42 protein-coding genes and 2 pseudogenes are annotated in these 57,671 nt (G+C 67.3%); 30 read left to right on the plus strand and 14 right to left on the minus strand.

What is annotated here, in order from left to right:
- The 4 genes from EX20_RS31615 to EX20_RS29595 all read left to right on the plus strand — a co-directional run.
- On the plus strand, positions 1 to 95 hold a 95-nt coding region (locus tag EX20_RS31615), incomplete at its 5' end, for a 4Fe-4S dicluster domain-containing protein (protein ID WP_133246935.1).
- Positions 96 to 143: 48 nt separating this feature from the next.
- Positions 144 to 1,337 carry a beta-ketothiolase BktB gene (bktB, locus tag EX20_RS29585; RefSeq protein ID WP_011879792.1) on the plus strand — a complete coding sequence of 398 codons (1,194 nt, stop codon included), beginning with the start codon at positions 144 to 146 and terminating at the stop codon, positions 1,335 to 1,337.
- 39 nt (positions 1,338 to 1,376) lie between these two features.
- Positions 1,377 to 2,231 (plus strand): 3-hydroxybutyryl-CoA dehydrogenase, encoded by an 855-nt coding sequence (locus tag EX20_RS29590; RefSeq protein ID WP_011879793.1) that lies wholly within the window; start codon positions 1,377 to 1,379, stop codon positions 2,229 to 2,231.
- A gap of 140 nt (positions 2,232 to 2,371) precedes the next feature.
- Positions 2,372 to 3,553, plus strand: coding sequence for an aldose epimerase family protein (locus EX20_RS29595; RefSeq protein ID WP_034195602.1), 1,182 nt, complete (start codon positions 2,372 to 2,374; stop codon positions 3,551 to 3,553).
- Positions 3,554 to 3,589: 36 nt separating this feature from the next.
- Here EX20_RS29595 and EX20_RS29600 read toward each other — a convergent pair whose 3' ends face one another.
- On the minus strand, positions 3,590 to 4,567 hold the full coding sequence (locus EX20_RS29600) for an AraC family transcriptional regulator (RefSeq protein WP_051974516.1): 978 nt from the start codon (positions 4,565 to 4,567) through the stop codon (positions 3,590 to 3,592).
- Between the two features lie 94 nt (positions 4,568 to 4,661).
- Here EX20_RS29600 and EX20_RS29605 point away from each other — a divergent pair, with 94 nt between their 5' ends.
- Both EX20_RS29605 and EX20_RS29610 read left to right on the plus strand, forming a co-directional pair.
- The gene (locus tag EX20_RS29605; protein WP_034195603.1) at positions 4,662 to 5,495 is read left to right on the plus strand and encodes an oxidoreductase; all 834 of its coding nucleotides are present in this window, start codon (positions 4,662 to 4,664) and stop codon (positions 5,493 to 5,495) included.
- 259 nt (positions 5,496 to 5,754) lie between these two features.
- The gene (locus EX20_RS29610) at positions 5,755 to 6,591 is read left to right on the plus strand and encodes an alpha/beta fold hydrolase (protein WP_034195604.1); all 837 of its coding nucleotides are present in this window, start codon (positions 5,755 to 5,757) and stop codon (positions 6,589 to 6,591) included.
- 60 nt (positions 6,592 to 6,651) lie between these two features.
- Here the strand turns inward: EX20_RS29610 and EX20_RS29615 are convergent, their stop codons facing one another.
- Positions 6,652 to 7,359: a DUF3142 domain-containing protein gene (locus EX20_RS29615; RefSeq protein WP_034195605.1), complete on the minus strand. Its 708-nt coding sequence runs from the start codon at positions 7,357 to 7,359 to the stop codon at positions 6,652 to 6,654.
- A gap of 7 nt (positions 7,360 to 7,366) precedes the next feature.
- Positions 7,367 to 9,538 (minus strand): PA5441 family protein, encoded by a 2,172-nt coding sequence (locus EX20_RS29620; protein ID WP_034195606.1) that lies wholly within the window; start codon positions 9,536 to 9,538, stop codon positions 7,367 to 7,369.
- A 257-nt stretch (positions 9,539 to 9,795) separates the two neighbouring features.
- On the opposite strand from EX20_RS29620, the gene EX20_RS29625 reads away from it, so the two are divergent.
- Positions 9,796 to 10,071, plus strand: coding sequence for a hypothetical protein (locus tag EX20_RS29625; RefSeq protein ID WP_034195607.1), 276 nt, complete (start codon positions 9,796 to 9,798; stop codon positions 10,069 to 10,071).
- Here EX20_RS29625 and EX20_RS29630 read toward each other — a convergent pair.
- Together EX20_RS29630 and EX20_RS29635 are read right to left on the minus strand one after the other, a co-directional pair.
- A complete protein-coding gene (locus EX20_RS29630) occupies positions 9,979 to 11,385 on the minus strand; it encodes a hypothetical protein (protein ID WP_034195608.1) in 1,407 nt (468 codons plus the stop codon). The genes EX20_RS29625 and EX20_RS29630 overlap by 93 nt on opposite strands.
- 380 nt (positions 11,386 to 11,765) lie before the next feature.
- Positions 11,766 to 12,527: a 2-keto-4-pentenoate hydratase gene (locus EX20_RS29635; protein ID WP_034195609.1), complete on the minus strand. Its 762-nt coding sequence runs from the start codon at positions 12,525 to 12,527 to the stop codon at positions 11,766 to 11,768.
- Positions 12,528 to 12,754: 227 nt separating this feature from the next.
- Between EX20_RS29635 and EX20_RS29640 the strand changes: the two genes are divergently transcribed.
- The 10 genes from EX20_RS29640 to EX20_RS29685 all read left to right on the plus strand — a co-directional run bounded on the left by EX20_RS29640 (position 12,755) and on the right by EX20_RS29685 (position 24,808).
- Entirely contained in the window at positions 12,755 to 13,231 is a 477-nt protein-coding gene (locus tag EX20_RS29640; protein ID WP_014725615.1) for a universal stress protein, read from the plus strand.
- A 16-nt stretch (positions 13,232 to 13,247) separates the two neighbouring features.
- Complete coding sequence (locus tag EX20_RS29645) at positions 13,248 to 13,439, plus strand: DUF2964 family protein (protein ID WP_011879803.1); 192 nt, start codon at positions 13,248 to 13,250, stop codon at positions 13,437 to 13,439.
- 993 nt (positions 13,440 to 14,432) lie between these two features.
- On the plus strand, positions 14,433 to 18,197 hold the full coding sequence (locus EX20_RS29650) for a nitrate reductase subunit alpha (protein WP_034195610.1): 3,765 nt from the start codon (positions 14,433 to 14,435) through the stop codon (positions 18,195 to 18,197).
- Complete coding sequence (gene narH, locus EX20_RS29655; protein ID WP_034195611.1) at positions 18,194 to 19,723, plus strand: nitrate reductase subunit beta; 1,530 nt, start codon at positions 18,194 to 18,196, stop codon at positions 19,721 to 19,723. The genes EX20_RS29650 and narH overlap by 4 nt, the downstream gene beginning before the upstream one ends.
- Positions 19,720 to 20,415, plus strand: coding sequence for a nitrate reductase molybdenum cofactor assembly chaperone (narJ, locus tag EX20_RS29660; RefSeq protein WP_034195612.1), 696 nt, complete (start codon positions 19,720 to 19,722; stop codon positions 20,413 to 20,415). The genes narH and narJ overlap by 4 nt, the downstream gene beginning before the upstream one ends.
- Before the next feature lie 26 nt (positions 20,416 to 20,441).
- The gene (gene narI, locus EX20_RS29665) at positions 20,442 to 21,125 is read left to right on the plus strand and encodes a respiratory nitrate reductase subunit gamma (protein WP_034195613.1); all 684 of its coding nucleotides are present in this window, start codon (positions 20,442 to 20,444) and stop codon (positions 21,123 to 21,125) included.
- Between the two features lie 10 nt (positions 21,126 to 21,135).
- The gene (locus tag EX20_RS29670) at positions 21,136 to 21,924 is read left to right on the plus strand and encodes a peptidylprolyl isomerase (protein WP_014725621.1); all 789 of its coding nucleotides are present in this window, start codon (positions 21,136 to 21,138) and stop codon (positions 21,922 to 21,924) included.
- A gap of 15 nt (positions 21,925 to 21,939) precedes the next feature.
- The gene (locus EX20_RS29675) at positions 21,940 to 23,205 is read left to right on the plus strand and encodes an MFS transporter (RefSeq protein ID WP_034195614.1); all 1,266 of its coding nucleotides are present in this window, start codon (positions 21,940 to 21,942) and stop codon (positions 23,203 to 23,205) included.
- 297 nt (positions 23,206 to 23,502) lie between these two features.
- The gene (locus EX20_RS29680; protein WP_034195615.1) at positions 23,503 to 23,826 is read left to right on the plus strand and encodes a TfoX/Sxy family protein; all 324 of its coding nucleotides are present in this window, start codon (positions 23,503 to 23,505) and stop codon (positions 23,824 to 23,826) included.
- Between the two features lie 70 nt (positions 23,827 to 23,896).
- On the plus strand, positions 23,897 to 24,808 hold the full coding sequence (locus EX20_RS29685) for a hypothetical protein (RefSeq protein ID WP_034195616.1): 912 nt from the start codon (positions 23,897 to 23,899) through the stop codon (positions 24,806 to 24,808).
- A 58-nt stretch (positions 24,809 to 24,866) separates the two neighbouring features.
- Here the strand turns inward: EX20_RS29685 and EX20_RS33115 are convergent.
- Positions 24,867 to 24,980: pseudogene (locus EX20_RS33115) on the minus strand (branched-chain amino acid ABC transporter substrate-binding protein); the annotation flags it as partial.
- A 92-nt stretch (positions 24,981 to 25,072) separates the two neighbouring features.
- Positions 25,073 to 26,497 carry an ATP-binding protein gene (locus tag EX20_RS29690; RefSeq protein WP_231572309.1) on the minus strand — a complete coding sequence of 475 codons (1,425 nt, stop codon included), beginning with the start codon at positions 26,495 to 26,497 and terminating at the stop codon, positions 25,073 to 25,075.
- 363 nt (positions 26,498 to 26,860) lie between these two features.
- On the opposite strand from EX20_RS29690, the gene EX20_RS29695 reads away from it, so the two are divergent.
- Genes EX20_RS29695 through EX20_RS29710 form a run of 4 tightly spaced genes read left to right on the plus strand, consistent with a single transcriptional unit; the run spans position 26,861 to position 36,708 of the window.
- Positions 26,861 to 27,541, plus strand: a complete 681-nt coding sequence (locus tag EX20_RS29695) for a response regulator transcription factor (protein ID WP_034195618.1) — start codon at positions 26,861 to 26,863, stop codon at positions 27,539 to 27,541.
- Between the two features lie 18 nt (positions 27,542 to 27,559).
- Positions 27,560 to 32,563, plus strand: a complete 5,004-nt coding sequence (locus EX20_RS29700; protein WP_231572310.1) for an AAA family ATPase — start codon at positions 27,560 to 27,562, stop codon at positions 32,561 to 32,563.
- Positions 32,564 to 32,575: 12 nt separating this feature from the next.
- Positions 32,576 to 35,545, plus strand: coding sequence for a PAS domain S-box protein (locus EX20_RS29705; RefSeq protein ID WP_034195619.1), 2,970 nt, complete (start codon positions 32,576 to 32,578; stop codon positions 35,543 to 35,545).
- Positions 35,546 to 35,547: 2 nt separating this feature from the next.
- On the plus strand, positions 35,548 to 36,708 hold the full coding sequence (locus tag EX20_RS29710) for a hybrid sensor histidine kinase/response regulator (protein WP_034195620.1): 1,161 nt from the start codon (positions 35,548 to 35,550) through the stop codon (positions 36,706 to 36,708).
- 30 nt (positions 36,709 to 36,738) lie between these two features.
- Here EX20_RS29710 and EX20_RS33120 read toward each other — a convergent pair.
- A pseudogene (locus EX20_RS33120) lies at positions 36,739 to 37,007 on the minus strand (transposase); the annotation flags it as partial.
- A gap of 331 nt (positions 37,008 to 37,338) precedes the next feature.
- On the opposite strand from EX20_RS33120, the gene EX20_RS29715 reads away from it, so the two are divergent.
- Entirely contained in the window at positions 37,339 to 39,060 is a 1,722-nt protein-coding gene (locus EX20_RS29715; protein WP_034195621.1) for a methyl-accepting chemotaxis protein, read from the plus strand.
- Between the two features lie 36 nt (positions 39,061 to 39,096).
- A complete protein-coding gene (locus EX20_RS29720) occupies positions 39,097 to 39,609 on the plus strand; it encodes a chemotaxis protein CheW (protein WP_011879818.1) in 513 nt (170 codons plus the stop codon).
- A gap of 165 nt (positions 39,610 to 39,774) precedes the next feature.
- Here EX20_RS29720 and acnB read toward each other — a convergent pair whose 3' ends face one another.
- Positions 39,775 to 42,360 carry a bifunctional aconitate hydratase 2/2-methylisocitrate dehydratase gene (gene acnB / locus EX20_RS29725; protein WP_011879819.1) on the minus strand — a complete coding sequence of 862 codons (2,586 nt, stop codon included), beginning with the start codon at positions 42,358 to 42,360 and terminating at the stop codon, positions 39,775 to 39,777.
- A gap of 425 nt (positions 42,361 to 42,785) precedes the next feature.
- Here acnB and EX20_RS29730 point away from each other — a divergent pair, with 425 nt between their 5' ends.
- Together EX20_RS29730 and EX20_RS29735 are read left to right on the plus strand one after the other, a co-directional pair.
- Entirely contained in the window at positions 42,786 to 43,706 is a 921-nt protein-coding gene (locus EX20_RS29730) for a LysR family transcriptional regulator (protein ID WP_034195622.1), read from the plus strand.
- A gap of 399 nt (positions 43,707 to 44,105) precedes the next feature.
- Positions 44,106 to 46,619, plus strand: coding sequence for an EAL domain-containing protein (locus EX20_RS29735; protein ID WP_014725636.1), 2,514 nt, complete (start codon positions 44,106 to 44,108; stop codon positions 46,617 to 46,619).
- Positions 46,620 to 46,705: 86 nt separating this feature from the next.
- Here the strand turns inward: EX20_RS29735 and trpS are convergent, their stop codons facing one another.
- A complete protein-coding gene (trpS, locus tag EX20_RS29740; protein WP_034195623.1) occupies positions 46,706 to 47,719 on the minus strand; it encodes a tryptophan--tRNA ligase in 1,014 nt (337 codons plus the stop codon).
- A gap of 360 nt (positions 47,720 to 48,079) precedes the next feature.
- On the opposite strand from trpS, the gene EX20_RS29745 reads away from it, so the two are divergent.
- The 4 genes from EX20_RS29745 to argE all read left to right on the plus strand — a co-directional run bounded on the left by EX20_RS29745 (position 48,080) and on the right by argE (position 51,801).
- The gene (locus tag EX20_RS29745) at positions 48,080 to 49,426 is read left to right on the plus strand and encodes a flavin-containing monooxygenase (protein ID WP_034195624.1); all 1,347 of its coding nucleotides are present in this window, start codon (positions 48,080 to 48,082) and stop codon (positions 49,424 to 49,426) included.
- A gap of 83 nt (positions 49,427 to 49,509) precedes the next feature.
- A complete protein-coding gene (locus tag EX20_RS29750) occupies positions 49,510 to 49,971 on the plus strand; it encodes a RidA family protein (protein WP_034195625.1) in 462 nt (153 codons plus the stop codon).
- Complete coding sequence (locus EX20_RS29755) at positions 49,968 to 50,645, plus strand: DUF1028 domain-containing protein (RefSeq protein WP_014725641.1); 678 nt, start codon at positions 49,968 to 49,970, stop codon at positions 50,643 to 50,645. The genes EX20_RS29750 and EX20_RS29755 overlap by 4 nt, the downstream gene beginning before the upstream one ends.
- Positions 50,638 to 51,801 carry an acetylornithine deacetylase gene (argE, locus tag EX20_RS29760; RefSeq protein ID WP_014725642.1) on the plus strand — a complete coding sequence of 388 codons (1,164 nt, stop codon included), beginning with the start codon at positions 50,638 to 50,640 and terminating at the stop codon, positions 51,799 to 51,801. Before EX20_RS29755 ends, argE begins: the two co-directional genes overlap by 8 nt.
- A gap of 22 nt (positions 51,802 to 51,823) precedes the next feature.
- On the opposite strand, the gene EX20_RS29765 is transcribed toward argE, so the two are convergent.
- Positions 51,824 to 52,747 (minus strand): LysR substrate-binding domain-containing protein, encoded by a 924-nt coding sequence (locus EX20_RS29765; RefSeq protein ID WP_034195632.1) that lies wholly within the window; start codon positions 52,745 to 52,747, stop codon positions 51,824 to 51,826.
- Between the two features lie 315 nt (positions 52,748 to 53,062).
- On the opposite strand from EX20_RS29765, the gene EX20_RS29770 reads away from it, so the two are divergent.
- Positions 53,063 to 54,484 (plus strand): purine-cytosine permease family protein, encoded by a 1,422-nt coding sequence (locus EX20_RS29770; protein WP_034195626.1) that lies wholly within the window; start codon positions 53,063 to 53,065, stop codon positions 54,482 to 54,484.
- A gap of 214 nt (positions 54,485 to 54,698) precedes the next feature.
- Here EX20_RS29770 and EX20_RS29775 read toward each other — a convergent pair whose 3' ends face one another.
- From EX20_RS29775 to EX20_RS32380, 3 genes are all read right to left on the minus strand, one after another.
- Positions 54,699 to 55,514, minus strand: coding sequence for a family 1 encapsulin nanocompartment shell protein (locus EX20_RS29775; RefSeq protein ID WP_014725646.1), 816 nt, complete (start codon positions 55,512 to 55,514; stop codon positions 54,699 to 54,701).
- Complete coding sequence (locus tag EX20_RS29780) at positions 55,507 to 56,580, minus strand: Dyp-type peroxidase (RefSeq protein WP_034195627.1); 1,074 nt, start codon at positions 56,578 to 56,580, stop codon at positions 55,507 to 55,509. The genes EX20_RS29775 and EX20_RS29780 overlap by 8 nt, the downstream gene beginning before the upstream one ends.
- 344 nt (positions 56,581 to 56,924) lie before the next feature.
- Positions 56,925 to 57,197, minus strand: coding sequence for a hypothetical protein (locus EX20_RS32380; RefSeq protein WP_139164723.1), 273 nt, complete (start codon positions 57,195 to 57,197; stop codon positions 56,925 to 56,927).
- Positions 57,198 to 57,671 lie beyond the last annotated feature (474 nt).

Consider the following 57,671-nt stretch of genomic DNA (forward strand, 5'->3'; position numbering starts at 1 on the left):
TGCACTGCAAGACCTGCGACATCAAGGACCCGACGCAGAACATCGTGTGGGTCACGCCGGAAGGCGGTGGCGGGCCGAATTATCCGAACATGTAATGCAATTCATGGTCGCGCCCGCAGGCGCGACCGAACCGGAGTGAGACGATGAGCAATGCAGCGAAGGAAGTCGTGGTGGTGAGCGCGGTCCGTACCGCGATCGGCGATTTCGGCGGGAGCCTGAAGGACTTCTCGCCGACCGATCTCGGCGCGAAGGTCGTCGGCGAAGTGCTGGCGCGCGCCAACGTGCCGGGCGATGCGGTCGGCCACGTGGTGTTCGGCCACGTCGTGAACACCGAGCCGAAGGACATGTATCTGGCGCGGGTGGCGGCGGTCAACGGCGGCGTGGCGCAGCACACGCCCGCGCTGACCGTGAACCGTCTGTGCGGCTCGGGCCTGCAGGCGATCGTGTCGGCGGCGCAGACGATCATGCTCGGCGATGCCGAGGTCGCGATCGCCGGCGGCTCGGAAAACATGAGCCGCGCGCCGTACACCGTGCCGTCCGCGCGGTTCGGGCAGCGCATGGGCGATGCGAAGCTGATCGACATGATGCTCGGCGCGCTGCACGACCCGTTCCAGACGATCCACATGGGCGTGACGGCCGAGAACGTCGCACGCAAGTACGGCATCTCGCGCGACGCGCAGGATGCGCTCGCGCTCGAATCGCATCGCCGCGCGGCGCGCGCGATCGCGGAAGGCCGCTTCAAGGATCAGATCCTGCCGATCTCGATCCGCACGAAGAAGGGCGAAGTCGCGTTCGACACCGACGAGCACGTGCGCCACGACGCCGGCCCTGACGATTTCACGAAGCTCAAGCCGGTGTTCGTCAAGGAAGAGGGCACGGTGACGGCCGGTAACGCGTCGGGCATCAACGATGCGGCCGCCGCGGTGCTGATGATGAGCGCCGACGCTGCACGCGCGCAGGGCGCGAAACCGCTCGCGCGCCTGGTTGCGTATGCGCATGCGGGCGTCGATCCGGCCTACATGGGCATCGGGCCGGTACCGGCCACGCAGAAGGTGCTTCAGCGCGCCGGCCTGACGGTCGCCGATCTCGACGTGATCGAGGCGAACGAGGCGTTCGCCGCGCAGGCGTGCGCGGTGACGCAGGAACTCGGGCTCGATCCCGCCAAGGTGAACCCGAACGGCTCGGGCATCTCGCTCGGTCACCCGATCGGCGCGACCGGCGCATTGATCACCGTCAAGGCGCTGTATGAACTCAAGCGCATCGGCGGCCGTTACGCGCTCGTGACGATGTGTATCGGCGGCGGTCAGGGCATTGCCGCGATCTTCGAGAATATTTGATAATCGGGGCGCACAGCACCCGAACACACAGGAATCATCATGACCATCGAAACCGTCGGCGTCGTGGGCGCCGGAACCATGGGCAACGGCATTGCGCAAACCGCGGCCGTTGCAGGACTCAACGTCGTGATGATCGACGTCAGCGACGCGGCGCTCGACAAGGGCCTCGCGACACTGAAGGGTAGCCTCGAGCGGCTCGTGTCGAAGGACAAGCTCGAGGCCGGCGCGCGCGACGCGGCGCTCGCGCGCATCACGACGTCGACCGATTACGCGAAGCTGGCTGCGGTCGACATCGTGATCGAAGCCGCGACCGAGAACGTCGAGCTGAAGGGCCGCATCCTGAAGCAGATCGAGTCGGTCGCACGGCCCGACGCGATCATCGCGACCAACACGTCGTCGATCTCGATCACCTCGCTCGCCGCGCTGCTCGCCGATTCGTCGCGCTTCATCGGCATGCACTTCTTCAACCCGGTGCCGCTGATGCCGCTCGTCGAGATCATCCGCGGGCTGCAGACGAGCGACGCGACCGCGAGCGCGGTGCGCGCGCTGACCGAGCGTTTCGACAAGTCGCCGATCGGCGTGCGCAACTCGCCGGGCTTCGTCGTGAACCGGATCCTGGTGCCGATGATCAACGAAGCGTTCTTCGTGCTGGCCGAAGGCATCGCGACGGCCGAGGAGATCGACGCCGGCATGAAGCTCGGCGCGAGCCATCCGATCGGGCCGCTCGCGCTGGCCGATCTGGTCGGGCTCGACGTCTGCCTCGCGGTGATGGACGTGTTCCTGAAGGACTTCGGCGACACCAAGTATCGCGCGTGCCCGCTGCTGCGCGAGATGGTGTCGGCCGGGCGCCTCGGACGCAAGACCGGCCGCGGCGTGTACGACTACAGCAAGTAAGCGCTGCGCTAAGGTTGATCGATGCGGCCGCCTTCGGGCGGCCGTATTCGTTTGCGGCGGCCGTCGCGCGCGATCGTCGCGCGCCCGGCAGGCATGCGGATTGCGTGGCGCGATGGACACAACCGTTTCGGAGGTCGTCCATGAACCCGCTCTCGACACGGCGGCCGGTGCTCGCGATCTGTGCATGCGCAACGTTTGCTCTCGGCTCGAACGCTGGGTCGACTGCATCGGCTGCAGCGGCCGCGCCCGACGTGTCCGTCAGCCGTGCGGATTACGGCACCACCGCGGCCGGCCAGCCGGTCAGCCAGTACACGCTCGCCAACGCGCACGGCGTGACGCTGAAGATCATCACGTACGGCGGCATCGTGACGGCGCTCGACGTGCCGGACCGCAACGGCAAGCCCGCCGATATCGTGCTCGGCTTCGATTCGCTGCGCGACTACGAGGCGCACAACGGCAACATCCATTTCGGTGCGTTGATCGGCCGCTATGCGAACCGCATCGCACGCGGGCGCTTCGTGCTCGACGGCAAGACCTGGACGCTGCCGGTCAACGATCCGCCGAATACGCTGCATGGCGGCCCCGATAGTTTCGACGCGAAGGTGTGGACGGTGACGCGCACGCGCAGCGACGCCGACGGTTCGAGCGTGACGCTGCGTTACGTGAGCCCCGATGGCGAAAACGGCTTTCCCGGCACGCTGACTACCGACGTGACCTACACGCTGACGCGCGACGACCTGATCCGCATCGACTATCGCGCGACGACGGACCGGGACACGGTCGTCAACCTGACCAACCACAGCTATTTCAATCTGGCCGGGCACGACAGCGGCAGTGTCGAACGGCAACTGATCGAGATCGCCGCGTCGCGCTTCACGCCGACCGATGCGACGTCGATTCCGACCGGCGCGCTGGCGAGCGTGGCCGGCACGCCGATGGACCTGCGCCAGCTGACGCCGATCGGCGCGCATCTGCGCGACCGTGATCCGCAGCTCGCCATCGCGCACGGCTACGACCAGAACTGGGTGCTCGACCACGGCGGCCAGCCCGCGCCGGCGTTCGCCGCGCGTGCGTACGATCCAGCATCGGGACGGTTTCTGGAGGTCTACACGACGCAGCCGGGGCTGCAGTTCTATACGTCCAACGGGTTGAACGGCAGCGTCGCCGGCAAGGGCGGCACGCTTTACCGGCAGGCCGACGCGTTCGCGCTGGAGGCCGAGCATTTTCCCGATTCGCCGAACCGGCCGGCGTTCCCGACGACCGTGCTCAAACCCGGCGAGACGCTGCATGAGGTGACGGTGTGGAGGGTGGGGGCGCGGTGAAGGGGGGCGATCGGGCAACTGCGTCGCATGCGTTGCTCAATGCGACGCCACGAACACCGCGCCGTCGAACGGCTCGGGCAGCGCGAAGCTCGCGCGCATGCGCTTCGCTTCCTGCGCGGGCGTCAGTCCGAACAGCCGTTTGAACTCGCGGCTGAACTGCGACGGGCTCGTATAACCGACCGCATAGGCCGCCGCTTCCGCCGTCAGATCCTGACGCACCATCAGAAGACGCGCCTGATGCAGCCGCGTCGATTTCAGGTACTGCATCGGCGACGCGTGCGTGATCGCCTTGAAGTGGCTGTGAAAGCTCGGCACGCTCATGCCGGCCTCGGCCGCAAGCCGCCGCACGTCGAGCGCGCGCGCATAGTCGGCGTGAATTACACGCAGCGATCGGCCGATCCGGCCGAACTGTCCGCGCATCGCCAGCGCGCTTCTCAGCGCGCCGCCCTGCGCACCGGTCAGCACGCGGAAATACAGCTCGCGCAGTAGCGCCGGCCCGAGCACCGCCGCTTCGAGCGGTCGGTGCATCGCGTCGACGAAACGCAGCACGCTCGCGTGCATCGCTTCGTCCATCGGCGTCGACATCATGCTCCTGGGCGCCTCTACGGGCGCCGCGCCGCCTTCCCGATCGATCTGCGCCGCCAGCTCGGCGGCCATCGTCAAATCGACGTGCAGGTACAGCGCGAGCAGCGGGCGCTCCGCGGTGGCGTCGGTTTCCATGCTGAACGGCACGGGCACCGACACGGCCAGGTAATGGTCCTCGTCGTACAGATAGCATTCGCCGCCGAAGTAGCCGCGCTTGCGGCCCTGGCACACGATCACGATGCCAGGGTCGTACAGCACCGGCGTACGCGACAGCGCACGGTCCGAGCGCAGGATGCGCACGCTCGGCAGCGCGGTCGCGTTGTAGCCCTCGTGCGGCGCCAGCGCGCGCAGCAGCGCGATCAGCCGCGCGCGGCGCTGCGCCGGCGGCGACGGTGACGGCGATGACAGTGACGTGGTGATGGCGCTCATAGCTTTAGGCAAGAATCTCAGCGGAATCGGCGTTATTCGTCGCAGGCCCTCAGACTAGCATGCATGCCGTGATCGACTTTCTGGAGAACTTCACATGGCATCAGGCACCATCATGCTCATCACCGGCGTGAGCAGCGGCTTCGGCCGGGCGTTGGCGCAGCAGGCGTTGGCGGCGGGGTACACGGTGGTCGGCACCGTGAGAAGCGACGATGCGCGGCGCGCGTTCGAAGCGCTGTCCCCGCAGGCGGCCATCGGCCGCGTGCTCGACGTGACCGACTTCGAGCGCATCGACCGCGTGGTCGCGGACCTCGAGGCGAGCGTCGGGCCCGTCGACGTGCTGGTCAACAATGCCGGCTACGGACACGAAGGCATCGTGGAGGAGGCGCCGCTCGCGGAGCTGCGCCGGCAATTCGACGTGAACGTGTTCGGCGCCGTCGCGATGACGAAGGCCGTCGTGCCGTTCATGCGCACACGCCGGCGCGGCCGCATCCTGAACATCACGTCGATGGGCGGGCACATCACGATGCCGGGCATCGCCTATTACTGCGGCAGCAAGTTCGCGCTCGAAGGAATCTCCGAAGCGCTCGGCAAGGAGCTCGCGCCGTTCGGCATCGCGGTGACGGCCGTCGCACCGGGCTCGTTCCGCACCGACTGGGCCGGCCGTTCGATGACGCGGACGCCGCGCTCGATCGCCGATTACGACGCGCTCTTCGATCCGGTCCGGCAGGCGCGCGAACGCAACAGCGGCCGGCAATTGGGCGATCCCGTGAAGGCCGCGCAGGCGATGCTCGCCGTCATCGAAGCCGACGCTCCGCCGGCCCATCTGCTGCTCGGCAGCGACGCGCTGCGCCTCGTGCGCGCCAAATGGGCGGCGTTGCAGGACGACATCAGCACATGGGAGCCGCTGACCGTGTCGACCGACGGCTGATGCGCGGGCGCGCCGCCGCGCGAGCGTCGCCAATTCAAACGGTTAGTTGCGCAAAAGAGTGTGCGCTGGCTGGCTGTTGGGCGCCGCTGCATGCGCTCATGTATTTGGCTTCATGACGCGGTCGCAGTTTTCCGCTACAACGAAGAGGTGCCGAATCGCCCGGCGCGGCATGTGCCGTCGCGCCGCAACTCGATCCCGCCATCCGCGAGGATGGTCCGCCGGCATGCGACGTCCACCTACCCCAAAGGAGCCTGCAGCCATGCCGTACATCACTACGAAGGACCACGTCGACATCTTCTACAAGGACTGGGGCGCCAAGGACGCCCAGCCGATCATGTTCCACCATGGCTGGCCGCTGTCTTCCGACGACTGGGATGCGCAGATGCTGTTCTTCGTGCAACGCGGCTTTCGCGTGATCGCGCACGACCGCCGCGGCCACGGGCGCTCGGCGCAGGTGTCGGACGGCCACGACATGGATCACTACGCGGCCGATGCGTTCGCGGTGGTCGAAGCGCTCGACCTGCGCAACGCGGTGCACGTCGGCCACTCGACCGGCGGCGGCGAGGTCGCGCGCTATGTGGCGCGGCACGGCGAGCCGGCCGGCCGCGTCGCGAAGGCGGTGCTGGTCAGCGCGGTGCCGCCGCTGATGCTCAAGACCGACGCGAATCCGGAGGGGCTGCCGCTCGAGGTCTTCGACGGCTTCCGCAAGGCGCTCGCTGACAACCGCGCGCAGTTCTTCCTCGATGTGCCGTCCGGCCCGTTCTACGGCTTCAACCGGCCCGGCGCGACGGTGCATCAGGGCGTGATCCAGAACTGGTGGCGCCAGGGGATGATCGGCAGCGCGAAGGCGCACTACGACGGGATCAAGGCGTTCTCCGAAACCGACCAGACGGAAGACCTGCGGTCGATCTCGGTGCCGACGCTGGTGCTGCACGGCGAGGACGACCAGATCGTGCCGATCGCAGACGCGGCGCTGAAGTCGATCAAGCTGCTGAAGAACGGCACGCTGAAAACCTATCCCGGCTATTCGCACGGGATGCTGACGGTCAACGCGGACGTCCTCAACGCCGACCTGCTGGCGTTCGTCCAGGCGTAACCAGCTAGCGGCGGCGCGGCGCAGCCCCGGCGGGCGGCGCCACCGCTGCATAGCCGCGCGTTAGCCGTTGCGCAGAAACACGACGTAGCCGCGGAACCACGGATTGGCCGCGAGGTACGGCGGCGCGTCCCACTCGCCGCCCTGGATCACGCCGATGCGAAACGGCAGCGCGAGCCGCGCGACGCGCGGCAGGTACGCGGCGTAATCGGGGATCGTGCTGCGCCCCTGATACGTCTGCACGACCACCTCGTCGACGATTCCCCTGAGCTGGTTGACCTGATCGGTGTCGATGCGGCTGCTCCAGTCGAGCAGCCCGGTGATGCTGAGCCGGCATTCGGCGGGCAGCGTTTGGCGCAGCGTCCGCAGAAATTCGACGTAGTCCTGCAGATGGCGCGTGCGTGCGTCGAAGTCGATCTGGATGCCGGCGATGGTGCGGCCCGACGCGCGCCAGCGTTCGAGCTGCGCGAGCATGATCTGCGACACGCGCGGCGTCCAGCGCAGCGTGTGCGCGCGGTAGACGAGCCACACGCGCGCGTTCGGCGCGCGCGGCAGCGCGACGCCCTGCGCGATGACGCGCACCTGCGAGTCGTCGCGCGGCGACGCTTCGATCTGCCCGAGCAGCACGTACACGGTGCGCGCGCCGCTCACCACCGGCTGCGGCTTCACGCCGGCCCACAGCCAGAACGCGTCGTAGTCGCGCGCATCGACGGTGCCGCCCAGCGCCGCGCGGGCCGCCAGCAGCAGCGCGACGCACGCGAGCCGCCTCATGCGGCGCTCACCAGTAGTAGCGCAGCTTGCGCGCCCAGGGGGTGCCCGCATAGCTGGTCTTCAGCGTGTCGAACCAGCGCTTGCGCGCGCTCTTCGGTACGTCCTTGCCGCCGCATTCGTTGGAGCCGGCCGGCGCATAGCAGTTGACCGCCCGGTACAGCGCATACGCGCGATCGTTCGGGTTCGCCTGAGCATCGGCGATCACCGTCACGTAGCTCGACATCCGCTCGTACGGCTTGCCCGCGAACTGCGACGGCGCGTCACCGAGCGTCGGCGGCACGCGCGTGGCGGCGGCGGCCGGCGCGCTGCGCAGCCACGCCGGGATCGCATAGCCTTCGATGCCGGCTGCGGGCGGATGAAGGCGCACGAAGTCCGCAAGGCAGTTGAGCGCTGGCGCGTCGGCGGGGTTTTGCTGCAGCGCCGCGGCGATGTCGCGCGCGGACGGGCACACGTAGCCGTCCGCATTGCGCGCGCCGGACGCGACGAACGGCTTCAGCGGATCGGCCGGCGCACCGGACACCAGCGCGGTATCGGCGACGAAGTCGGCGTAGCGGCCGCGCGTGAGCTCCTTGTACAGCAGCGTGTACAGCGCGGTGTCGCGCAGCGCCGCGCTGGTCGCCTGATTCTGCGCCTGCGTGCGCAGCAGCGCCGCCCCGGCTGTACGCTGCAACAGCACGGCGCGGATCGCCGCGTTCTGAACCGGCGAATCGGCGGCGAACGCGTCGTCGACGCGCCCGGCCTGTTCGAGATTGATCGCGAGCGCGAGTTCGAGTGCCTCGCGCTGGAAGCGCAGGGTCGCGAGCGGGATCAGGTCGCGCCACAGCTGACGCGCCTGATCGGCCTTGCCGCTGTCCTCAAGCGCGAAGCCGCGCAGCGCCTGCTGGCTCAGTCCGAAGTAGTCGAGCGGCGCGGCCGGCGCCTGCGGCAGCAGTGCGAGCGCGGCATCGGGCTTGTGTCCGATCTGCAGATACCAGGTCGCGACCAGATAGTCGTACAGCGCCGGCGCGTTCGCGAAGCGCGGCTTCTGCGCCTGCAGGTCGTCCAGCGTCAGCGGCTTGTTGCGGCTCGGGTCCGTGCTGTCCGACGTGCGCATGCGCAGTAGATCGACGGTTGCGAGCACGGTCGGCGACTGGATCCGGCTCGCGTCGAATTCCGGCCCGAACAGCAGCTTGCTGTCGAGTTCGTTCGCGAGCTGTATCAGCGGCACGTTCGACGTCGCGGGCGACCAGCGCGCGAGCGCGTGACCGTACAGGTCGGCCTGCTGCGTGACGTTGCCGCCGAGCCACGCGATGCGCCGCAACAGCCCGGTCGCGGATACCGCGTAGTCGCCTTGCGGATAGATCTTCAGGTAGGTGCGAAACACGGTGTCGGCGGCGTCGAGCGACACCTTCGTCACGCGTGCGCGCGACGGCGCCGGGTTGTCGTTGTCGAATGCGTTGGCCTGCGCGGCGTTCAGCTGCGCCCGCCCGGTCATGTAGAGCGCGGTTTCCTTCAGCCACGGGTTCGCGCTGTGCGACGCGCTCGCGAACGCGCGCGTCGCGGTGAGGAAGTCGGCGCGATAGAACGCGTTGGTGCCGTCGAGGTAGGTCGCGAAGTCGCGCGCGAGCGCCGATTTGACCGGCGGTCGCGTCCAGGAGGCGGTCGCGCCGCCGGCGGCGCAGGTCTTCTGCGCGATGTCGGCGCGGGCGGCGCGCAGGCGCGCGGCTTCGTCGGCGGGAAGGCCGGCCGTGCCGCTCAGGGCGTCGTCGAACGCTTGCGCGCCCGACTCCATGCTGCGGCAGATGCTGCCTTCGCCGTCGGCGTACCGGTTCGACGATGGATCGGCGTCCTGTCCGTCGCCGGTCTTGTCGGGCGACTTCTGGCCGATATAGATCCAGCCGGAAAAATCCATCGGGAACGGCACGACGATCTGGTTGATCCGCTCCTTCGCCGGGATCGTCTTCGGGTCCGGGAACACCTGCGCGACCTTGCGGCTTTCGACCATCATCAGCAGCGCGTTGATCCGCGTGTCGTTGCCGGGGCTCAGCATCGGCACGTTGCCGCACGAGTAGGCGCCCTGCCGCAGCGTGAGCTGCACGTCGCAGGTGTCGTCGGAGCTGGCATGGGCGGCGGGAACGCAAAGCAGGCTGGCCGTCAGCGCGGCGAGCAGGTTGCGGTGCAGCGTCAGGGTGATTGGCATTTTTTTTGTGCTTGGATGGGGGCGCGACGGCCGGTTCTCTCAGGAGGATTTCGCCTCGGCGCGTATCGTACATCACGTGTGGCGGGGCGTTGGGGACTTCGCGGGGCGCTGGTGCCTGTGGGGAGAGCGACAGCGATGGCGATGGCGATGCCGAAAGTGACAGCGACGTCGGGCTCTGCCGGACACCGCGCGTCGCGCGGGTCCGAACCGTGCGCTCGCTGCCAGCCGCGCATTGGACGGCGCGGCTGGCAGCGCGAATGGCGTCGACCGTCGAATGGTCGATGAAGCTCTTGAGCGTTGTAGACGAAGCGCAGGCGGACGGCGCAATCGCGCGGGGGCTGGGAGCGACCGCGCCGCGCTGGCGCCGCACCGGCTCGTTGAACCGGTCGACCGCTTATGCGGCGCGCATCAACGCGCAACGCGATGCGTCGAGTAACGCGTCACGCATCGTTCACGGCGTTGTCGGCCTGGTCGCCGTCGATCGCGGCGAGCAGATCGTCGACGCCGACCATCAGCGCGCGCACCTGCCGTAGCGATTCGTACTGGTGCAGCACCGGCCGCCACGACGGTTGCGTCAGCAACGCGTCCCAGACGGCCTGCAGGATGGCCGTGTCGGCGTCCCCGTGCTGCGCGAACGCGCTCGCATACGCGAGGCTCGCCGGCGTCGACAGCAGCTGCATCCGGCTGGCCGCGCCGAGCAACCGCGGCGTTGGGTCGGCCGACGCATCGCAGCAGTACAGCACCTCGCGCTGCAATGCCGCATCGTCGATCGTCAGCGCGTGCAGCGACGCGCCGTGCACGCGTATCGAGCCTTCGCGCGTGTCGAACGCGTAGACGGTATGCGGATCGGCCTGCGCGAGCAGGCTCAGCCCGCGCAGCAGGCGCGGCAAATCGGACGTGGCCGCATCCGCGGATGCCTTCGCCTCGACGAGGAACCGCATGTTCCACGCGGCCGACGGATCGCCGCTGCGCGCGCGCTCGAGCAGCACTGCGTCCCATTCGGTCTTCGCGCGGTCGTGCTTGCCCGGAATCGACGCCGGCACGCGCATCGACGTGACGACCCGATACGTGCGCTGCGTGTCGATCGCATCGAGTTGGTCGGCCAGCGTCCCGAGGGCGAGCGCGGCCAGCGCTTCGACCGCCGCGCCGCGCCGTTGCGACGTCGCGCCTTGCGCGACGGCCAGCGCGCTGCCTTCGGGCGGCCCCTGGCGTTCCCACAGGGCGCGGTACTGCCGAACCACCGGGTCGACCGATAGCGCGGCGAGGCGCTGCAGACGTGCGAGCGCCGGGTTGTCGTGGAGTTTCGCGAGGTCCCGCTGGAATGCCGGGTCGGCTGCCGTTTCCGGCTGCGCGAGCAGGTGTCGCAGCTCGGCGTCGAGCGTGTCCCACGACGCGCCGGCCGCGGCCGCATGCAGCCGCGCGAGCGGCGCGCGCTGCCACGCATGCGCGTGCCGCTCGAGCCGCGCCGGATGCGCGATCGTGTTGACGGCCGAGCGCAGCGTGCGCCGATCCGGTTCGGCGTGGGCGGCGAGCGACGCGTATTCGCGCACGACCGGCGCGCGATGCCGCAGCACGGCGGCCTGGAAGGCGGGATCGCCGCCGCGCACGTCCATCGCGGCGCGGATGATCCGCGCGAGCGCGTCGACGAAACGCTGCTGCAACGCGGCGCCGGGTGCTCGGCCGTCGGCGAGCTCGCGGCGCGCTTCGTCGATCACGGTCGCGACGACGACGGCCGGATTCGTTGCGTCGTCCAGCGACGACGCAGGCACGAGCGGCGGCAATCGGTAACGGCGATCGACGGTGCGCAGGACTTCGTCGAGCAGGGCGGGTAGCGGTGCGGGCGGCATGGCGAAGGACCGGTGGAGGCGGTGCGTGCGCGATGTGCAACGGTATCACGTGGCGCCGGCATGCTGCGCAAGGGGTGATTGCGGTGTAGCCCGGTGGGGAAGGCGCGCCGGGGCGTTGGGCTTGGCGTGGCGCGGCAGTTGCGGCGGACGGCTTGGTCTCAAGCGACGCGTCAACCTCGACCGACGCGCTGCTTGCGTGAACTGCGCGATGGCTCGCGCGTCAGGCGCGTCAGCGTCACCGAGGCGGTTGCGGTGCTGTCGCGCGCGGAAGTCGCGCCGATGCGTTGCCCTGAATCCGGCGCAGCAGCGGCCGCGGGCGCCTCGGCCTCAGCGTCAACCGACGCCTCAACCGCCGCGCGCGACCTGCTACGACTCGGCCGTCAAGCCGTCAGCGTCACCGTCAGGCTGCCCAACTCGCCGAAGCGCACGGTCAGCACATCGCCGAGCGGCACGTCGATCGCGCCCGCATACGAGCCGGTCGTCACGATCTGGCCGGCGCGCGCGCCGTCGCCGCGCGACGCGAGGAAGTTCACGAGCCATACGAGCGGCTTGAGCGGATCGCCGTCCGGATGGCGGCCGTCGATCGTGCGGTTCAGCGCGCCTTCGAACGACAGCGCGAGCGTCTCCAGCGGTGCGTTCAGTCCGTCTTGCACGACGGGGCCGACACACAGCCCCTGGTTGAACTGGCCGTCGGCGAGGAGTTCGAACTTCGACGCGCGGGCCGGCTCCGCATAGCGGCAGCCCAGCACTTCGAGCACGATGCGCACTTCGCGGATCGCGCCGCGCACGTCGGCGTCGTCGTACGGCTGCGCGCGCGCGGGCAGATCGCGATCGAGCACGAACGCGATCTCCGGCTCGATGCGCACGATCGGGCCGCCCACGACGCGGTACGGCCCATCGGCTTCGCGGATCGTCGACGCGAAGATCGGCGCGACGATCACGCGATCCGGCGGCGGCAGCGCACATTTCCATCCGCCGATGGTTTCGCCGAGCAGGTCGGCGACGCGATGCTGGATCGCCAGCGCGGTGTCGACGTCCTGCGGGCGGCAGGCATCGGGCAGCAGCGGGCCGGGCACGCCGGCATGGCGGGCGGCGACGAGATGCTGGGCGGCGCCGTCCACGCGTTCGGTAGTCGTTGTCATGTCGGTTGAGTGAGGTGAAAGTGAGCCGGCAAAACGGGGCCGGACGCAGATCGAAGGTCTGATGATAGCGCCTTCGGCGCGATGCACCGAGCGTGGCGCGCGGCGCTTGGCCGCACAACGGGATTTTCGCGGAGCTTGATCGTCGTCAAGCCCGCAGCCGCACGCGCGCTGATGATGGTGACACGGCCGCGCGACGTTGCGCGGCAACTCACCCCAGCGAGGAACGCATGTACAAGAAGATCATGGTGGCCGTGGACGGCAGCGCTTCGTCGAAACAGGCGCTTGCGGAGGCATTGAAGATGGCGAAGGCGGGCGGCGGGAACGTCAGCATCGTCTACGTGGTCGACAAGTCGGTGCTGTTTACGTATGCGGGGCGCTTCGATCCGAATGCGCTCATCGAGGAAATCCGCACCGAGGGCACCCGCGTGCTGCGCGAAGCCGAACAGACGGTCGCGGCGGCCGGTGCGCAGGGCGAAGGCGAACTCGTCGAGACGGAAAGCATCGGCGAGGACGTCGCGGAACGCCTGCAGCGTTACGTGAAGGAACACGGCATCGAGCTGGCGGTGGTCGGCACGCATGGCCGCCGCGGCTTCCGGCGCATGCTGCTCGGCAGCGTCGCCGAGCGCTTCCTGCGCGGCTCGAACTGCCCGGTGCTGCTGATTCGCGGCGACGACGCCGACGTGTCGGCGGCCGCCGCAGCATAACGGCGCGGGGGTCGCGATGATACGTCGCCAGTCCCGCATCGTGGTTGCAGCGATCGCCGTGTTCGTATCGCTGGCCGGCATGATGGCCGTCGTGACCGGGCTGCTGTTCGACGAGACGGTCGCGCTGCGCGGCGGCGCGGCCGCGCTGATCGTCGGCGTGGCGTGCTTCGTCGTGATGCTGAACCCGGGGCCGAAGGGCGAAAGCTGACGCGCCGCGCTTCGCGCGCGTCCTGCCGCAGCATCGGTGGCGGCGGCCTCCGTTGGGCCGGCCCGCGGAGACTTTCCGCCCGTTCCATCCGGCGCGTTCGCGCCGTGCGACCCGACCGGTGTGTCCGCCGCGTCGGGTTTTGTCTATTCCGTCTGCATATTCCGCTCGAGCGCTGCGCGCTCGCCGCGACGTGCCGCACATCGCGGCGCTACGGTGCGATCCGCACTGCGTCGTCGTCGCTTCTCCTGTATGCCCGCCTTTTCTGCCCGGCTGATGCGGCGGTCCGCGCGGCCTGCACGGTACCTTCGTCACCGCATGGCGCGGCAAGGCCACGCACGGTCGGGTTCAAGCACGCTTTTCATAGGCCAAGGCGCAATTGAACGCGCAGCCTAAATCCGTCGCACTCCTTGCACTGCGGCGCGTCGATCACTCTCCGACGACGAGCGCCAGTCCACACCACGCAATCCAATCCCTTCAACTTCGTATTTCGCTCCGGCAACCGTTCGGGAGTGCGGGCTGACGCTTGTGGCCGTGGCCGGCCGGCTGGGACGACGACCAGCGGCAGATAGCGCAGGCCGCGACAAGCAGCGGCCGGTTGCAGCGGACAACACAGGCAACGACGAGCGGCGGCGGGCGACGGCGGACAGCGCGGGCAGCCACGAACAGCGGCGGCTAGCGGCGGTCACCGCGGCCAGCGAAGAACAGCGGCAGGCAACCGAGCCAGCGGAAGCCAGCCGAGCCCGGCCACCCCCATCAGCAGTCAGTACTCCTCCGCCAACCCTCAGCACTCCTCCCCCACCGATCTTCCCCCATTTCCACCGTTGCACGCCGACGAACGATCCCTCTGATTTGTATCAAGCCGTGATATGTCCTTCTACCAGACAATCTGCCCGACCCGGACAAAACGCGTCGATCAGATGCATCTTTTACGGCCGGCATTCCACCCCTTTCAACAATCTGAGTCTGCCAAAAGACCGGAAAAACGAGATCCCCATGAGCCATTTCCTGGATAGATTGCGTTATTTCTCCACCGCCCGGCCAGGCTTTTCCAACGGGCACGGCGCCGTCACGGACGAGGACCGAAAATGGGAAGACGGCTATCGGCTGCGCTGGCAGCACGACAAGATCGTCCGTTCGACGCATGGCGTGAACTGCACGGGCTCGTGCTCGTGGAAGGTCTACGTGAAAGGCGGGATCGTCACCTGGGAAACCCAGCAGACCGACTACCCGCGCACCCGCCCGGACATGCCGAACCACGAGCCGCGCGGCTGCTCGCGCGGTGCTTCGTATTCCTGGTATCTGTATAGCGCCAACCGCCTCAAGCATCCGATGGTGCGCAGCGCGCTGGTGAAGCTGTGGCGCGAGCGCCGCCGCACGCTGGCGCCCGTCGACGCATGGCGCTCGATCGTCGAGGACGACGCGTCCCGGCGCGCGTACCAGAGCCGGCGCGGCCTCGGCGGCTTCGTGCGCGCGAGCTGGGACGAAGTCAACGAGATCGTTGCGGCCGCAAACGTCTACACGGTCGAGCGGCACGGCCCCGATCGCGTGGTCGGCTTCTCGCCGATCCCGGCGATGTCGATGGTGTCGTATGCGGCGGGCTCGCGCTATCTGTCGCTGATCGGCGGCGTGTGCCTGAGCTTCTACGACTGGTATTGCGACCTGCCGCCGGCGTCGCCGCAGACCTGGGGCGAGCAGACCGACGTGCCGGAATCGGCCGACTGGTACAACTCGACCTTCATCATGATGTGGGGCTCCAACGTCCCGCAGACCCGCACGCCCGACGCGCACTTCCTCGTCGAGGCGCGCTATCGCGGCACCAAGGTCGTGTCGGTGTTTCCCGATTACGCGGAAGGCGCGAAGTTCGGCGACCTGTGGCTGCACCCGAAGCAGGGCACCGACGCGGCGCTCGCGCTCGCGATGGGGCACGTGATCCTCAAGGAATATCACCTGGCGGGCAACAGCGACTACTTCATCGACTACTGCAAGCGCTTCACGGACATGCCGGCGCTCGTTCGGCTCGTGCCGCACGGCGACGGCTACGTGCCCGAGCGCCTCGTGCGCGCGTCCGACTTCGACGATTCGCTCGACGAGGCCGCGCATCCGGACTGGAAAACCGTGATGATCGACGACGCCAACGGCGAGTTCGTCGTGCCGGTCGGCTCGGTCGGGTTCCGCTGGGGCCAGCAGGCCGACGCCGACAAGGGCAAATGGAACCTGCGCGGCGAGACGTCGAAGGGCGCGGCGCTGGCGCCGCGGCTGTCGTGCACGGCCGCGCATGACGACGTCGTCGACGTGCTGTTCCCGTACTTCGGCAACCAGCCTCACGCTCATTTCAACTCGACGCACCACGGCTCCGAACTGTCGCGCCGGATCGGCGTGCGGCGCGTCGCGACGCGCAACGGCGAGATGCTGGTCGCGACCGTCTACGACCTGTTCGTCGCGAACTACGGCCTCGACCAGGGGCTCGGCGGCCGCGACGTGGCCGCGAGCTACGACGACGACATTCCGTACACGCCCGCGTGGCAGGAAGCGATCACCGGCGTGAAGCGCGCCGACGTGATCTCGGTCGCACGCCAGTTCGCGGAGAACGCGCACAAGACGCAGGGCAAGTCGATGGTGATCATCGGCGCGGGGATCAACCACTGGTTCCATATGGACATGTCGTACCGCGCGATCATCAACATGCTGATCATGTGCGGCTGCATCGGCAAGCCGGGCGGCGGCTGGTCGCATTACGTCGGGCAGGAGAAGCTGCGTCCGCAAACCGGCTGGACCGCGCTCGCGTTCGCGCTCGACTGGACCCGGCCGCCGCGGCACATGAACGCGACGTCGTTCTTCTACGCGCACACCGACCAGTGGCGCTACGACACGATGGACCCGAGCACGCTGCTGTCGCCGCTCGCCGACAAGACGCAGTTCCACGGCTCGCCGATCGACTACAACGTGCGCGCGGAGCGGATGGGCTGGCTGCCGTCCGCGCCGCAGCTGGCGGTGAATCCGCTCAAGGTCGGCGCGAGTCTCGGCGATGCCGCGCACGCGGGCGCCGAGCTCGCGCGGCAGTTGCAGAACGGCACGCTGCAAATGGCGTGCGAAGACCCGGATGCGCCCGAGAATTTCCCGCGCAACCTGTTCGTCTGGCGCTCGAACCTGCTCGGCTCGTCGGGCAAGGGCCACGAGTATTTCCTGAAGCATCTGCTCGGCACGACCAACGGCGTGCAGGGCGAGGATCTCGGCGCGACGGGCGGCGCGCGGCCGGAGGAAGTGAAGTGGCGCGACGACGCGCCGCGCGGCAAGCTCGACCTGCTCGTCACGCTCGACTTCCGGATGTCGACCACCTGCATGTATTCCGACGTCGTGCTGCCGACGGCGACCTGGTACGAGAAGGACGACATGAACACGTCCGACATGCACCCGTTCATCCATCCGCTGTCGGCGGCGGTCGATCCCGCGTGGGAATCGAAGAGCGACTGGGAGATCTTCAAGGGCATCGCGAAGCGCTTCTCGGAGCTGTGCGACGGCCACCTCGGCGTCGAGCGCGACGTCGTGCTCGCGCCGATCGCGCACGATACGCCGGGCGAACTCGCGCAGCCGTTCGACGTGCAGGACTGGAAGCGCGGCGAATGCGAGCCGGTGCCGGGCCGCACGATGCCGGCCGTGATCGCGGTCGAGCGCGACTACCCGAACACCTACGCGCGCTTCACGTCGCTCGGCCCGCTGCTGGACAAGCTCGGCAACGGCGGCAAGGGCATCGGCTGGGACACCAGGGACGAAGTGAAGCTGCTCGGCGAGCTGAACTACAAGGTCGCCGACGGCGCCGCACGCGGGCGCCCGCGCATCGACACCGCGCTCGACGCGGCCGAGGTGATACTCGCGCTCGCGCCCGAGACCAACGGCGAAGTCGCGGTGAAGGCGTGGCGCGCGCTGTCCGGCATCACCGGCATCGACCACACGCATCTGGCCGCCGCGCGCGAGGACGAGAAGATCCGCTTCCGCGACATCCAGGCGCAGCCGCGCAAGATCATCTCGTCGCCGACGTGGAGCGGGATCGAATCCGAGCACGTGTCGTACAACGCCGGCTACGTGAACGTGCACGAGCTGGTGCCGTGGCGCACGCTGACCGGCCGTCAGCAGCTGTATCAGGACCATGCGTGGATGCGCGCGTTCGGCGAGTCGCTGTGCGTGTACAAGCCGCCGGTCGACACGGGCAGCTACGCGCACATGGTCGGCACGCGCTCGAACGGCAACCCCGAGCGCGTGCTGAACTTCCTGACGCCGCATCAGAAGTGGGGCATCCACAGCACCTACACGGACAACCTGCTGATGCTCACGCTGTCGCGCGGCGGCCCGATCGTGTGGATGTCGGAGGACGACGCGAAGGCGATCGGCGCGGTCGACAACGACTGGATCGAGTGCTTCAACTCGAACGGCGCGTTGTGCGCGCGGGCGGTCGTGAGCCAGCGGATCCCGTCGGGGATGGTGATGATGTACCACGCGCAGGAGAAGATCGTGAACACGCCGGGCTCCGAGATAACGGGCACGCGCGGCGGCATCCACAACTCGGTCACGCGCATCGCGCTGAAGCCGACGCACATGATCGGCGGCTATGCGCAGCTGTCGTACGGCTTCAATTACTACGGCACGGTCGGCTCGAATCGCGACGAGTTCCTGATCGTGCGCAAGATGAACAACATCGACTGGCTCGACGGGGAAGAACCCGTCGGCGCCACGCCGAACGTCCGCGCCGGAGAAACGTCATGAAGATACGTGCACAGATCGCGATGGTGCTGAACCTCGACAAGTGCATCGGGTGTCACACCTGCTCGGTGACCTGCAAGAACGTGTGGACCAGCCGCGAAGGGATGGAATACGCGTGGTTCAACAACGTCGAGACCAAGCCGGGCATCGGCTATCCGAAGGACTGGGAGAACCAGGACCGCTGGCGCGGCGGCTGGCAGCGCCGCGCCGACGGCCGGATCGAGCCGCGTCAGGGTGGCAAGTGGCGGCTGCTCGCGCAGATCTTCGCGAACCCGCACCTGCCCGAGATCGACGACTACTACGAGCCGTTCACGTTCGACTACGGGCATCTGCAGGAGGCTGGCCACACGCGCGCGATGCCGGTGGCGCGGCCGCGCTCGCTGATCAGCGGCCAGCGCCTCGAGAAGATCGAGTGGGGGCCGAACTGGGAGGAGATTCTCGGCGGCGAGTTCGAGAAGCGCGCGAAGGACTACAACTTCGAGGCGGTCCAGAAGGAGATCTACGGGCAGTTCGAGAACACCTTCATGATGTACCTGCCGCGCCTGTGCGAGCACTGCCTGAACCCGGCGTGCGTCGCGTCGTGCCCGTCGGGCTCGATCTACAAGCGCGAGGAGGACGGCATCGTGCTGATCGATCAGGACAAGTGCCGCGGCTGGCGCATGTGCGTGTCCGGATGCCCGTACAAGAAGATCTACTACAACTGGCAGAGCGGCAAGGCGGAGAAGTGCATCTTCTGCTATCCGCGCATCGAGGCCGGCCAGCCGACCGTGTGCTCGGAAACCTGTGTCGGCCGCATCCGCTATCTCGGCGTGCTGCTGTACGACGCCGACCGGATCAGCGAGGCGGCCAGCGCCGAGAACGAGCAGGACCTGTACGAGGCGCAACTGTCGCTGTTCCTCGATCCGAACGACCCGACGGTGATCGCGCAGGCCGAGCGCGACGGCGTGCCGGCCGCGTGGCTCGACGCCGCGCGCCGTTCGCCGGCCTACAAGATGGCGATCGACTGGAAGATCGCGTTCCCGCTGCATCCGGAATACCGGACGCTGCCGATGGTCTGGTACGTGCCGCCGCTGTCGCCGATCAATGCTGCCGCGAACAGCGGCGAACTCGGGATGAACGGCTACCTGCCCGACGTCGAATCGCTGCGCATTCCGCTGCGCTATCTGGCGAACCTGCTGACGGCCGGCGACGAGGCGCCCGTGAAGCTCGCGCTCGAACGGCTGCTGGCGATGCGCGCGTTCATGCGCGCGCGCCACGTCGACGGCGTCGACGCGCGCGGCGTGCTCGACCAGGTCGGGCTGTCGCTCGCGCAGGTCGAGGAGATGTACCGCTATCTCGCGATCGCGAACTACGAGGATCGCTTCGTGATCCCGACCACGCATCGCGAGTACGCGGAGAACGCGTACGACCTGCGCGCCTCGTGCGGCTTCTCATTCGGCAACGGCTGTTCGGACGGCCGTTCCGAGGGCAGCCTGTTCAGTCCGAAGAAAGGCGCGAAAACCATTCCGATCAACGAGGTATCGCGATGAGCGGCGCACCCGATCCGACCTATGCGGCGTTCGCGGCGCTGCTCGACTATCCCGACGACACACTCGTCGACGTGCTCGATTCGATCGACGGCCACCTGCGCGAGCGGGCGCAGCTGCCGAAGCGCGCGCGCGCCGGCCTCGAGCGGTTTTTCGCGTACGTGCGTGCGCGCGACCTGCTCACGCTGCAGGAGAACTACGTCGCGTTGTTCGACCGCGGCCGCGCGACGTCGCTGCATCTGTTCGAGCACGTGCACGGCGAGTCGCGCGACCGCGGGCAGGCGATGGTCGACCTGCTGCAGATGTACGAGCGCCACGGGCTGACGCTGAACCCCGGCGAGCTGCCCGACTATCTGCCCGTGTTCCTCGAATACCTGTCGCGCCTGCCCGCGCCCGACGCACGCACGCTGCTCGCCGAGACCGGCGACATCCTCACCGCGCTTGCCGGCCAGCTCGCGCGGCGCGGCAGCCATTACGGCTTCGTCGTCGGCGCGCTGCTGCCGCTCGCCGGCCTCGCGCCGGTCGAGCCGCCGGCCGCCGCGGACGACGACGTGGCGGCCGTGACGCCCGGTGCGGACGACTACCGCGCGCTCGACGCGTCGTATGCGGACGAAGCCGTGCGCTTCGTCGGCGCGGCGACGCCGGCCGAGCAGACGATCCAGTTCCACGACAAGCGGCCCGCCCGCAGCGCGTGAGCGCGGGTCCACACTTGGGGAAACACATGAACGCTTACTTGCATCAGTTCCTGTTCGGGATCTACCCGTACATCTGTCTCGCCGTGCTGCTGGTGGGCAGCCTGATCCGCTTCGACCGCGAGCAGTACACGTGGAAAAGCGACTCGTCCCAGCTGCTGCGGCACGGCATGCTGCGGCTCGGCAGCAACCTGTTCCATTGGGGCGTGCTCGTCGTCGTGCTCGGGCACTTCGGCGGGTTTCTCGCGCCGCACTGGCTGGTGTCGCCGTTCATGTCGGCGTCCGGGCATCAGCTCGTCGCGATGGTGGCAGGCGGCGCGGCCGGCGTCGCGGGGCTCGTCGGGCTGACGATCCTGATCTGGCGGCGCCTCGGCGACGCGCGCATCCGCAGCAACAGCCGCACGTCCGACATCGTGATCGTGCTGATGCTGTGGGTGCAGCTCGCGCTCGGGCTGGGCACCGTCGTGCTGTCGACGCGTCACATGGACGGCGCGATGTTCGAGCAGCTGACCGACTACGTGAAGGGCGTCGTCACGTTCCGCCCGAACGTCGCGAGCCTGCTCGTCGGCGTGCCGCTCACGTACCGGCTTCACATCCTGCTCGGCTTCACGATCTTCCTCGTGTCGCCGTTCACGCGGATGGTTCACATCTGGAGCGGGATCGCTTCGGTTGCGTACCTGATCCGCCCATACCAGCTCGTGCGCAAGCGCTGAGGAGACCCGCATGAACGACGTTCTCTGCGAAGCCGCGACCGCGCCGCTCGCCATCAACGGCGTCGCCTTCGACGCCGCCGCCATCGCGGCCGAAGCCGAACATCACGGCGATGCGCGCGATCCGCTCGATGCGGCGCGCCATGCGCTGGCCGTGCGTGAACTGCTGCGGCAGCGCGCGGTCGCGCTCGCGCTGATCGATGCGAGTGCACCGCTCGACGACGCGGCCGTCGACGCGCTGCTCGAGCGCGAGCTCACGCACGTGCCGCAGCCGGATCGCGCCGACTGCGAGCGCTATTACAGCCGGCATGCGGCGCGCTTTCGCCGCGGCGACATCGTGTACGCGAGCCACGTGCTGTTCGCGGTGACGGAGCGCGTGCCGCTCGCGCCGCTGCGCGAGCGCGCGCAGGCCGCGCTCGCCGACGTGCTGGCCGCGCCCGATACGTTCGAAGCGGTCGCGCGCGCGTCGTCGAACTGCCCGTCGGCGCAGGTCGGCGGCAACCTCGGGCAGCTGCTGCGCGGCGACACCGTGCCGGAGTTCGAGGCCGCGCTGTTCGACGGCGATGCGCTCGGCGTGCTGCCGAAGCTCGTCAACACGCGCTTCGGTTTTCACATCGTGCGCATCAAGCGGCGCGTGCCGGGCGCCGCGGTGCCGTTCGACGAAGCCGCCGGCCAGATCGCCGAGTACCTCGCGCAATGCGTGCGTCAGCGCGCGATGCGGCAGTACGTGGCCGTGCTCGCGGGCGCTGCGCGCATCGAAGGCGTCGCCTTCGACGGCGCGAGCGGTCCGCTCGTTCAATGAAACGGAGGTCGGCATATGGCCGTTCACCAAGGTAATGCCGGTCTGCCCGCACAAGCGCAGACCGTTCCGCTGCGCGCGTGGTCGGTGTTGGCCGCCAGTACGCTCGCGTTCATGGTGTGTTTCGTCGTATGGATGATGTTCGGCGTGCTCGGCGTGCAATTGCGCGCGGACCTCGGCCTGAACAGCACCGAGTTCGGGCTGCTCACGTCCACGCCGGTGCTGACCGGCGCGCTGATGCGTCTGCCGCTCGGCACCTGGACCGACCGCTTCGGCGGGCGCATCGTGATGACGGTGCTGCTCGTCGTGTGCGCGGTGCCCGTGTATGTGGTCAGCTACGCGACGCAGCTCTGGCAGTTTCTCGTGATCGGGCTGTTTCTCGGCTGCGTCGGCGCGTCGTTCGCGGTCGGCACGCCGTACGTCGCGCGCTTCTTCCCGCCGCAGCGGCGCGGCCTGGCGATGGGCGTGTTCGGCGCGGGCACCAGCGGCGCGGCGGTCAACCTGTTCGTCACGCCGCTGCTGCTCAATGCGTACGGCTGGCGCGTCGTGCCGCGCATCTATGCGATCGCGCTGCTCGTCACCGCGGTGATCTTCTGGCTCGCCTCGGCGCCCGATCCGGGCGCGGGCAAGCGCGGCGGCTCGTTGCTCGATTCGTTCAAGGTGCTGCGCGATCCGCGCGTGTGGCGGCTGTGCCAGTACTACTCGATCGCGTTCGGCGGCTTCACCGCGCTGTCGCTGTGGATCCCGCAATACCTGAAGAACGAATACGGGATGTCGCTCGTGATGGCGTCCGCGTTCGCGGCCGGCTTCTCGCTGCCGGGCTCCGTGCTGCGCGCGCTGGGCGGCGCGCTGTCCGACCGCTTCGGCGCGCATGCGGTCACCTGGTGGGGGCTGTGGGTCGCGTGGATCAGCCTGTTCCTGCTGTCGTATCCGGCGACCGACTTCGTGATCCACACGATCGACGGCACCGCGGCGCTGAAGCTGTCGATGCCGGTGGCCGGCTTCGTCGCGCTGACCTTCGTGCTCGGTGCGGTGTTCGCGTTCGGCATGGCGTCGACCTTCAAGTACGTCGCCGACGATTTCCCGGACAACATGGGCGTCGTCACCGGCATCGTCGGGCTCGCGGGCGGGCTCGGCGGGTTCCTGCTGCCGATCCTGTTCGGCATGCTGCTCGACTTCGCGCGCGTGCGCACGACCTGCTTCATGTTGCTGTACGGGATCGTGTGGGTGTCGCTGATCCTCATCTATCTGACCGAGGTGCGGCGCACGCCCGTCACGGGCTGAGCGCCTTCGCCCGACGCGCGTGCGCGACGCCCGATCCCGGCGGCGGCGCACACGCGCGCTCGCCGCCGCCGTTCGGCGTTTGCCGTCGCACGCAGTTCTGTCAAACTGGCGCCGACGACCACGCGCGGCGGCTGATCTCCTTCCTACGATTCCGAGACTGTGAACGCAGGCGATCGCCGCTTCTCCGACGAACCGCCCGCGCCGCATGCATGCGATGCGCGCATCCCGGACGGGACGGGAGGGAACGACACCGCGCCGCCGACGGTCAGAACCGGCGTTCGATAACGGAGAGGATGGATGGCATCGAATCAGGGAACCGTCGATTTCATCGTCGAGCAGAGCGCATTGGCTGGCACGGTGTCGGCGCGCAAGATGTTCGGCGAATATGGAATCTACTGTGACGGCAAGATGGTCGCGCTGGTGTGCGACGATCGCTTGTTCGTCAAGCCGACGCCCGACGGACATGCGTTTCTCGGCGCGTGCGAGCAGGCGCCGCCGTATCCGTCGGCGAAGCCGCATCTCGTCGTTGCGGGCGAGCGCTGGGACGACCGCGAATGGCTGTCCACGCTGATCCGGATCACCGCCGCGCAATTGCCGATGCCGGTGAAGCGCGGTCGATAGCGGTCGAGAGCGATCGGCATATTCCATCAAACAGGCGCGGCGACATCGCGCAATCCGCTGGAGCAAATCAATGGAGACATCCGAACACCCGCAGGCGCGCCGACGCGTGCGCCGTGCGTGGGCCGCATGCATCGCGATGCTGTGCGTGGGCTGGAGCACGCTGTCGTTCGGCGCGGACGGCGCGGCCGCGCTGCTCGACCGTTATCACAGCTTGGGCGAGCAGTTGAAGCACAACGCGTTCCATCGTCCGCTGTACCTCGAATCGTCAGAGGCGTCCTCATCGCTGAAGGGCGATATCTACGCGGTCGTCGACTATCCATTCGCCGTCGTGAACGGCAAGCTGAGCGATCCGGCGCAGGGCCCGGCGAACTGGTGCGCGGTGCTGATCCTGCACCTGAACACGAAGTACTGTCATGCATCGGCCGGCAGCGGCGGCCCGGTGCTCGACGTGAACCTCGGGCGCAAGGTCGAGCAGAAGCTGTCGGACACCTATCGCGTGCAGTTCCGCTATCGCGTGGCGGCATCGACGCCCGATTACTTTCAGGTCGACCTGAGCGCCGACAGCGGCCCGATGGGCACGAAGGATTACCGGATCGCGCTGGAAGCGGTGCCGGTGGGCGCGTCGCGCACGTTCCTGCACCTCACGTATGCGTACGGCTTCGGCACGGTCGGCCGGATGGCGATGAAGACCTATCTCGCGACGATCGGCAGCGACAAGGTCGGGTTCACGCCTGCGAGCGGTGCATCGGCTGGCGAGCCGCAGTATGTCGGCGGCGTGCGCGGGCTGCTGGAGCGCAACACGATGCGCTATTACCTGGCGATCGACGCGTATCTCGCGACGCTCGACAAGCCGCTCGACCAGCGTCTCGCGCGCTGGTTCGACGCGACCGAGCAGTATCCGCAGCAGCTGCACGAAGTCGACCGTGCGGCGTATCTGCAGATGAAGGCGCAGGAGGTGCAGCGGCAGCAGGCGGCGCGGTGACGCGTGCTGCTGCCTGAGGCCACGGCCGACTGCTCGGCGGCGGTCGGTTCGACGCGCGGCCGACCGTGCGAATGCTGTGCCACCGCGCCCGTTCGACGCGGAACAGCGTGTAGGGCGGCTTGATCAGGTCGCCGCGCTCGTCGAACGCGATTTTCCCGGTCACACCGGCGACCACTCCGCGTGCGCGCAGCCCGGTCCGCCGGATCGGCAACGCGCGCATCCAGTCAACATTGCCGCTGAACCGTCATGACGGTCATCCGTCGCTCACTGCGGGTAGCGGGCGAACTGCCTCGCGACATCGCACGGTTCATCACCCGATCCGAGCGCAAGTGCGTACGTGCGAGCCGATTCCGAGAGACGGTAGCGCGCCGTGACGCCGACGAAGCTCACATCGAGGATCGACTTTTCGACGAGTTGCGCGATGCAATCGAGCGCGGTCAGGCGGTCGACGTTGTCGTCACAAACGATGGAGTACACGGAATCCAGCGTGAACGCATGGTCGAACCGTGCGATGCGGAGAACGACGGCCTGTTCGTTGTGCGTGAGCCGCTGGAAACTCCAGTCAAATGCGGCGCGCAAGGTTCGGTGTCGCGGCTGTGCCGTGCGATAACCCCCTGCGAGCAGCAGAAAGCGTTCTTCGAGACGCTGGCGCACCCCTTCGAGACCCAGCACGGACGCACGCTCGGCCGCGAGTTCGATCGCGAGAGGCAGCCCGTCGAGCCGGCGACAGATTTCAGCGACGAGCCTGAGCTGATGCTCGTCGACTCGCACGCCGCATCGGCTTGCGCGCTCCAGGAACAGCTCGACGGCAGGCGACTGCATCAGCCCGTCGCGGCACGACTCGTCTGCCGGCAGCGCGAGCGGTTCGACGCGGAACACGGTCTCGGGCGCGATGCGAAGGCGCTCGCGGCTCGTGAGCAGTACGCGCAAGCCGGGCCATTGGCCGATCAGCCGCTCCACGACATCCGCCACCTCGTCGACGATGTGCTCCGCATTGTCCAGTACGAGCAGGGTGCCGGCCGGCGGCGAGGGCGCGGGCTCGATCTGCGCGACGGCCGCGAGCGATCCCGCTTCCTCGAGGTCGATGAAGACGACGTCCGACGCGCCGGTAGCGATCGTGCGGTGCGCATGTTCGATGGCGAGGCAGGTCTTGCCGACGCCGCCCGGCCCCGTCAGCGTGACCACGCGGCTGCGCGCGAACTGGCCCTCGATTTCGTCGAGCGCCGCGGCGCGCCCGAGCAGCGTTCTTCTGCCCGGCAATCGATGCCGCGGCGCGGTCATTGCATCCGCATTGCGGAAGTGCGGCGCATGCCGCTCGGTCGGTACGTCGCGTGCCGGCTCGGCTGGCGGGTCGTCGAATACCTTGAGTCGATAGCCGCGCCCCGGTATGGTGTCGATCAGTTGACGATGGTCGCCGAGCGCTTTACGGACCGCGCTCAGATGCACGTGGATGTTGTTTTCTTCGACGAACACACCGGGCCATACGGCGTCCATCAGTTCGTCCTTGGACACGATGCGTCCGGCTGCCAGCACGATCACCGATAGAATGTCGAACGCGCGCGAGCCGAGCGGCACTTCGCGTCCCGCCTTGTACAGCGCCCGCATGCCGAGGTTCAGTTCGAATTCCCCCAGCGCGATGACGGAATGCTCGGGGGTGCTTCGATACTGCGGCCTGGCCGGCTGTTCCATCACCGTGTTCATAAGCATCGTCCGACAAAGTGTGAATGGGTTGCACGTGCCGGCGGGGCTCGGTGCGCGTGAGTTTCGCACCGTCATCTTATGGAGCGGCGGCTTGTCGGAGCGTTGCGATACCGTTAACGTTTGTTAATGTGCGCGGCCGGATGCCGCCGAGCCGCGCTGGCAAACGGCGGCACGTACCCCATGCGCGCCTTGATTAAAAAAATTTAATACGGGGCGGCCGCTTCATCTGTCCCGACGAGGCGATAATGAAAGGTCAGCGCGACGGTGCACTATTTCGCCCGACCTGCACACGTCGGCGACCTTTCTGTCAGGTCGCACACGACGCGTGACCGACGGGCCGCCAATCCAGAAATGAAAATCCTCTTGGTCGAAGACAATCAGCAGGTGGCGGGCTTTCTGAAGAAAGGCCTGCTCGAAACCGGCCACGTCGTCGATTGGGCCGACAACGGCCGCGACGGCATGGCGCTCGCGATCGGGGAATCCTACGACGCGATCGTGCTCGACCGCATGCTGCCCGGCGGTATCGACGGGCTCAAGATCGTCGCGGCGCTGCGCGCGGCGGGCAGCAAGGTACCCGTGCTGATCCTCAGCGCACTCGACGAAGTCGACGAACGGATTCGGGGGCTGAAGGCGGGCGGCGACGATTACGTCGTCAAGCCGTTTTCGTTCGGCGAAGTCGTCGCGCGGCTCGAAGCGCTCGCGCGGCGTTCGCAGGACAACGGCTTCGACACGAAGCTCAAGGTCGGCGATCTCTGCATCGACCTGCTGTCGCGGAAAGTGACGCGCGCCGGCAATGCGATCCTGCTCAAGCCGCGCGAGTTCAAGCTGCTCGAATATCTGATGCGCCACGCGGAGCAGGTCGTCACCCGCACGATGCTGCTCGAAAACATCTGGGAATACCATTTCGATCCGCAAACGAACGTCATCGACGTGCACGTGAGCAAGCTGCGCCAGAAGATCGACACGGGCTTCGACCGCTCGCTGCTGCGGACCATCCGCAACGCGGGCTACATGCTCACTGCCGCCGACTGACCCAGAGCGTCTCGCGAGATGGGAACCATGATGCTGACGGGCTACGACGTAACGACATTGAGCGACGATGGCCAGTTCGTGCTGTCGCGCCTGACGAACCCGGCGGCGTCGGACAGCTGGCTGACGGTCACGCTCTCGGCATCGCAGCCGCAGCCGGAAAGCCATGAGCGTCTGGAGCACGCGTATCAGTTGCGCGGCATGCTCGACGGCGCGCATGTCACGCGGCCTCACGCGCTGCTGCGCGACGAGCGCAGCGCGACGCTCGTGCTCGAGGATCCGGGCGGCAGATCGCTTCGCATGGCGCAAGCGGGGCCGTTGCCGATAGGCCGGTTCCTTACCCTCGCCGTCAACCTCGCGTCGGCGCTGCGCTCCCTGCACAGCCGCGGCCTCACGCACAACGACATCCGGCCGGGCAACATTCTGATCGACGACGCGACCCACGCCATCGCGCTCACGGGCCTCGGCCTCGTCTCCCGTGCGCCGCGCGAGCGTCCGCGCGACGGCCCGCCCGCGATCGCCGTCGAAGCGCTCCCGTATCTGTCGCCCGAACGCACCGGGCTGATGAACCGCTGGTCCGACTCGCGTGCCGATCTGTACTCGCTCGGCGTCGTGTTGTACGAAATGATGACGGGGAAGCTGCCGTATCGGGCCGCTTCGGCGGCCGAGTGGCTGCATTGCCATACGGCGCAAGTGCCCATTCCGGTGGCCGAATGCATCGACGGCGTGCCCGCGCAACTGAGCGCGATCGTTGCACGCCTGCTGTCGAAGGACGCGGCGCAGCGCTATCAGACCGCAGCAGGGCTCGAACACGATCTGCGGCGCTGTCTCGACGCATGGCGCACATCGGGCGACGTCGAGGCGTTCGCGCCGGGCGCCGCCGATGCGCCCGATCAGCTGCAACGGCCGTTTCGTCTCTATGGACGCCAGAAGCAGCAGCACAAGCTCGAAGCCGCGCTGGAGCGCGTCGTGCAAAGCGGCGAGCCTGGCGTGGCGTTGGTGTCGGGTTATTCGGGCATCGGCAAATCGACGCTCGTGAGCGGGTTGCGCATGACGCCTGCCGCGTCGCGCGGATGGTTCGCGTCGGGCAAGTTCGAACGCTACAAGCGCGACATTCCTTACGCCACGCTCGCGCAGGCGTTCCGGACGCTGATCCGCGAGCTGATCGACGACGGCATGCGCACACACGCGGACCTGCGCCAGCGCCTGCACGATGCGCTCGGCGCGAACGGCCAGCTGATCGTCGAGCTGATTCCCGAGCTGGAGGCGCTCGTCGGGCCACAGCCGCCCGTGCCCGAACTCGCGCCGCAGGAAGCACGCATGCGCTTTCTCGCCGTGTTTACGCGTTTCATCGCGGCGTTCCCGTGCGACGGCCAGCCGCTCGTGCTGTTTCTCGACGACCTGCAATGGAGCGACGCGGGCACGTTCAGCGTGCTCGAACAGCTGTGCGGGCCGGGCGCGCGCAACGTGTTCGTGGTCGGCGCGTATCGCGACAACGAAGTGGGCGTCGCGCATCCGCTCAGACGCACGGTCGATCTGATCCGGCAGACGGGCACGCGCGTCGACGAAATCATGCTGACGCCGCTGCAGCCTGACGACGTGGCGCATCTGATCGGCGACGCCCTCACGACCACGCGGCCCGAACTGGAGGGCCTGAGCCGTCTCGTGTTCGAACGCACGGGCGGCAATCCGTTCTACGTCGTGCAGTTTCTGCAATTTCTCGCCGACGAGCGCTTCCTCGCGTTCGATCGCGACTGCCGCATCTGGACGTGGGACAACGAAAGGCTGCGCGAAGCGCGTTTCGCGGACACCATCGTCGATCTGATGGTCGGCAAGATCGAACGGTTGCCGCGCGGCACGCAGGCGTTGCTCGAACAGTTCGCGTGTCTGGGCGGCCGCGCGACGTCGCCGCTGCTCGCGCGCATCAGCGGCCTGGACGAGGCGCAGGTGACCACGACCCTCGCCGACGGCGTCGAGGCCGGCCTGCTGTACCGCAGCCGCGAAGGCTATGCGTTCGTGCACGACCGCGTGCACGAGGCAGCGTATGAACTGATCCCGCCGCAGCTGCGTGCGCAGGCCCATCTGCGGATCGGCCGGATTCTCGCCGCGCAGCCGGCTGCGGACGAAGCGCGCAGCATCTTCGAGATCGTCAACCAGTACAACCGCGTCATTCCTTTACTCGACGATCCCGCCGAACGCGCGCGCGTGGTTGACTTCAATCTCGAGGCGGGGCAGCGCGCACGCGCGTCGGCGGCGTACGGCTCGGCGCTCGCGTACCTGTCGACCGGCAGCGAACTGCTCGGCGAAGCAGGCTGGGACGCGGACTATGCCCGCAAATTCCAGCTGGAATGCCAGCTCGCCGAATGCGAGTTTCTGACGGGCGCCATGGACAGCAGCGAACGACGGCTGGCGATGCTCGACACGCGCGCACACACGCTGGCCGACCGCGCGGCCGTCACGTTTCTGCGCGTCACGCTGTACACGGCGCTCGATCGGATGAACCTCGCGGTGCAGACGTGCCTCGACTATCTGCGGCACGTCGGTATCGACTGGAATCCGCATCCGGGCCGCGACGCGGCGCGCGCAGAATACGACACGCTGTTGCAGGGCATCGGCGGCGCGCCGATCGACACGCTCGTCGATCTGCCCTTGCTCGACGACGCCGGACTCGCCGCGACGATGAACGTGCTGACGGCCGTGTTGCCGCCCGCGTTCTTCAGCGATGAAAACCTCGTGTGCCTCGTGCTGTGCCGGATGGCGAACCTGAGCCTGCTGTACGGCAACAGCGATGCGTCGTCGCTCGGCTATGCGTATCTCGGCATGGTCGCGGGTCCGCTGTTCGACGACTACGACGCGGGCTACCGCTTCGGCCAGCTCGGCCTCGCGCTCGTGGACAAGCGCGGGCTGGACCGTTTCAAGGCGCGTGTCTACATGTGCTTCGCGTATCACGTGACGCCGTGGACGCGGCCGATCCGCACCGGTTTGCCCTTGCTGCGCCGCGCGTTCGAAGTCGCGAGCGAAGGCGGCGACCTGACCTACATCGGTTTCAGCAGCTGCTGCACGGTCACGACGCTGATCGCCGCGGGCGAGCCGCTCGCGGAAGTCGAGCAGGAAGCGCAGCGTCGTCTGCAGATCGTTCAGGCCGCGAAGTTCGGCCTCATCGTCGACATCATCACCGCGCAGCTCGCGCTGATTTGTTCGTTGCGCGGCAACCTCGACGCGCATGACGCGCTTCCCGATCGCTTCGACGATGCCGCGTTCGAGCAGCGCCTCGACGGCGATCCGAGTCTCGCGATCGCGGCGTGCTGGTACTGGATCCGCAAGCTGCAGGCGCGCTATCTGGCCGGCGATATCGACGGCGCGATGCATGCGGACAGTAAGGCGTCGCCGTTGCTGTGGACATCGTCGGGTCATTTCGAAATCGCCGAGTATCAGTTCTTTGCGGGGCTCGCGCGCGCAAGCTGGCACGACGGCGCGCCGGAAACCGCCCGGGCCGGGAATCTGGACAAGCTCGCCGCGCATCAGCGGCAGCTGGCGCTGTGGGCCGAGCACTGCCCGAGCAACTTCAGCAGCCGCGCGGCATTGATGAGCGGCGAAATCGCGCGCATCGCGGGCCGCGAGTTCGAAGCGATGAACCGCTACGAAGACGCGATTCGGCTCGCGCGCAAGCATGATTTCCCGCACGACGAAGCGCTCGCGCACGAGATTGCCGCGAAGTTCTATCTGGCGCGCGGCTTTACGACGACGGCCGCCGCGTATGTCCGCAACGCGCGCCGCGCGTGGTTGCGCTGGGGCGCGATCGCGCGCGTGAAGTCGCTCGACCGGCGTTATGCCGAGCTGCTGCGCGAGCCCGTCGAGCAGGCGCCGGCGCCCGGCGTCGTCGCCGAACAACTCGACGTCGATACCGTGGTGAAGGCGTCGCAGGCGATCTCCGGCGAACTGGTTCCCGAGCGTCTGATGCGCACGCTGATGACGATCATGCTCGAACACGCGGGCGCGCGGCGCGCGCTGCTCGTGCTGCCGCGCGCCGACGCGTTGTGGATCGAAGCAACCGCGGTGGCGGGGCGCGAAGGACCGGAAGTGCATTTCGACAGCAGACCGGTGAATGCGCAGGATCTGTCGAGCGCCGTGCTGCTCGAAAGCATTCGCACGCAGCGCGCGTTGCTGATCGACGATGCGATCTGCGACCAGACCTGGTCGTCCGACGAGCATTTCGCCGCGCAGCATTCGCGTTCGGTGCTGTCGCTGCCGCTCGTCAAGCAGTCGAAGCTGATCGGCGTGCTGTATCTGGAGAACGAACTCGCGCCGGGCGTGTTCACGCCCGCGCGTCTCGCCGTGCTCAGGCTGCTTGCGTCACAGGCGGCCGTGTCGCTCGAAAATGCGTCGCTCGAAGAGAAGCATGCGTTGCTCGCCGAGAAAGATGCGCTGCTGCACGAAGTGCATCATCGCGTGAAGAACAATCTGCAATTGATCAGCAGCCTGCTGAATCTTCAGGCGGAGCGCGTGACGGACAAGGCGGTGGCCGAACTGTTCGCCGACAGCCGCAACCGCGTACGCTCGATGGCGATGGTGCACGAGAACCTCTATCGCGCGGGCAACTTCGCGCGCATCGCGATGACGGCGCACGTGAAGACCTTATGCGGTCATCTGGCGCGCGTCTACGACATGGGGCGGCTGGGCGTCGACCTGCAGATCGACGTCGACGACATTCAGCTCGACATGAACCGCGCCGTGTCGTGCGGTCTCGTCATCAACGAACTGGTGTCAAATGCGCTCAAGCATGCGTTCCCGGATCAGCGCGGCGGCGTGCTCAAGGTCGAACTCAAGGCGATCGACGACCGGCGCTGCGCGTTGATCGTCGCCGACGACGGCGTCGGCCTCGCACCCGGCTTTGCGTTCGAACGCGATGAAACGCTCGGCTTGCGCCTCGTTCACGACCTCGTGCTGCAATTGCGCGGCCGCATCGATATCGCGCAGCAGCACGGCACCACTTTCACCATTCAATTCAATGCAGCAGAACGTTGACGGCCACACGCCATGACCAGCGCGCAAATCTTGATCGTCGAGGATGACCGCATCGTCGCACGCGACATCGCGCAACAGATGAGCCGCGCGGGCTATGTCGTGGTCGGCAGCACGGGTAGCGGCGAAGACGCGCTCGCGCTGGTCGAAACGCTGGCCGCAGACAGCAAGCCGGATCTGGTGCTGATGGACGTGCGGCTCGAGGGCGAACTGGACGGCATCGACACCGCGCGGCGTATCCGCGAAGCGCGCGACATTCCCGTCGTATTTCTCACCGCCTATGCGGACGAAGAGACGATCCGCCGCGCGACGGCAGCGGAACCGTACGGCTACGTGCTCAAGCCCTTCGACGACATGCAGTTGCGTACCGTCGTCGAAATGGCGCTTTACAAGCACGGCGCCGAGCGGCGTTTGCGCGAGAGCGAGCAGCGCTATGCGATCACGCTGTCGAGTATCGGCGACGGCGTGCTGTCGACGGATGTGGACGGCTTCGTCACCTTCGTCAATCTCGCCGGCGAAGCGCTGACGGGCTGGTCGCGCAGCGAAGCGACGGGACGGCGGCTGAGCGAGGTCTTCAGTCTGCACGACGAGAACACGCACGCGCCGATCGAGGATCCGATGGCCGCCGTGCTGCAAACCGGGAGCGACGGTGGGCTGCCCGCGCGCGCCATTCTGCGCGCGCGCGGCGGCAGCGACCTGCCGGTCGAATGCACGGGTACGCCGATGACGGACGAACGCGGCGTACGGCAGGGCATCGTGATCGTGTTTCGCGACGTGACGCAAAAGCGCCGCGCGCAGGAAGCGGAGATTCTTCGCGAGACCAATGCGCGACTCGAAATGGCGATGTACGGCTCGAATGTCGGCGTGTGGGAAATCGACATGCCCGAAGGCGATCACAAGCGCGGCTTCGCTCGCTACTCGAACATCTACGAGTGGCTAGGCTTCGACACGCCGCAGGCGCGCCTCGATTACGAAGCGTATATGAGCGTGCTGCATCCCGATCATCGCGACAGCACGGATCGCGCGGTCGCGTCGTTCCTCGAAAGCGGCGACGGCCTGTTCGAGCTGGAGAACCGGCTGCGGCATCGCGACGGCAGCGACCGCTGGGTGCTGGTGCGCGGCACCGCGCGCCGCGACGCGACGGGCAAACCGGTGCGCTTCGTCGGCAGTCTGGTCGACATCACGGAACTGAAAATGACCGAGCAGGCGCTGCGCGCGAGCGAGGAGCGCTTTCGCGGCACCTTCGAAAACGCCGCGGTCGGCGTCGCGCATTGCGATCTCGATGGGCGCTTTCTGCGTGTGAATCGTCGGTCGGGCGAGATCGTCGGCTGGCCGCTGGCCGCGTTGCAGCAGCGACGGCTTCACGAACTGATTCATGCCGATTTCAGCGTGGCGAGCATCGAGCGGTTCCGCCTGCTGACGGAAGGCGGGCTCAAGCATTATTCGGAGGAAGTGCCGCTCGTCAGGTTCGATGGGGAGCGCGTGTGGGTCACGCTGTCGGTTGCGCTTCAGCACGACGCGTCCGGTCAGACGGCGCACGTCATCGTCATCATTCAGGACATCTCCGAGCGCAAGGCGCTGGAAGAAACGGTGCGCGTCGCGAAGGATGCGGCGGAAGCGGCCAGCCGCGCGAAGGACCAGTTCCTCGCCAACATCAGTCATGAGCTGCGCACGCCGCTCAACGGCATTCTCGGCTATGCGCAGATACTCCAGCGTGACGCGCGGCTCGACACGCGCCAGCTGGCGAGCGTCGGCGTGATCGAGCAGAGCGGGCAGCATCTGCTGACGCTGATCAACGATATTCTCGACTTCGCGCGTCTGGGCGCCGGCAAGCTGGAACTGCAGGTCGGCGAAGTGTCGCTGCGCGGGTTTCTCGAGACGATCGCGGAAATCGTCGCCGTGCGCGCGCAGCAAAAGCGCCTCGTGCTGAACTATGTGGCCGCGCCCGATCTGCCCGCCGTGGTCCGTGTCGATGAGCGCCGGCTACGCCAGGTGCTGCTCAATCTGCTCGCGAATGCCGTCCAGTTCACCGACCACGGCGAGGTCACGCTGTCGGTCAGCCGGGGCGCGGCCGGGCGCCTGCGCTTCGAGGTGCGCGATACCGGTATCGGCGTGAGCGCCGACCGGCTGGAAGCGATCTTTCAACCGTTCGAACAGGCGGGCGATCACACGCGGCGCGGCGGCGGCGCGGGGCTGGGTCTCGCGATCAGCCGGCAACTCGTCCGCATGATGGGCGGCGAGATCGAAGTCACGAGTTCGGCCGGCGAGGGCAGCGTGTTCGGTTTTGAACTGGATGCGCCCGCGTCGGCTGCGGGGCCGTGCGAGCGCATACCGCGTCTCCAGGCGGACCGCCTCGATGGCGCGCGCCGGGTCATTCTGGTGGTCGACGATGTCCCCGCGAACCGCACGCTTCTGGCGGAAGTGCTGGGACAGGCGGGCTTTCGGGTGATTGAAAGCAGCGATGGGCGCGATGCGCTCGACAAGGCTGCAGCGTGCGCGCCCGACCTGATCGTTCTCGACACGGTGATGCCCTTGATGGGCGGCATAGAGACGCTACACCATCTGCGCCGTTCGCACACACTGGGTGCGACGCCCGTGATCGTCGTATCCGCCGACGCCTCCGAACAGAACGCCCGCGCGAACATCGACGCGGGCGCAAACGTGTTTCTGGAAAAGCCGCTCAATCTCGACCGCCTGTTGGGCTCGATCGCAATGCTGCTCGGCCTGGCGACCCAGCAGGGCGCCGGCCCGGCCTGCGAAGCCGACCGGCCGATGATCATTCCGCCGCGCGAGGACATGGCGGCGCTGCACCGCTATGCGCTGCTCGGCTCGATGCGCGACATCAGCCGGCACGCCGATCGTCTTGCGAGTTCGCATGAAAAGTATGAACCGTTCGCCGCGCGTTTGCGGCACCTTGCCATGACCTACGAATCGCAGGCCCTGCTTTCGTTGATCGAACATCATCTGAACAGCGAAGGGAGTTGACGATGCGAGAGCACAACATGGACGCGCCCGTCGTGCTCGTGGTCGACGACACGGCGGCGAATCTCGGGCTGGTCGTCGATACGCTGGAAGCCGAAGGGATGCGCGTGGCCGTCGCGCGCGACGGCCACGAAGCGCTGCGCCGCGCCGAACTGGTCAAGCCCGACCTGATCCTGCTCGACGTGATGATGCCTGGCCTCGACGGCTTCCAGACCTGCCGCGCGCTCAAGGACAATCCGGTCACGCGGGATATCCCCGTGATTTTCATGACCTCGCTGACGCAGACCGAGGACAAGCTCACGGGTTTCCGCGTCGGCGCGATGGACTTCGTGACCAAGCCGCTGCAAATGGAAGAAGTGGCCGTGCGCGTGCAGACGCATCTGAAGCTGCATGCATTGCAACGCTTGCAGCAGGAACAGAACGCGAGGCTCGAAGAGGAGGTCAAGACGCGCATCCAGGCGCAGGACGCGTTGATCGAAGTGCTGAACGGTGTTCGCAATGTGTCGAACGCGATTGCGCACGATCTGCGCACGCCGCTCACCGAACTCCGTTCGAGACTCGAGGTGCTGCTGCTCGGGTTGCGCAAGAAGGGCGATGAAGACACGCTGGGCCAGCTCGAAGTCGCGATGACCGACGTGGACCGCGTGATCGGCATTTTCAATGCGCTGCTGCGTCTCGCCGAGATCGATGCGGGCGTGCGGCGCTCGGGTTTCGTCAAAAGCGACGTCGTGACCATCCTGTCGGATGCCGTCGAGTTCTATCAGCCGGTCGCGGAGTTGCGCGGCATTTCGCTGACGCTGTTGCTGTGCTCGGAAACCGAGGTGCTGGCCGAGGTCGACCCGTTGCTGCTCGCGCAAGCGATCGGCAATCTGATCGACAACGCGCTGAAGTACGCGCAGGACAACGGCGAGGTCGAGGTGTCGCTGTGTGAGCGTGGCGATCGGATCGAGGTCACGGTGTCGGATGACGGGCCCGGTATTCCGTTCGCCGAACGGTCCAAGGTGACGGAGCGGTTCTATCGCGGCGACCGAAGCCGGGGAACACCGGGCGTCGGACTCGGGCTTGCGCTCGTCAAAGCGGTGGCGACGCTGCACCACGGTTTTCTGGAGTTCGCCGACAACGAGCCGGGCCTTGCTGCCACCATGACGATACTCCGGTTCAGCTGAACGGCTGCGGCTCGCGGCATATCAGAATCACACGAAGCGTCGGCAGTCGTTGCGACTGCCTTCTCCATTGCGTCGCCTGAATGCGGCGACGGTCTTGAAGTCCGGCGCATGCCGGCCAGTCAAACCCCATCAGTTCAAGATCGCGCTGGCAGGGTCGCGCCATGCGACGGCTCGGCTGCACGCGATTAAGGCAGGCGCGACGTAGATCTTGAGCAGCAAGGTCGGGTGATAGGGCGGCCGGTGCTCGCAGGCGTTGCCCCTTCGAATCCCAGGGAAGCCGGCTCCAGTTTTTCGACGAACGGGTTCGCTCCGGAAGCAATGCTAAGGTCGCCTTCCAAAATTCGCCGGTCGCACCGGACATTCTCGGACGCATCAGGTGTATTGCGCGCCAGACCAGCCGAGGGACTCATAGTTAGGACTTGAACGCTAGCGATTTGCGCGCGCACCCGGGGATGACGTGGCCCGTCGGATAACTCACGTTCTCCAGAACCCTGACGCAAACGATTGGGACGATAGAGGCGCTCAAGGATGGTTGCGAAGCACCCGTTAAAGCAACAAGCAGCGGGGAACTCGATGACGGCCGAGCATCCCGGCAGAGGCTTCGAAACTGAATCGATGGGGGTGTGAAACATGAGTTCCAAACGAATGACTGTCCGTACGAAGCTCACGGCGACCTTCAGCCTGCTTGCGGCGCTGGTGCTGATGGTATCGGGTCTTGCGTTGAACGCGTTGAATGAGGCGAACAATCGTTTTTCCGGATTCGTCAGTGGAATCAACAGTCGCGCCGAGATGGCTGCGTCCGTCCGTACCGCCGTCGACGATCGCGCGATGGCAGTACGCAACCTCGTCCTGGTCACCGCACCTGCGGATGTCGAGATCGAAAAAAATGCCGTCAGCGACGCCGAGCGGAGAGTCGAAGCCAACCTGACGAAATTCAAGGCGATGGTGGCCAGCGCGCCCGACATGAGCGAGCGGGAGCGCAGCCTGGCGGCTGAAATTCCACGCATCGAATCGCTTTATCGCCCGGTGGCGCTGGAGATCGACAGGCTTGCCGTGAGCAATCAGCGCGACGCGGCCATTGCCGAAATCGACACCAAATGCCGGCCGCTGCTTTCTGCCCTGATCAAGGCCTCCAACGACTATGCGGCCTTTGCCAATGAACGTGCGGCCGAGATGGTCAGGCAGTCCGAGGATCAATTCTCGAACCAGCGCATGCTTTTGATCGGTATCTGTCTGGCTGCGGTCGCGATGGCGATGATGGCCGGCGTTCTGATTACGCGGGGCCTGCTGCGTGCGCTCGGCGCCGAGCCGGCCGCACTGGGCGAAGTGACACAGCGTGTGGCCGCCGGCGATCTCAGTGTGGTGGTGGGGGTGAAGGACGCGCCTGCGGGGAGCGTGCTTGCCGCAATGGGTGCGATGCAGGCCAGCCTCGTGAAGCTGATCGGGCAGGTCCGGACCTCGGCAGACAATATCGCCACCGGGTCGAGCCAGATTGCTTCGGGCAACCAGGACCTGTCGTCGCGCACGGAGCAGCAGGCGTCGTCGCTGCAGGAGACTGCGTCGAGCATGGAGGAACTCACGTCCACGGTGAAGCAGAACGCGGAGAATGCACAGCAGGCGAGCGCGCTGGCTGCCAACGCATCGGAAGTTGCACAGAAAGGCAGCACCGTGGTCGGGCAGGTCGTGGAAACGATGACCGACATCAGCCAGAGCTCGACGAAAGTCGCGGATATCACCGGGATCATCGAAGGCATTGCGTTCCAGACCAACATCCTGGCGCTCAACGCCGCGGTGGAAGCGGCGCGCGCCGGTGAGCAGGGCCGTGGCTTCGCGGTGGTCGCGAGCGAAGTCAGAAGTCTCGCCCAGCGCTCGTCGAGCGCGGCAAAGGAGATCAAGGACCTGATCAATGCCTCGGTACAGAAGATTCAGGACGGTTCGGCGCTCGCCGGTGAAGCCGGCAAAACGATGGCCGAAGTGACGCAGGCGGTGGCTCGCGTGACCGACATCATGGGCGAGATCGCAGCGGCTTCGGGCGAGCAGAGCCGGGGGATCGAACAGGTCAACCAGGCGATCACGCAGATGGACGAGGTCACGCAGCAGAACGCGGCGCTGGTGGAAGAAGCGGCGGCGGCTTCGACATCGCTGGAAGATCAGGGCCGTCAGCTGAGCGAAGCGGTGGCCTTCTTCCGCGTCGACGGCACACGCGCGAGCCAGCCGGTTCCGGCTGCGCCGAAGCCGGCACGGCGTCCGGCTTCCCGGGCCACGGCAGGCAAGACCACGGCGCCCGTGGCCCGACCCTCCGCGCCGGCAGTTGCTACCCCTGGCGCGACTGAAGACTGGCACACGTTCTGAACAGACCGTCACCGATCGACAACTGGAGAAAGATTCATGAACGCAGTACTTGAAGATCCGCACACGAAGGGCACGCGCGGACAGGCTGCCGTGCGAGACACGCAGGAGTTCGTGACGTTCCGGCTGGGTGCCGAGGAATACGGCATCGACATCCAGCGAGTGCAGGAGATCCGCTCCTACGAAACCCCGACGCACATCGCCAACGCACCGGCGTTCGTCAAGGGCGTGATCAACCTGCGCGACGTGATCGTGCCCATCGTGGATCTGCGGCTGAAGTTCGCGCTGGAATCCGCCGAGTACAACGACGCGACGGTCGTCATCGTCCTGAACGTCGCGCGACGGACGGTGGGCATCGTCGTGGACGCGGTGAGCGATGTCCTGGCCCTGGCGCCGGCCGATCGCCGGCCTGCGCCCGAATTCGGGGTGATGGGCGACGCCGGGTTCATCACCGATCTCGGCTCCGTCTCGGACGAGGACGGCGACCGGATGTTGATCCTGCTCGACATTGAACGGCTCATTGAGACTGTCGACGTCGGCCGGCTCGCCTGACGCGGGCTCCGTCCATCCATTCATTTTTCGACCGGACGGCCGGACGCGCGCCCCGGCGCATCGCGCGCCGCCCGCAACAAAAAAAATGGCGCCGCAGGCATCGAGCCCGCGGCGCCATCGGATCTCGCTGCGGCAGGTGCAACCCGCCGCAGCTCGACCGCGTGCTTACATCTGCACGGTATCGGCGACTTCCTTGAAGTCTTCGATCTGGTCGAAGTTCATGTACTTGTAGATCTTGTCGCCGTTCGCGTTGAGCACGCCGATGTCGGCCATGTACTCTTCCTTGGTCGGGATCCGGCCCAGACGCGAGCAGATCGCAGCCAGTTCCGCCGAGCCGAGGTACACGTTCGTGTTCTTGCCCAGACGGTTCGGGAAGTTGCGGGTCGACGTCGACATCACCGTCGCGCCTTCGCGCACCTGTGCCTGGTTGCCCATGCACAGCGAGCAGCCCGGCATTTCGGTGCGGGCGCCGGCCGTGCCGAACACGCCGTAGTGACCTTCTTCCGTCAACTGCTTCTGGTCCATCTTGGTCGGCGGCGCGACCCACAGCTTGACCGGAATGTCGCGCTTGCCTTCGAGCAGCTTCGACGCGGCACGGAAGTGACCGATGTTGGTCATGCACGAGCCGATGAACACTTCGTCGATCTTCGCGCCGGCGACTTCGGACAGCGTCTTCACGTCGTCCGGGTCGTTCGGGCACGCGACGATCGGCTCATGGACGTCGGCGAGATCGATCTCGATGACGGCCGCGTATTCGGCGTCGGCGTCCGGCGACAGCAGCTTCGGATCGGCCAGCCACTGCTCCATCGCCGCGATGCGGCGCTGCAGGCTGCGCGCGTCCTGGTAGCCCTGCGCGATCATCCACTTCAGCAGCGTGATGTTGCTGTGCAGATACTCGATGATCGGTTCCTTGTTCAGGCGCACCGTGCAACCGGCAGCCGAACGTTCGGCCGATGCGTCCGACAGCTCGAATGCTTGCTCGACCTTCAGGTCCGGCAGGCCTTCGATTTCGAGGATGCGGCCCGAGAAGATGTTCTTCTTGCCTTGCTTCGCGACCGTCAGCATGCCCTGCTTGATCGCGTACAGCGGAATCGCGTTGACGAGGTCACGCAGCGTGACGCCCGGCTGCATCTTGCCCTTGAAGCGGACCAGCACCGATTCCGGCATGTCGAGCGGCATCGTGCCGGTGGCGGCCGCGAATGCGACGAGGCCCGAGCCCGCCGGGAAGCTGATGCCGATCGGGAAGCGCGTGTGCGAGTCGCCGCCGGTGCCGACGGTGTCGGGCAGCAGCATGCGGTTCAGCCACGAGTGGATCACGCCGTCGCCCGGACGCAGCGCGATACCGCCGCGCGTGCTGATGAAGTTCGGCAGCGTCTGGTGCGTCTTCACGTCGACCGGCTTCGGATAGGCGGCGGTGTGGCAGAACGACTGCATCACGAGGTCGGCCGAGAAGCCGAGGCACGCGAGGTCCTTCAGTTCGTCGCGGGTCATCGGGCCCGTCGTGTCCTGCGAGCCCACCGACGTCATCTTCGGTTCGCAGTACGTGCCCGGACGCACGCCCCGGCCTTCCGGCAGGCCGCATGCGCGACCGACCATCTTCTGCGCGAGCGTGAAGCCCTTGCCGGTGTCGGCCGGCTGATGCGGCAGGCGGAACAGCGTCGACGGCTGCAGGCCCAGCGCTTCACGCGCCTTCGCGGTCAGGCCGCGGCCGATGATCAGCGGAATGCGGCCGCCGGCGCGCACTTCGTCGAACAGCACGTCGGACTTCACCTGGAATTCGGCGATGACCTTGCCGTCCTTCAGCGCCTTGCCTTCGTACGGGCGCAGTTCGACCACGTCGCCCATGTTCATCTGCGACACGTCGAGTTCGATCGGCAGCGCGCCGGCGTCTTCCATCGTGTTGTAGAAGATCGGAGCGATCTTGCCGCCGAGGCACACGCCGCCGAAACGCTTGTTCGGCACGAACGGGATGTCCTGGCCGGTGAACCACAGCACCGAGTTGGTCGCCGACTTGCGCGACGAGCCCGTGCCGACCACGTCGCCGACGTACGCGACCAGGTGGCCCTTTTCCTTCAGCGATTCGATGAACTTGACCGGGCCGCGCTTGCCGTCTTCTTCCGGCGTGATGCCCGGGCGTGCGTTCTTCAGCATCGCCAGCGCGTGCATCGGGATGTCCGGGCGGGTGGTGGCGTCCGGCGCCGGCGACAGATCGTCGGTGTTGGTTTCGCCCGTGACCTTGAACACGGTGATGGTCAGGCTTTCCGGCACTTCCGGACGGCTCGTGAACCATTCGGCGTCGGCCCAGCTCTGCAGCACGGCCTTCGCGTGGGCGTTGCCCTTGTCGGCGAGTTCCTTCACGTCATGGAACTGGTCGAACATCAGCAGGGTTTTCTTCAGCGCGTCGGCCGCGACGGACGCGACGGCTTCATCGGACAGCAGCTCGATCAGCGGCTGGATGTTGTAGCCGCCGAGCATGGTGCCGAGCAGCTCGGTCGCGCGTTCGCGCGAGATCAGCGGGCAGGCCGTCTCGCCTTTCGCGACGGCGGCCAGGAAGCCGGCCTTCACGCGCGCGGCTTCATCGACGCCGGCCGGCACGCGATGGGTGATCAGGTCGAGCAGCGTCTGCTCTTCGCCGGCAGGCGGGTTCGTCAGCAATTCCACCAGTTCGGCGGTTTGCTGAGCCGTCAGCGGCAGGGGAGGGATACCGAGCGCGGCGCGGGCGGCCACGTGAGCACGAAAGTTTTCAAGCATGGGGGGACCTGCTGAGATTGCGTTTCAGGGGAAGGGCTTTCCAGGTACGCCGGGGCTGCTATTCCGGATACTGCGTCAATGCTTGGACGCGATTGTAGTCGCAATGTGGTCAAGCGTCAAATGTCTTATGTCTTATATAAGAGTTGGTTGCCGCGGCAGCGGTTGGCGCGTCGCGTCTTCGCCGCGATGCGGCAACGCATCGGTGCGCACGAAGGCGGCGGCCGGCGCGGGCCGGCCGTGCGGCGAGCCGGCCGTGCGTGCGGATGAGCGGACGAATCTGGTGGAAAAGCGTCGCCGCCGCTGCCAAAATGACGCCCCCGTGGCGAACGGCCGCGCCGGGCCGCCGCGCGTGCCGTCGGCCCGGCGCCCGGCGGGTGCCGGACCGGCGTCCGGATCGCCGCGGGCCTACCTGAAAGGTGATCGTTGTGAAGTTGTCGTTTGAGGTCATGGAGGCGCTCGATGCCATCGACCGCACGGGCACGTTCGCGGAAGCGGCCGTGCTGCTCCATCGCGTGCCGTCCGCGTTGACTTATCTGGTGCAGAAGACCGAGAGCGAGCTCGGCGTCACGCTGTTCGATCGCAGCGGGCGGCGCGCGCAGCTGACCGACGCGGGCCGTCTGCTGGTCGACGACGGCCGCCGCCTGCTGCGCGCCGGGCGCGAGCTGGAGGACCGGATCCGCGGCGTCCAAGCCGGATGGGAGGCGGAGCTGCGCCTGTGCGTCGACGAAATCCTGCCGCTCGCGTCGTTGTGGCCCCACGTGCGCGCGTTCTACGCGCTGCAGATGACGACGCGGCTGCGTTTCTCGACCGAAGTGCTCGGTGGCGTGTGGGACGCGCTCGTGTCCGGGCGTGCCGATATCGCGATCGGCGCAGCCGGGGAGCCGCCGCACGCGCCGAACATCGCCGCAAGACCGATCGGCGTGTTGCGCCACGTGTTCGTCGTCGCGCCGCAGCATCCGCTGGCCGCGGTCGACGCACCGCTCGACAGCGGCGTCATTTCGGGCCATCGCGGCGTGGTGATCAGCGACACGTCGCGCGACCTCGAACCGAAGTCGGTGGCCGTCCACGACGGGCAGCCGGTCATCGTCGTGCCGACGCTGGCCGCCAAGCTCGAGCTGCTGTGCGAAGGCCTCGCGGTCGGCATGCTGCCGGCGCCCGTCGCCGAGGAGCCGATTCGTCAGGGCAAGCTCGTCGAGCGGCGGCTGACGGGCGTGCGCGAGCATACGAACTGCTATCTCGGCTGGCGGGAGGACAAGGCCGGGCGCGCATTGAGCTGGTGGCTCGAGCAACTCGACGAGGTCGACCTGGTCGCGGCGCTGTTCGGCGCACGCAGCGCCGCCGCGTGACGCCCGGCCGCACCCGGCGATCGTGCGGCAGCGGCAGCGCTGCGCCGCAGGCCGTCCGACGGTCCGGCCGTCACGCGGCAGCGCTACATTTCGCCGCGCCGCCCTGTAAATGTCGCCACGGGGCTCAATTCTTGTCCGAACCTGTCGTTAACCCGGAATGGCCGCTCTCGATGGGGCCGCACGCCGGCGTATGGATGTGCTGAACGATGGAATGGCCAACGCGCCGCGCAAAAGTGTCGCGCTCGTCGCGACGGCGACCGGTCGGCCGGTCGCCTTCAAGGCCGTTGAGCAGGCAACCGTTCGGCGCAAATGCAATCACATCTTGCCTGCCGTTGCAGGCGAGCCCGCAGGGTGCCCGATCGAAGTGCGCCGGCGAGGACTTTTCGTGTTGATTAGAGAATGTACCCGAACAGCTACGATGTTCCGATTGGACGCCTCGTCGCGCGTCAGATCCTGTCCTGCGACCCTGCCACGCCGGTGCGCGAGGTTGCGCGGCGCATGTTCGCCGAGCGCCGCAGCTCGATCGTCGTGATGGAGGGCCAGCAGGTCGTCGGCATCTGGACCGAGCACGACGCGCTGTCGGCCGGCGACGATCCCGACGCGCTCGACCGCCCGGTCGGCGACGTGATGAGCCGTCCGGTGCTGACGCTCGACGCGTCGACGCCGCTGGGCGAAGCCGCGATGCGATTCAAGGAGTCGGGCGTACGGCACTTCATCGTGGTCCGCGACGGCGCGGCGATCGGCGTGCTGACGCAGACCGACGTCGTCGTGAACCAGGGCCCGGAATTCTTCCTGCATCTGAAGCCGATCGAATCGATCCGCGTCCATCTGCCCGTGGTGGTGTCCGAGCACGATGCGCTGCCCGACGTCGTCGCGCGGATGCGCGCGCAGCGGCTCGATGCGATTCTGGTCCGTTACGACGACGGCGAGCACGGCATCCTCACCGAACGCGACGTCGTGCGGCTGCTGGCTCAGAGCGGCGTGCGAGGCGCGGTGGGCGCATGCGCGAGCAAGCCGTTGCAGATGCTGCTCGCCACGCAGAGCCTGTATGCGGCGCAGCGCTTCATGACCGAGCACAACATGCGGCACGTCGGCATCTGCGACGAGGAAGGGCGGCTCACCGGCCTGCTTGGCTTCGCCGACGTGCTGCTGAGCATCGAGCACGAATACGCGAACGAGCTGCGCAGCGCGCTGCGCGAGCGCGACGAGGCGCTGGGCCTCGCGCGCTTCAACCTGCGCATGGCGGACCGCGTGTTCGAATCGGCACTGGAAGGGATCATGGTGACCGATCGCCACGCGCGGATCGAGCGCGTGAATCAGGCGTTCACGCGTCTGACCGGCTACACCGAGGACGAAGTGGTCGGCCGCAACCCGGCGATGCTGAGCTCGGGCCGCCAGACGCCCGATTTCTACAAGCAGCTGTGGCATTCGCTGACGACCGACGGCCACTGGCAGGGCGAAATCTGGAATCGCCGCAAGAGCGGCGAGCTGTTCCTCGAATACCTGACGATCACCAGCATTCGCGACAACGCCGGCGAGATCTCGCACTACGCGGCGATTTTTTCCGACATCACGCAGCGTCGCCAGGCCGAGGAGCGGCTGGGCTATCTCGCCACCCACGACGTGCTGACCAATCTCGCGAACCGCGCGCTGTTCGAGGAGCGGCTCGCGCGCTCGATCGTCCAGGCGAAGCGGCTCGGCCGCAAGGTCGCGGTGATGTACGTCGATCTCGACCGCTTCAAGCTCGTCAACGATACGCTCGGCCACAACGCCGGCGACGAGGTGCTGAAGGTGGTCGCCGGGCGCATCGCCGGGCAGGTGCTGTCGAACGACACCGTGGCGCGCATGGGCGGCGACGAGTTCGCGATCGTGCTCGAGGAGTTCGACGACGTGCGCGACGTCGGCCGCATCGCGCGCAATTTACTCGACGAAGTCGGCCAGTCGATCGAAATCGAGGGCCGCGAGATCTTCGTGACGCCGAGCATCGGCATCAGCATCTATCCGGACGACGGCATCGACGCCGAACATCTGCTGCTGCTCGCGGACCAGGCGATGTACGGCGCGAAGAACCGCGGCAGGAACGTGTTCCAGTTCTTCGAGAGCAAGATGACGTCGTCGGCGATCGAGCAGCTCGAAACGCTCGGCGAGCTGCATCGTGCGCTCGAGCAGAACGAATTCAGGCTGTTCTACCAGCCGCAGTACGATCTGGCGAGCGGCCGGATCGTCGGGGTGGAGGCGCTGCTGCGCTGGTTGCATCCGCGCCGCGGCCTCGTCGCGCCGGGCGAGTTCATCGGGCTCGCCGAGCGCTCCGCGCTGATCGTCCCGATCGGGCGCTGGGTGCTGCAGGAGGCGTGCCGCCAGGCGCGCCGCTGGCTCGACGAAGGCTTCGAGTTCGGGCGCGTGTCGGTGAACGTGTCGGCGCGCCAGTGTTTCACCGACCATTTCCTCAGCGACCTGACGACCATCCTCAGCGAAACCGCGTTGCCGACCAAATGCCTGCAGCTGGAGCTGCTCGAGAGCATGGCGATGAACACCCGCGAGGAGATCGGCATCCTGCTGCGCGAACTCGCGATCCGCGGGATCAGCCTCGCGATCGACGATTTCGGCACCGGCTATTCGTCGCTCGTGTATCTGAAGGACCTGCCGGTCGATACGCTGAAGATCGACCGCTCGTTCCTCACGGATTGCGGGACCGGCAGCACGGACGACGCGATCGTGCGCGCGATCGTCGCGATGGGACGCGCGCTCGGGCTGCACGTCGTGATGGAGGGCGTCGAGACCGAAAAGCAGCTGAGCTTCCTGCAGGAGATCGGCTGCCATCAGGTGCAGGGCTTCCTGCTCGCGCGGCCGCAACCGGCCGAGCAGCTGACGCGAAGCGTGTCGCGCCGCGGCGCGGAGCTGCTCGTCGACTGAGGCCGCTGGCGCGCGGCGGCCGGCGGTCGTGTGAGCCGTCCGGGCGCCGTGCGGCGCCCGTGGCTCACGAGCGCCCAAGCGCCGGCTCAATCGAAGTACGTGAGCCCCATCGCGCGCTTCACCTGCGCGAGCGTGTCGCCTGCGACGTCGCGCGCACGCATCGTGCCGCGCTTCAAAATCGCCATCACCTCTGCCTTGTCGGCTTCGAATTCGCGGCGGCGCGCGCGGATCGGTTCGATCAGCGCCTGCAGGCGCTCGTCGAGCACCCGCTTCACGACGCTGTCGCCCAGCCCTCCGCGGCGATAGTGCGCCTTCAGCTCGTCGACCTTCTGCACGTCCGGCTCGAACGCGTCGAGGAACGTGAACACGATGTTGCCCTCGACCTGGCCGGGGTCGCTCACGCGCAGATGGTTCGGATCCGTATACATGTCCTTCACCGCGCGCGTGATCTCGTCGGGCGTCGCGCCGAGCGTGATCGCATTGCCGAGCGACTTGCTCATCTTCGCCTTGCCGTCGATGCCGGGCAGCCGCGTGACGGCCGACAGCACGGCCTCGCATTCGACCAGCACCGGCTGCTCGACGGTCGCGTTGAAGCGGCGCACGAGTTCGTTGGTCTGCTCGATCATCGGCAGCTGATCGTCGCCGACCGGCACGTGGGTCGCCTTGAACGCGGTGATGTCGGCGGCCTGGCTGACCGGGTAGGTGAGGAAGCCGGCCGGGATGTCGCGCTCGAAGCCGCGCAGCCGGATCTCCTCCTTGATGGTCGGATTGCGCTCGAGGCGCGCGACCGTGACGAGGTTGAGCAGGTATTGCGACAGCTCGGCGAGTTCGGGCACCTGCGACTGCACGACGATCGTCGACAGCGCTGGGTCGATGCCCACGGCCAGATAGTCGAGCGCGACCTCGATCACGTTTTCCGTGACGCGCTGGCGGCGCCCCATGTTGTCGGTGAGTGCCTGCGTGTCGGCGAGCAGCAGGAATTGCGTCGCGTCGTGCTGCATCTGCACGCGTGCGCGCAGCGAGCCGATGTAGTGGCCGAGATGCAGCGGGCCGGTGGTGCGGTCGCCGGTGAGGATGATCGGTCGGGCAGGGTGCGTCATGACGAGTGGGCTCCGGGTTATCGACGCCTTCAACCATGACGCAGCCGCAGAAACGACGATGCCGCCATGGCTGGCGGCATCACGTTCGGGACATGCAAGAGGAAACGGGCCGCCTGGGTCAGGCGCGCCACCAGCGATGCAGGTTCGGCGAGGCAGGTCGGGTTTCCATCGCGCAAGTATAGCGCAGCGCGCCGGCCGCGGCCGCTGCGGCCGTTCGCGCTCCGTCGGCCCAAGCTTTTTGCTCGTCAACAACCACAAAAATGATCGTTTCGCACGCGTCGGCGTGTCAGCAGAATGTCTCCGTTCCCGGTCGCGCGACGACACGCGCAGCGCAGCGGGCCGCACTTCAAGGAGACAGCCGTGGCAGTGGAAACAACTTCGATCGATACGCTGGTGGTCGGCGCCGGACAGGCCGGCGTCGCGATGAGCGAGCATCTGGGCAAGCTGGGCGTGCCGCATCTCGTGCTCGAGCGCGACCGCATCGCCGAGCGCTGGCGCACCGCGCGCTGGGATTCGCTGGTCGCGAACGGCCCCGCCTGGCACGACCGCTTCCCCGGCCTGGAATTCGCCGGCCTCGATCCCGATGCGTTCGCAACCAAAGACCAGGTCGCCGATTACTTCGACGCCTATGCGCGCAAGATCGACGCGCCGATTCGCACCGGCGTCGACGTGAAGAACGTCGTGCGTAACGCCGGCAAGCCGGGCTTCGTCGTCGAGACGTCCGACGGCACGATCGAGGCGACGCGCGTGGTGGTCGCGACGGGGCCGTTCCAGCGCCCGGTCATTCCGCCGATCGCACCCGACGATGCACGCATCCACCAGATCCATTCCGCGCACTATCGCAATCCGGCGCAGTTGCCGGACGGCGCCGTGCTGGTGGTCGGCGCGGGCTCGTCGGGCGTGCAGATCGCCGACGAGCTGCAGCGCGCCGGCCGGCAGGTGTATCTGTCGGTCGGCCCGCACGATCGTCCGCCGCGCGCGTATCGCGGCCGCGACTTCTGCTGGTGGCTCGGCGTGCTCGGTGAATGGGACAAGGAAGCGGCGACGCCCGGCCGCGAACACGTGACGATCGCCGTGAGCGGCGCGCGCGGCGGCCACACGGTCGATTTTCGTGCGCTCGCGAATCGGGGCGTGACGCTGGTCGGGCTGACGAAATCGTTCGACGGCGGCGTCGCGGCGTTCGAGCCCGACCTCGCGATCAATCTCGCGCGCGGCGACGACAACTATCTGTCGCTGCTCGACGCGGCCGATGCGTATGCGGCCCGCAACGGGCTCGAGCTGCCCGCCGAACCGCAGGCGCGCCGCATCCTGCCCGATCCGGCATGCGTGACGAACCCGCTCCTGTCGCTCGACCTCGCCGACGCGGGCGTGACGTCGATCGTATGGGCGACCGGCTACGCGACGGACTACGGTTGGCTGAACGTCGATGCGTTCGACGCGAACGGCAAGCCGCAGCATCAGCGCGGCGTGTCGAAGGAGCCGGGCATTTATTTCGTCGGGCTGCCGTGGTTGTCGCGACGCGGCTCCAGCTTCATCTGGGGCGTGTGGCACGACGCGAAACACATCGCCGACCACATCGCCACGCAGCGCAAGTACGTCGACTATCACGACGCAGCGCAACGGCGCGGCCACGCGAGCGCCCGGCAGGACGACGCGGCGCGCCTCGCACCGGCCGCTGCGCGCCCGGTCGTCGACGCGATCGACTGAGCCGCGGCGCGCCGCGAGCGCGCCTCCACCCGCACGCCGCCGCCGGCGCGGCGTGCGAACCCACCGACATTCGAAGGACCGCGATGAGCCAGCCCACCCACACCCGTATCCGCATGTTCAACACGAAGGATACCTACCCGAACCAGACGCTCGACAACGACCTGTGCCAGGCCGTCCGGGCCGGCAATACCGTCTACGTGCGCGGCCAGGTCGGCACCGACTTCGACGGCAATCTCGTCGGCCTCGGCGACCCGCGCGCGCAGGCGGAGCAGGCGATGCGCAACGTGAAGCAGCTGCTCGAGGAAGCCGGCAGCGACCTCACGCACATCGTCAAGACGACCACCTATCTGATCGACCCGCGTTATCGCGAGCCGGTGTATCGGGAAGTCGGCAAGTGGCTGAAGGGCGTTTATCCGATTTCGACGGGGCTCGTCGTGTCGGCGCTCGGTCAGCCGCAGTGGCTGATGGAGATCGACGTGATCGCCGTGATTCCCGACAACTGGCAGCCGGCGCAGGCGTCGGCGTCGGTGCGGGAGGCGCAATGACGTTTTCCATCGTCGGCCGCTGCGCCGAAACGGGCCAGCTCGGGATCGCGATCAGTTCGTCGAGTATCGCGGTGGGCGCGCGCTGCCCGTGGGTGCGTGCGGGTGTCGGCGCGGTCGCGACGCAGAACGTCACGCTGCCCGCGCTCGGCCCGCAGACCCTCGATCTGATCGAGCACCAGCAGCTCGCGCCGGCCGCCGCGCTCGATCGCGCGCTGAACGCGAACGGCTGGAGCCAGTATCGACAGGTGACGGCGATCGATGCGCAGGGCCGCACCGCGTGCTTCACCGGCAGCGAAGCGCTCGGCACGCATCACGCGGTGCAAGGCGAGCAATGCGTGGCGGCCGGCAATCTGCTGGCCGCGCCGGCCGTGATCGACGCGATGGCGCGTGCGTTCGAACAGGCGCCGGGGCTGCTGGCCGAGCGCCTGCTCGCCGCGCTGCATGCGGCGGTCGCGGCGGGCGGCGAGGCCGGCCCGGTGCATTCGGCGGCATTGACGGTAGCCGGCGACGTGACCTGGCCGATCGTCGACCTGCGCGTCGACTGGGCCGATGCCGATCCGATCGGGCAGCTCGATGCGCTGTGGCGCGCGTATCGCCCGCAGATGCAGGATTACCAGACGCGCGCGCTGAACCCGACCGCCGCACCGAGCTACGGAGTGCCCGGCGATGAGTGACACGTCGAGCCGTACGCTGCTCGCGCGGCTGGTCGGCTTCGCGACGGTCAGCCGCGATTCGAATCTCGCGATGATCGACTTCATCCGCGACTATCTCGACGGCTACGGCGTGTCGAGCGAGCTGTTCTACAACGCGGAAGGCACCAAGGCGAGCCTGTACGCGACGATCGGGCCGCGCGATCGCGGCGGCATCGCGCTTTCCGGGCATACGGACGTGGTGCCGGTGGACGGGCAGGCGTGGAAGGTCGAGCCGTTCCGGCTGACCGAGCGCGACGGCCGGTTGTACGGGCGTGGCACGGCCGACATGAAAGGCTTCATCGCGTCGATGCTCGCGGCCGTGCCGGCGTTGGTCGCTCGGCCGCTGCATACGCCGGTGCATCTGCTGCTGTCGTACGACGAGGAGATCGGTTGCGTCGGCGTTCGGCCGATGCTCGAAGCGCTCGCCGGCCGCGAGCAGCGGCCGCGCGTGTGTGTGATCGGCGAGCCGACTGGGCTGCAACCGGTGCTCGGCCACAAGGGCAAGCTCGCGATGCGGTGTCACGTGAAGGGCGCCGCGTGCCACTCCGCGTATGCGCCGCTCGGCGTCAACGCGATCGACTACGCGGCGAAGCTGATCGGCCGGCTCGGCGAAATCGGTGCGGCGCTCGCGCGGCCCGAGCATCGCGACGAGCGCTTCGATCCGCCGTTCTCGACCGTGCAGACCGGCTTGATCAGCGGCGGCCGCGCGCTGAACATCGTGCCGGCCGAATGCGAATTCGATTTCGAGGTGCGGGCGCTGCCGAGCTTCGATGCGCACGACGTGCCGAGCCAGTTGCAGCACTACGCGCAAGCCGAGCTGTTGCCGAGGATGCGCGCGGTGCAGCCCGACACCGATATCCGTCTGCAACCGCTCGGCGCCTATCCGGGGCTCGCCACGGCGCCGGACAGCGACGCGGCGCGGCTGATCGCGATGCTCAGCGGTTCCGACGCATTCGGCACGGTCGCGTTCGGCACCGAGGGCGGATTGTTCGGCGAGGCCGGCATGCCGACCGTCGTGTGCGGACCGGGCAGCATGGACCAGGGGCACAAGCCCGACGAGTTCGTCACGCTCGAACAACTGCACGGATGCGACGCGATGTTGGGGCGTCTCGTCTCGCACGTCGCTTCGTCCGCGTGATCGTCGCGGCGGCCGCACGTTTCTACCGGCCCGTCTGCTCGACGATCTGCGCGAGCCGCTCGCGGCAGAAGTCGACGAACGACTGCGCCTGCTTGGTGAGCTGACCGCGCTTGAGCCGCGCGCTCACGAGCCCCGACGGGCTCACCGTTTCGCTGAGATCGACCGTCACCACGCGCCGGCCGTCGTACGTGTATTCGGAATGCGGGCGCGTGACGAGCAATGAGAAACCGAAGCCCTGTCCGACCATCCCGCGCACCATCTCGATCGACGGCGACGCGAACACGATGTTCGGCGTGAGCCCGAGCTCGCGGAACAGGCTGACGAAATAGGTGCGGCTCGGCAGCACGTCGAGCAGGATCATCGGCTCGACGCTCAGCTCGCGCAGCGACACGTGCGTCTGTTCCGCGAACCGGTGGTTCTCCGGCAGCAGCACGTACGGCTGCTGCGCGGGCATCAGCGGCTCGGTCTCGATCGTCCCGTCGAGGTCGTGGTCGTACAGGAACGCGAGGTCGAACGTGCCGGCGGTGAGCCCCTGCACGAGCTCGTGCTGCTCGCCGTCGCGCAGCCGGATGTTCACGCCCGGATAGCGCTCGCGAAAGCCGGCGATCAGCTGCGGCAGATAGAGCGGCGCGACCGTCTCGAAGCAGCCGATGTCGATCTGGCCGGTCACGACGTCGTTGTCGGCCAGCGCGTTCTGTTCGAACTCGTGCGCGATGCGCAGCAGCTCCTGCGCCTTGCGGTAGAAACGCGTGCCGCCCGGCGTCAGCGACACGCCCTGCGCATGATGGCGGATGAACAGCTTCACGCCGAAACTTTCCTCGAGCCCCTTGATCGCGCTGGAGATCGACGGCTGCGCGATGAACAGCTGGCGCGACGCCTCGGCGACGCTGCCGGACTCCACCGTCGTCACGAAATATTTCAGTTGCCGCAAAGTGTAGTGAGCCACGAGCACCTCTGATACGCGCCGCGGCGGCGCGTGCCGCCGCGCAGCGCATGCTGTCCGCTGGATGCGTAGCACCTTACCCGAACCCGCGCGGCGCCGAAATTTCCCCTGCAGAGCTTTTTCGTATGTCTCGGAAATATTTTTAGTATTTTCGGGTCGCGACGCGCGTGGCGCACCATCGTCTCCAATCCGGATCGCGACAAAAGCGCGCACGTGCTGCGCCGTCGCCGCGCATCCGGACCCGATTGCCGGCGCGCACGCTCGCGCGCCGGCCGACACGGCAGGCGCGCGTTACTGCGCACGACAGGAGACTTGACCATGACGACCGCGGATCGCAACGCGTCATCGATGATAGAGAAGCACACGATCGGCTACGTGCCGCCCGCGGAACGCCACGGCAACGTGCGCGACCTGTTCACGCTCTGGTTCGGCGGCAACATCGCGCCGCTGCCGATCGTGACCGGTGCGCTCGGCGTGCAGCTGTTTCATTTGAACCTGATGTGGGCGATCGTCGCGATCGTCGTCGGGCAGGCGGTGGGCGGCGTGCTGATGGCGCTGCATTCGGCGCAAGGCCCGCAGATGGGCATTCCGCAGATGATCCAGAGCCGCGCGCAGTTCGGCTCGTGGGGCGCGCTGCTGGTCACGGTGATCGCGGCGGTGATGTACGTCGGCTTCTTCGCATCGAACATCGTGCTGGCCGGCAAGTCGGTGCACGGCATCGCGTCATCGGTGCCGGTGCCCGTCGGGATCGTGATCGGCGCGGTGGGCTCGGGGCTGATCGGGATCGTCGGCTACCGGTTCATTCACATCCTCAACCGGATCGGCACGTGGGTACTCGGCATCGGCATCCTGGTCGGCTTCTGGATGATCCTGTCGCACGTGAGCACCGCCGATTTCTTCACGCGCGGCGGCTTCGACTTCGCGGGCTGGCTCGCGACGGTCTCGCTGTCGGCGCTGTGGCAGATCGCGTTCGCGCCGTACGTGTCGGACTATTCGCGGTATCTGCCGGAAGACGTCGGCGTCGCGTCGACGTTCTGGGCCACCTATCTCGGCTGCACGATCGGCTCGACGCTCGCGTTCATCTTCGGCGCGGTCGCGGCGCTCGCGGTGCCGGCCGGCGTCGACACGATGGACGCCGTCAAGCAGGCGACCGGCCCGCTCGGCCCGCTGATGCTGGTGCTGTTCCTGTTGAGCGTGATCAGCCACAACGCGCTGAACCTGTACGGCGCGGTGCTCGCGGTCATCACGTCGGCGCAGACCTTCGCGTACCGCTGGATTCCGACCGCGAAGGCGCGCGCCGTGCTGTCGGTCGTGATCTTCGTCGGCTGCTGCTACGCGGCGATCGGCGCGTCGACGAACTTCGTCGGCAATCTCGTCGATCTGGTGCTCGCGCTGCTCGTGGTGCTGGTGCCGTGGACGGCGATCAACCTGATCGACTTCTACGTGATCCACAAGGGCAAGTACGACATCGACGCGATCTTCACCGCCGATGGCGGCGTGTACGGCCGCTTCAATCCGCAGGCGCTGCTCGCGTATGCGATCGGGATCGTCGTGCAGATTCCGTTCATGAACACGCCGATGTACGCGGGCCCGATTCCGGCGCATCTGGGCGGCGCGGATCTGTCGTGGCTGGTCGGCCTCTTGCTGACCTCGCCGCTGTACTACTGGCTTGCGACGCGCGACAGCGCGTACCGGCGCCGGCAGACGGGCGCGCAGTTGCCGTCGTCGGCGGCGCGGTAACGCGGTGAGTGTCGAGAGGGTCGGGCGAAGCGGCGGTCGCCGTGGTGGCAGGCGGTGAGGCATGGCCGGTGCGAACCGGCCGTGCCGTGCGCTTCGCCGCGGGTGGTTGCCGTGCGATCGGATCGCATGGCTGCCCGCCGTCGCCGCCGGGCCACCCCGGCGACGCGGCCGATGCGTGCGCCGCCGAGTAAGGCCGTCGCGCGCGGAGCCGGCGTCAGACGCCTGCGCTGCCCTGCGGCGTGACGGCCACCGACGCCTCGCTCGTCAGCATCAGGAACGTGAGCGTCTCGCGCAGATACAGGCGCACGACCTTGTCGGTGTGGCTCGTATAGCCGATCGATACGTCTTCGCCGAGATGCAGTTCATAGTCGCCGCCGCGCGTGGAGAGCACGCAGCCGCCGCTGATCGCCGGCGCCCAGATGATCTCGCCGCTGACGATGCGCTTGATGTGGCCGAGCACCGGATAGCCCTGGTCGCGCGCTTCGCTCAGCGCCGTGTAGGCATCGGAGCCGAGCACGACCGAGTACGGGCCGTCGACGCCGGCGAGCCGCAGCGCCTCGAGCGCGTCGCTGATTGCGTCCGGATATGCGCTGACGTCGGCCGGCAGCGCGAGCTTGCGGTTCGACGTGCCTTCGCGGATGCCGACGATGCCGGCCGCGGCATAGCCGTCGAAGATCGCGCCGTCTTCCGCGAAGGCGAGCCGTTGCGCGGCATCCTTGGCCGGCTGCCAGTCGGCGTCGCGCGCGCCGCGCTCGACGCTGTCGATCGCATCGCGGCTCAGCTCGAACGGCACCGTCAGTTCGACGATCGTGCGGACTTCGCGCAGCCGTGCGCTCACCAGCTCGCGCGGGGCGGCGACGTCGCACAGGTGCCCGGTGCCGACGGCCGACAGCGCGGGGCCGGCCGGCCCCTCGACGTCGACCACGCGGCGCCCGGCCACCGAGCGCTTGAACGTGCGTGCGACTTCTTCCTCGATCTGCTGCCATGCGGATGCCGAGACCGGCGCGAGTTCGCGGTGCAGGTTATTCATGGATAGGGGCTCCTTTCAGCGATCCGATGTTCAGCGAGCCGTCACGACGCGGCTCGGGCGATGAGGGGACGGGCGGCGCGACGGCGCCGGCATCGGCCGGCGCGGCGCGGTCGGCCAGCGCTTCCAGCAGGTCGGCCGACGGCACGAAGAACAGCGAGCCGGTGACCGCGCGGCTGTAGTCGAGCAGCCGGTCGTAGTTACCGGGCGGGCGGCCGACGAACATGTTTTCCAGCATCTGCTCGATCGGCGCCGGCGAGCGCGCGTAGCCGATGAAATAGGTGCCGAATTCGCCGTAACCGGGCCGCCCGAACGGCATGTTGTCGCGCAGGATCTTCACTTCCTGGCCGTTGTCGTCGAGCGTGGTCAGCGAGCTGTGCGAGCACGACGGCTTCACGTTCTCCGGCAACTCGATGTCGGACAGCTTGGTACGGCCGATGATGCGCTCCTGCGTCTCGACCGGCAGCGCGTTCCAGCCGGCCATGTCGTGCAGGTATTTCTGCACGATCACGTAGCTGCCGCCGGCGAAGTCGGCGTCTTCGTCGCCGATCACCGTGAAGTCGACCGCTTCGCGGCCTTCCGGGTTCTCGGTGCCGTCGACGAAGCCGATCATCGCGCGCTGGTCGAAGTTCCGAAAGCCGTGCACCTCGTCGACGACGGTGACGGCGTCGCCCAGCGCGCCGAGCAATTGCGTCGCGAGTTCGAAGCACAGGTCCATCGTGTCGGCGCGGATGTGCAGCAGGATGTCGCCCGGCGTTGCGATCGCGACGCGCTGGCCGCTGCCGAATTCGCGGAACGGATGCAGCGACGCGGGCCGCGGCTCGCCGAACAGCGTGTCCCACGCGGCGGCGCCGAAGCCGCACACGCACGACAGCTTGCCCTCCGGCACGCGCTTGCCGACCGAGCGCACGAGCGCGGCGACGTCGCCGCACCACGCGCGGACGGTGTCGGCATGGCCGGCGCCGGGGTTCAAGGTTGCCACGATGAAGATGGCGCTGCGCGTGATCGGTCTGTGGACGGCCTGCGGGAGCGGGGAGCGGGTCTGCATCGCGGGCTGGCGGTCAATCATGTCGGGACGCGCGGGCCGCGCAGATCGCGGCACACGCAGACGAACGGTTGGACTGAGTCATGCGACGGTTCTCTTTGGGCTGTGTGACATGCGAATGAAGGACGTTGTGCGCGCATGGGCGGCGCGCGCTGCGTACCAGCGTCGAGCCTGCAATCTAGCAGTTTCGACTGATCTTTGGAACATGAGCAGGAAATGCGGAAGCCGCCGGGAGCCGTTGCCGCGATCGGCGGCGTGCTTCGGGCCGGGCGGCTTCGGCAGGCGGGGCGCCCGACGGCTTAAATACCTTGCTCGCACACTGGCCGACCCAATACGGCGGAAAGCACGCCAGTCGGTGGCCTTGCACACTAGCCGAGCCGTGAGCCGCGCGTCGTTGCGATCGCATGGCGGATGACGCGGGTGATGTTGTTTACGGCGGCAATCGCGCAGCCGCATGCAGAAGCGGTGTAGCGGTCGACTTTGCCGAGGTGCATCGATGAACTGACGAGTCGAACGCCGGACGAGCCGGCGAGCGCGCTTCTTATGACGACCCATGGCGTCTTCCGGCGCTGCGTTCGTGCAGCAACGACTTCCTTCAGCAATCCAATAATCTGCACCTTGCCGAACTTCGACCAGTTCACCAGAGTTTTTAGGAAGGCTACTCGCAAACGTCAAAGTGGTTAGCCCGGCGATGAAAAAGATCATAAAAAACAAAGTAGGCGGTCAACTCCCATCGGTTCTCGATCTCATTTGTTCATACCTATATACGTTTGAAACTACGGCTCACCGAGCTGCTGAACGAATTCGTCTGACGTAAATGACATGAAGCGCTATCTGGGGCGCTGCAGTGGTGGATTGCTTCCTAATGGTTGGGGAATTGGGCCGGGCAAGTCGATGGCTCGGCATTGGTAGATAAAGAAGCTTAGTCTGCCATCAATATGCTCATACGAATGACGGCGTTTTGCGTCGCTGCTTTGGGCTAAATAGTTAATCAGTGTCAAATCTTATGGATCCCTGACATAACGCGATGGACATGGCCGACCTATTGTTGCAATGTTACAAAAAATAATTGTCAGAGAGTGAAGAGCCTGTAGGGCGATGGTGGGGCTGGATGG

This window comes from Burkholderia sp. WP42 (genome assembly GCF_000745665.1).
Lineage (GTDB): Bacteria > Pseudomonadota > Gammaproteobacteria > Burkholderiales > Burkholderiaceae > Burkholderia > Burkholderia vietnamiensis.

Coding starts and splice junctions, on each gene's coding strand:
- EX20_RS29750 (WP_034195625.1), top strand. CDS start 49,510: ATGAGCCAGCCCACCCACACCCGTATCCGCATGTTCAACACGAAGGAT.
- EX20_RS29630 (WP_034195608.1), bottom strand. CDS start 11,385: ATGCCGCCCGCACCGCTACCCGCCCTGCTCGACGAAGTCCTGCGCACC.
- EX20_RS29650 (WP_034195610.1), top strand. CDS start 14,433: ATGAGCCATTTCCTGGATAGATTGCGTTATTTCTCCACCGCCCGGCCA.
- EX20_RS29685 (WP_034195616.1), top strand. CDS start 23,897: ATGGAGACATCCGAACACCCGCAGGCGCGCCGACGCGTGCGCCGTGCG.
- EX20_RS29690 (WP_231572309.1), bottom strand. CDS start 26,497: ATGGAACAGCCGGCCAGGCCGCAGTATCGAAGCACCCCCGAGCATTCC.
- narI (WP_034195613.1), top strand. CDS start 20,442: ATGAACGCTTACTTGCATCAGTTCCTGTTCGGGATCTACCCGTACATC.
- acnB (WP_011879819.1), bottom strand. CDS start 42,360: ATGCTTGAAAACTTTCGTGCTCACGTGGCCGCCCGCGCCGCGCTCGGT.
- EX20_RS29720 (WP_011879818.1), top strand. CDS start 39,097: ATGAACGCAGTACTTGAAGATCCGCACACGAAGGGCACGCGCGGACAG.
- EX20_RS29595 (WP_034195602.1), top strand. CDS start 2,372: ATGAACCCGCTCTCGACACGGCGGCCGGTGCTCGCGATCTGTGCATGC.
- EX20_RS29645 (WP_011879803.1), top strand. CDS start 13,248: ATGATACGTCGCCAGTCCCGCATCGTGGTTGCAGCGATCGCCGTGTTC.
- EX20_RS29770 (WP_034195626.1), top strand. CDS start 53,063: ATGACGACCGCGGATCGCAACGCGTCATCGATGATAGAGAAGCACACG.
- EX20_RS29675 (WP_034195614.1), top strand. CDS start 21,940: ATGGCCGTTCACCAAGGTAATGCCGGTCTGCCCGCACAAGCGCAGACC.
- EX20_RS29695 (WP_034195618.1), top strand. CDS start 26,861: ATGAAAATCCTCTTGGTCGAAGACAATCAGCAGGTGGCGGGCTTTCTG.
- EX20_RS29705 (WP_034195619.1), top strand. CDS start 32,576: ATGACCAGCGCGCAAATCTTGATCGTCGAGGATGACCGCATCGTCGCA.
- EX20_RS29670 (WP_014725621.1), top strand. CDS start 21,136: ATGAACGACGTTCTCTGCGAAGCCGCGACCGCGCCGCTCGCCATCAAC.
- EX20_RS29680 (WP_034195615.1), top strand. CDS start 23,503: ATGGCATCGAATCAGGGAACCGTCGATTTCATCGTCGAGCAGAGCGCA.
- EX20_RS29620 (WP_034195606.1), bottom strand. CDS start 9,538: ATGCCAATCACCCTGACGCTGCACCGCAACCTGCTCGCCGCGCTGACG.
- EX20_RS29625 (WP_034195607.1), top strand. CDS start 9,796: ATGGCGTCGACCGTCGAATGGTCGATGAAGCTCTTGAGCGTTGTAGAC.
- EX20_RS29640 (WP_014725615.1), top strand. CDS start 12,755: ATGTACAAGAAGATCATGGTGGCCGTGGACGGCAGCGCTTCGTCGAAA.
- EX20_RS29715 (WP_034195621.1), top strand. CDS start 37,339: ATGAGTTCCAAACGAATGACTGTCCGTACGAAGCTCACGGCGACCTTC.
- bktB (WP_011879792.1), top strand. CDS start 144: ATGAGCAATGCAGCGAAGGAAGTCGTGGTGGTGAGCGCGGTCCGTACC.
- narJ (WP_034195612.1), top strand. CDS start 19,720: ATGAGCGGCGCACCCGATCCGACCTATGCGGCGTTCGCGGCGCTGCTC.
- EX20_RS29635 (WP_034195609.1), bottom strand. CDS start 12,527: ATGACAACGACTACCGAACGCGTGGACGGCGCCGCCCAGCATCTCGTC.
- EX20_RS29590 (WP_011879793.1), top strand. CDS start 1,377: ATGACCATCGAAACCGTCGGCGTCGTGGGCGCCGGAACCATGGGCAAC.
- EX20_RS29735 (WP_014725636.1), top strand. CDS start 44,106: ATGTACCCGAACAGCTACGATGTTCCGATTGGACGCCTCGTCGCGCGT.
- EX20_RS29700 (WP_231572310.1), top strand. CDS start 27,560: ATGGGAACCATGATGCTGACGGGCTACGACGTAACGACATTGAGCGAC.
- narH (WP_034195611.1), top strand. CDS start 18,194: ATGAAGATACGTGCACAGATCGCGATGGTGCTGAACCTCGACAAGTGC.
- EX20_RS29600 (WP_051974516.1), bottom strand. CDS start 4,567: ATGAGCGCCATCACCACGTCACTGTCATCGCCGTCACCGTCGCCGCCG.
- trpS (WP_034195623.1), bottom strand. CDS start 47,719: ATGACGCACCCTGCCCGACCGATCATCCTCACCGGCGACCGCACCACC.
- EX20_RS29610 (WP_034195604.1), top strand. CDS start 5,755: ATGCCGTACATCACTACGAAGGACCACGTCGACATCTTCTACAAGGAC.
- EX20_RS29710 (WP_034195620.1), top strand. CDS start 35,548: ATGCGAGAGCACAACATGGACGCGCCCGTCGTGCTCGTGGTCGACGAC.
- EX20_RS29775 (WP_014725646.1), bottom strand. CDS start 55,514: ATGAATAACCTGCACCGCGAACTCGCGCCGGTCTCGGCATCCGCATGG.
- EX20_RS29615 (WP_034195605.1), bottom strand. CDS start 7,359: ATGAGGCGGCTCGCGTGCGTCGCGCTGCTGCTGGCGGCCCGCGCGGCG.
- argE (WP_014725642.1), top strand. CDS start 50,638: ATGAGTGACACGTCGAGCCGTACGCTGCTCGCGCGGCTGGTCGGCTTC.
- EX20_RS29605 (WP_034195603.1), top strand. CDS start 4,662: ATGGCATCAGGCACCATCATGCTCATCACCGGCGTGAGCAGCGGCTTC.
- EX20_RS29780 (WP_034195627.1), bottom strand. CDS start 56,580: ATGATTGACCGCCAGCCCGCGATGCAGACCCGCTCCCCGCTCCCGCAG.
- EX20_RS29755 (WP_014725641.1), top strand. CDS start 49,968: ATGACGTTTTCCATCGTCGGCCGCTGCGCCGAAACGGGCCAGCTCGGG.